This window comes from Candidimonas sp. SYP-B2681, from assembly GCF_003971065.1.
Taxonomy (GTDB): Bacteria; Pseudomonadota; Gammaproteobacteria; order Burkholderiales; family Burkholderiaceae_B; genus Pollutimonas.
Map to the genome: position 1 here is coordinate 511364 of NZ_RYDV01000001.1, position 57397 is coordinate 568760.

58 protein-coding genes (2 of these 58 cut by a window edge) are annotated in these 57397 nt (G+C 54.2%); 38 read left to right on the plus strand and 20 right to left on the minus strand.

Annotation, left to right across the window (positions count from 1 at the left end):
- Positions 1-570, minus strand: partial view of an ABC transporter ATP-binding protein gene (locus EKL30_RS02470; RefSeq protein ID WP_126705586.1) — the 5' portion only. It extends 357 nt beyond the left edge of the window; only the first 570 of its 927 coding nucleotides appear in the window; it begins with the start codon at positions 568-570; its stop codon lies beyond the left edge, outside the window.
- A gap of 71 nt (positions 571-641) precedes the next feature.
- On the opposite strand from EKL30_RS02470, the gene EKL30_RS02475 reads away from it, so the two are divergent.
- From EKL30_RS02475 to EKL30_RS02500, 6 genes are all read left to right on the plus strand, one after another.
- Complete coding sequence (locus EKL30_RS02475; RefSeq protein WP_126705587.1) at positions 642-2168, plus strand: NAD(P)H-hydrate dehydratase; 1527 nt, start codon at positions 642-644, stop codon at positions 2166-2168.
- 73 nt (positions 2169-2241) lie between these two features.
- Positions 2242-3093, plus strand: a complete 852-nt coding sequence (locus EKL30_RS02480) for an HAD family hydrolase (RefSeq protein ID WP_126705588.1) — start codon at positions 2242-2244, stop codon at positions 3091-3093.
- Between the two features lies 1 nt (position 3094).
- The gene (gene tadA / locus EKL30_RS02485; protein WP_370246218.1) at positions 3095-3598 is read left to right on the plus strand and encodes a tRNA adenosine(34) deaminase TadA; all 504 of its coding nucleotides are present in this window, start codon (positions 3095-3097) and stop codon (positions 3596-3598) included.
- 60 nt (positions 3599-3658) lie between these two features.
- Entirely contained in the window at positions 3659-4624 is a 966-nt protein-coding gene (locus EKL30_RS02490; protein WP_126705590.1) for an LD-carboxypeptidase, read from the plus strand.
- 53 nt (positions 4625-4677) lie between these two features.
- Positions 4678-6279 (plus strand): ABC-F family ATPase, encoded by a 1602-nt coding sequence (locus EKL30_RS02495; RefSeq protein WP_126705591.1) that lies wholly within the window; start codon positions 4678-4680, stop codon positions 6277-6279.
- 12 nt (positions 6280-6291) lie between these two features.
- A complete protein-coding gene (locus EKL30_RS02500; RefSeq protein ID WP_126705592.1) occupies positions 6292-6882 on the plus strand; it encodes a YigZ family protein in 591 nt (196 codons plus the stop codon).
- A gap of 40 nt (positions 6883-6922) precedes the next feature.
- On the opposite strand, the gene trxA is transcribed toward EKL30_RS02500, so the two are convergent.
- Both trxA and EKL30_RS02510 read right to left on the minus strand, forming a co-directional pair.
- Positions 6923-7306: a thioredoxin gene (gene trxA, locus EKL30_RS02505; protein ID WP_126705593.1), complete on the minus strand. Its 384-nt coding sequence runs from the start codon at positions 7304-7306 to the stop codon at positions 6923-6925.
- A gap of 109 nt (positions 7307-7415) precedes the next feature.
- The gene (locus tag EKL30_RS02510) at positions 7416-8702 is read right to left on the minus strand and encodes an NCS2 family permease (protein ID WP_126705594.1); all 1287 of its coding nucleotides are present in this window, start codon (positions 8700-8702) and stop codon (positions 7416-7418) included.
- 141 nt (positions 8703-8843) lie between these two features.
- On the opposite strand from EKL30_RS02510, the gene tsaD reads away from it, so the two are divergent.
- The gene (gene tsaD / locus EKL30_RS02515) at positions 8844-9896 is read left to right on the plus strand and encodes a tRNA (adenosine(37)-N6)-threonylcarbamoyltransferase complex transferase subunit TsaD (RefSeq protein ID WP_126705595.1); all 1053 of its coding nucleotides are present in this window, start codon (positions 8844-8846) and stop codon (positions 9894-9896) included.
- Positions 9897-9948: 52 nt separating this feature from the next.
- Here the strand turns inward: tsaD and plsY are convergent, their stop codons facing one another.
- A complete protein-coding gene (gene plsY / locus EKL30_RS02520; RefSeq protein WP_126705596.1) occupies positions 9949-10590 on the minus strand; it encodes a glycerol-3-phosphate 1-O-acyltransferase PlsY in 642 nt (213 codons plus the stop codon).
- A 108-nt stretch (positions 10591-10698) separates the two neighbouring features.
- On the opposite strand from plsY, the gene surE reads away from it, so the two are divergent.
- The 6 genes from surE to rlmD all read left to right on the plus strand — a co-directional run bounded on the left by surE (position 10699) and on the right by rlmD (position 15975).
- Complete coding sequence (gene surE / locus EKL30_RS02525) at positions 10699-11457, plus strand: 5'/3'-nucleotidase SurE (RefSeq protein WP_126705597.1); 759 nt, start codon at positions 10699-10701, stop codon at positions 11455-11457.
- Positions 11442-12257, plus strand: coding sequence for a protein-L-isoaspartate(D-aspartate) O-methyltransferase (locus tag EKL30_RS02530; protein ID WP_126705598.1), 816 nt, complete (start codon positions 11442-11444; stop codon positions 12255-12257). The genes surE and EKL30_RS02530 overlap by 16 nt, the downstream gene beginning before the upstream one ends.
- 17 nt (positions 12258-12274) lie before the next feature.
- Positions 12275-13066, plus strand: a complete 792-nt coding sequence (locus tag EKL30_RS02535) for a peptidoglycan DD-metalloendopeptidase family protein (protein WP_126705599.1) — start codon at positions 12275-12277, stop codon at positions 13064-13066.
- Entirely contained in the window at positions 13063-13848 is a 786-nt protein-coding gene (locus EKL30_RS02540) for a 3'-5' exonuclease (protein ID WP_126705600.1), read from the plus strand. Before EKL30_RS02535 ends, EKL30_RS02540 begins: the two co-directional genes overlap by 4 nt.
- 93 nt (positions 13849-13941) lie before the next feature.
- Entirely contained in the window at positions 13942-14574 is a 633-nt protein-coding gene (locus EKL30_RS02545; RefSeq protein WP_126705601.1) for a hypothetical protein, read from the plus strand.
- An 84-nt stretch (positions 14575-14658) separates the two neighbouring features.
- Positions 14659-15975, plus strand: coding sequence for a 23S rRNA (uracil(1939)-C(5))-methyltransferase RlmD (rlmD, locus tag EKL30_RS02550; protein WP_126705602.1), 1317 nt, complete (start codon positions 14659-14661; stop codon positions 15973-15975).
- A gap of 63 nt (positions 15976-16038) precedes the next feature.
- On the opposite strand, the gene argH is transcribed toward rlmD, so the two are convergent.
- A complete protein-coding gene (argH, locus tag EKL30_RS02555; protein ID WP_126705603.1) occupies positions 16039-17463 on the minus strand; it encodes an argininosuccinate lyase in 1425 nt (474 codons plus the stop codon).
- A gap of 167 nt (positions 17464-17630) precedes the next feature.
- Here argH and EKL30_RS02560 point away from each other — a divergent pair, with 167 nt between their 5' ends.
- From EKL30_RS02560 to EKL30_RS02575, 4 genes are all read left to right on the plus strand, one after another.
- On the plus strand, positions 17631-18884 hold the full coding sequence (locus EKL30_RS02560; RefSeq protein WP_126705604.1) for a mechanosensitive ion channel family protein: 1254 nt from the start codon (positions 17631-17633) through the stop codon (positions 18882-18884).
- A 26-nt stretch (positions 18885-18910) separates the two neighbouring features.
- On the plus strand, positions 18911-19249 hold the full coding sequence (locus EKL30_RS02565) for a P-II family nitrogen regulator (protein WP_102069545.1): 339 nt from the start codon (positions 18911-18913) through the stop codon (positions 19247-19249).
- Between the two features lie 97 nt (positions 19250-19346).
- Entirely contained in the window at positions 19347-20972 is a 1626-nt protein-coding gene (locus EKL30_RS02570; RefSeq protein ID WP_126705605.1) for a gamma-glutamyltransferase family protein, read from the plus strand.
- Positions 20973-20996: 24 nt separating this feature from the next.
- Positions 20997-21533 carry a YaeQ family protein gene (locus tag EKL30_RS02575; protein ID WP_126705606.1) on the plus strand — a complete coding sequence of 179 codons (537 nt, stop codon included), beginning with the start codon at positions 20997-20999 and terminating at the stop codon, positions 21531-21533.
- Positions 21534-21574: 41 nt separating this feature from the next.
- Here the strand turns inward: EKL30_RS02575 and EKL30_RS02580 are convergent, their stop codons facing one another.
- Positions 21575-22171 carry a chorismate lyase gene (locus EKL30_RS02580; protein ID WP_126705607.1) on the minus strand — a complete coding sequence of 199 codons (597 nt, stop codon included), beginning with the start codon at positions 22169-22171 and terminating at the stop codon, positions 21575-21577.
- Positions 22172-22207: 36 nt separating this feature from the next.
- On the opposite strand from EKL30_RS02580, the gene EKL30_RS02585 reads away from it, so the two are divergent.
- Positions 22208-22942 carry a pseudouridine synthase gene (locus EKL30_RS02585; protein WP_126705608.1) on the plus strand — a complete coding sequence of 245 codons (735 nt, stop codon included), beginning with the start codon at positions 22208-22210 and terminating at the stop codon, positions 22940-22942.
- A gap of 5 nt (positions 22943-22947) precedes the next feature.
- Here the strand turns inward: EKL30_RS02585 and EKL30_RS02590 are convergent, their stop codons facing one another.
- Together EKL30_RS02590 and ugpQ are read right to left on the minus strand one after the other, a co-directional pair.
- A complete protein-coding gene (locus EKL30_RS02590; RefSeq protein ID WP_126705609.1) occupies positions 22948-23802 on the minus strand; it encodes a 23S rRNA (adenine(2030)-N(6))-methyltransferase RlmJ in 855 nt (284 codons plus the stop codon).
- Between the two features lie 90 nt (positions 23803-23892).
- Positions 23893-24651, minus strand: coding sequence for a glycerophosphodiester phosphodiesterase (ugpQ, locus tag EKL30_RS02595; RefSeq protein ID WP_126705610.1), 759 nt, complete (start codon positions 24649-24651; stop codon positions 23893-23895).
- A gap of 215 nt (positions 24652-24866) precedes the next feature.
- Between ugpQ and EKL30_RS02600 the strand changes: the two genes are divergently transcribed.
- Positions 24867-26834: a SurA N-terminal domain-containing protein gene (locus EKL30_RS02600; protein ID WP_126705611.1), complete on the plus strand. Its 1968-nt coding sequence runs from the start codon at positions 24867-24869 to the stop codon at positions 26832-26834.
- Between the two features lie 63 nt (positions 26835-26897).
- Here the strand turns inward: EKL30_RS02600 and EKL30_RS02605 are convergent, their stop codons facing one another.
- A complete protein-coding gene (locus EKL30_RS02605; protein ID WP_126705612.1) occupies positions 26898-27539 on the minus strand; it encodes an arylesterase in 642 nt (213 codons plus the stop codon).
- Here EKL30_RS02605 and EKL30_RS02610 point away from each other — a divergent pair.
- Positions 27538-28212, plus strand: a complete 675-nt coding sequence (locus EKL30_RS02610; protein WP_126705613.1) for an ABC transporter ATP-binding protein — start codon at positions 27538-27540, stop codon at positions 28210-28212. The genes EKL30_RS02605 and EKL30_RS02610 overlap by 2 nt on opposite strands.
- 27 nt (positions 28213-28239) lie before the next feature.
- Here the strand turns inward: EKL30_RS02610 and EKL30_RS02615 are convergent, their stop codons facing one another.
- Positions 28240-29034: a tripartite tricarboxylate transporter substrate-binding protein gene (locus tag EKL30_RS02615; RefSeq protein WP_126705614.1), complete on the minus strand. Its 795-nt coding sequence runs from the start codon at positions 29032-29034 to the stop codon at positions 28240-28242.
- A gap of 254 nt (positions 29035-29288) precedes the next feature.
- Between EKL30_RS02615 and EKL30_RS02620 the strand changes: the two genes are divergently transcribed.
- Together EKL30_RS02620 and EKL30_RS02625 are read left to right on the plus strand one after the other, a co-directional pair.
- Positions 29289-30176: a LysR family transcriptional regulator gene (locus tag EKL30_RS02620; protein WP_126705615.1), complete on the plus strand. Its 888-nt coding sequence runs from the start codon at positions 29289-29291 to the stop codon at positions 30174-30176.
- A 96-nt stretch (positions 30177-30272) separates the two neighbouring features.
- Complete coding sequence (locus tag EKL30_RS02625; protein WP_126705616.1) at positions 30273-32249, plus strand: aconitase family protein; 1977 nt, start codon at positions 30273-30275, stop codon at positions 32247-32249.
- A 41-nt stretch (positions 32250-32290) separates the two neighbouring features.
- Here the strand turns inward: EKL30_RS02625 and EKL30_RS02630 are convergent, their stop codons facing one another.
- Genes EKL30_RS02630 through EKL30_RS02640 form a run of 3 tightly spaced genes read right to left on the minus strand, consistent with a single transcriptional unit; the run spans position 32291 to position 35071 of the window.
- Positions 32291-33592 (minus strand): TRAP transporter large permease, encoded by a 1302-nt coding sequence (locus tag EKL30_RS02630; protein ID WP_126705617.1) that lies wholly within the window; start codon positions 33590-33592, stop codon positions 32291-32293.
- Positions 33585-34091 carry a TRAP transporter small permease gene (locus EKL30_RS02635; protein WP_126705618.1) on the minus strand — a complete coding sequence of 169 codons (507 nt, stop codon included), beginning with the start codon at positions 34089-34091 and terminating at the stop codon, positions 33585-33587. The genes EKL30_RS02630 and EKL30_RS02635 overlap by 8 nt, the downstream gene beginning before the upstream one ends.
- Positions 34092-34093: 2 nt before the next feature.
- Positions 34094-35071: a TRAP transporter substrate-binding protein gene (locus EKL30_RS02640; protein WP_126705619.1), complete on the minus strand. Its 978-nt coding sequence runs from the start codon at positions 35069-35071 to the stop codon at positions 34094-34096.
- A 230-nt stretch (positions 35072-35301) separates the two neighbouring features.
- Here EKL30_RS02640 and EKL30_RS02645 point away from each other — a divergent pair, with 230 nt between their 5' ends.
- Genes EKL30_RS02645 through EKL30_RS02665 form a run of 5 tightly spaced genes read left to right on the plus strand, consistent with a single transcriptional unit; the run spans position 35302 to position 41810 of the window.
- Positions 35302-38937 carry a hydantoinase B/oxoprolinase family protein gene (locus EKL30_RS02645; protein ID WP_126706003.1) on the plus strand — a complete coding sequence of 1212 codons (3636 nt, stop codon included), beginning with the start codon at positions 35302-35304 and terminating at the stop codon, positions 38935-38937.
- Between the two features lie 53 nt (positions 38938-38990).
- On the plus strand, positions 38991-39854 hold the full coding sequence (locus EKL30_RS02650) for a DMT family transporter (RefSeq protein WP_126705620.1): 864 nt from the start codon (positions 38991-38993) through the stop codon (positions 39852-39854).
- A gap of 47 nt (positions 39855-39901) precedes the next feature.
- Entirely contained in the window at positions 39902-40759 is an 858-nt protein-coding gene (locus EKL30_RS02655; protein WP_126705621.1) for a M23 family metallopeptidase, read from the plus strand.
- Between the two features lie 6 nt (positions 40760-40765).
- Positions 40766-41446 (plus strand): AzlC family ABC transporter permease, encoded by a 681-nt coding sequence (locus tag EKL30_RS02660; RefSeq protein WP_126705622.1) that lies wholly within the window; start codon positions 40766-40768, stop codon positions 41444-41446.
- Between the two features lie 16 nt (positions 41447-41462).
- Positions 41463-41810 carry an AzlD domain-containing protein gene (locus EKL30_RS02665; protein ID WP_126705623.1) on the plus strand — a complete coding sequence of 116 codons (348 nt, stop codon included), beginning with the start codon at positions 41463-41465 and terminating at the stop codon, positions 41808-41810.
- Positions 41811-41873: 63 nt separating this feature from the next.
- Here the strand turns inward: EKL30_RS02665 and EKL30_RS02670 are convergent, their stop codons facing one another.
- The 6 genes from EKL30_RS02670 to xth all read right to left on the minus strand — a co-directional run bounded on the left by EKL30_RS02670 (position 41874) and on the right by xth (position 47066).
- Positions 41874-44141: a bifunctional (p)ppGpp synthetase/guanosine-3',5'-bis(diphosphate) 3'-pyrophosphohydrolase gene (locus EKL30_RS02670; RefSeq protein WP_126705624.1), complete on the minus strand. Its 2268-nt coding sequence runs from the start codon at positions 44139-44141 to the stop codon at positions 41874-41876.
- An 18-nt stretch (positions 44142-44159) separates the two neighbouring features.
- Positions 44160-44363, minus strand: a complete 204-nt coding sequence (rpoZ, locus tag EKL30_RS02675; protein WP_126705625.1) for a DNA-directed RNA polymerase subunit omega — start codon at positions 44361-44363, stop codon at positions 44160-44162.
- Between the two features lie 34 nt (positions 44364-44397).
- Positions 44398-45033 carry a guanylate kinase gene (gmk, locus tag EKL30_RS02680; protein ID WP_126705626.1) on the minus strand — a complete coding sequence of 212 codons (636 nt, stop codon included), beginning with the start codon at positions 45031-45033 and terminating at the stop codon, positions 44398-44400.
- 127 nt (positions 45034-45160) lie between these two features.
- Complete coding sequence (locus tag EKL30_RS02685; protein WP_126705627.1) at positions 45161-45490, minus strand: hypothetical protein; 330 nt, start codon at positions 45488-45490, stop codon at positions 45161-45163.
- On the minus strand, positions 45477-46121 hold the full coding sequence (locus EKL30_RS02690) for a class I SAM-dependent methyltransferase (RefSeq protein WP_126705628.1): 645 nt from the start codon (positions 46119-46121) through the stop codon (positions 45477-45479). Before EKL30_RS02690 ends, EKL30_RS02685 begins: the two co-directional genes overlap by 14 nt.
- Positions 46122-46268: 147 nt before the next feature.
- Complete coding sequence (xth, locus tag EKL30_RS02695; protein ID WP_126705629.1) at positions 46269-47066, minus strand: exodeoxyribonuclease III; 798 nt, start codon at positions 47064-47066, stop codon at positions 46269-46271.
- A gap of 211 nt (positions 47067-47277) precedes the next feature.
- Here xth and EKL30_RS18800 point away from each other — a divergent pair, with 211 nt between their 5' ends.
- The 10 genes from EKL30_RS18800 to EKL30_RS02740 all read left to right on the plus strand — a co-directional run bounded on the left by EKL30_RS18800 (position 47278) and on the right by EKL30_RS02740 (position 56039).
- On the plus strand, positions 47278-47421 hold the full coding sequence (locus tag EKL30_RS18800; RefSeq protein WP_158618376.1) for a hypothetical protein: 144 nt from the start codon (positions 47278-47280) through the stop codon (positions 47419-47421).
- Positions 47422-47541: 120 nt separating this feature from the next.
- Positions 47542-48723 carry an acetyl-CoA C-acyltransferase family protein gene (locus tag EKL30_RS02700; protein ID WP_126705630.1) on the plus strand — a complete coding sequence of 394 codons (1182 nt, stop codon included), beginning with the start codon at positions 47542-47544 and terminating at the stop codon, positions 48721-48723.
- Complete coding sequence (locus EKL30_RS02705) at positions 48716-49486, plus strand: spermidine synthase (RefSeq protein ID WP_126705631.1); 771 nt, start codon at positions 48716-48718, stop codon at positions 49484-49486. The genes EKL30_RS02700 and EKL30_RS02705 overlap by 8 nt, the downstream gene beginning before the upstream one ends.
- 151 nt (positions 49487-49637) lie before the next feature.
- Entirely contained in the window at positions 49638-50606 is a 969-nt protein-coding gene (locus EKL30_RS02710; protein ID WP_126705632.1) for an ABC transporter substrate-binding protein, read from the plus strand.
- Positions 50607-50679: 73 nt separating this feature from the next.
- Entirely contained in the window at positions 50680-51573 is an 894-nt protein-coding gene (locus tag EKL30_RS02715; RefSeq protein ID WP_126705633.1) for an ABC transporter permease, read from the plus strand.
- A 1-nt stretch (position 51574) separates the two neighbouring features.
- A complete protein-coding gene (locus EKL30_RS02720; protein ID WP_126705634.1) occupies positions 51575-52369 on the plus strand; it encodes an ABC transporter ATP-binding protein in 795 nt (264 codons plus the stop codon).
- A gap of 53 nt (positions 52370-52422) precedes the next feature.
- Complete coding sequence (locus EKL30_RS02725) at positions 52423-53187, plus strand: endonuclease/exonuclease/phosphatase family protein (RefSeq protein WP_126706004.1); 765 nt, start codon at positions 52423-52425, stop codon at positions 53185-53187.
- Positions 53184-54395, plus strand: a complete 1212-nt coding sequence (gene clsB, locus EKL30_RS02730; protein ID WP_126705635.1) for a cardiolipin synthase ClsB — start codon at positions 53184-53186, stop codon at positions 54393-54395. The genes EKL30_RS02725 and clsB overlap by 4 nt, the downstream gene beginning before the upstream one ends.
- The gene (locus EKL30_RS02735; RefSeq protein ID WP_126705636.1) at positions 54392-55384 is read left to right on the plus strand and encodes a lysylphosphatidylglycerol synthase domain-containing protein; all 993 of its coding nucleotides are present in this window, start codon (positions 54392-54394) and stop codon (positions 55382-55384) included. The genes clsB and EKL30_RS02735 overlap by 4 nt, the downstream gene beginning before the upstream one ends.
- A 76-nt stretch (positions 55385-55460) precedes the next feature.
- Positions 55461-56039 carry a hypothetical protein gene (locus EKL30_RS02740; protein ID WP_126705637.1) on the plus strand — a complete coding sequence of 193 codons (579 nt, stop codon included), beginning with the start codon at positions 55461-55463 and terminating at the stop codon, positions 56037-56039.
- Here the strand turns inward: EKL30_RS02740 and EKL30_RS02745 are convergent, their stop codons facing one another.
- Complete coding sequence (locus tag EKL30_RS02745; RefSeq protein WP_158618377.1) at positions 56040-56363, minus strand: BON domain-containing protein; 324 nt, start codon at positions 56361-56363, stop codon at positions 56040-56042. It abuts the gene before it with no gap.
- Positions 56364-56550: 187 nt separating this feature from the next.
- On the opposite strand from EKL30_RS02745, the gene EKL30_RS02750 reads away from it, so the two are divergent.
- Positions 56551-57397, plus strand: the 5' portion of a protein-coding gene (locus EKL30_RS02750; RefSeq protein ID WP_126705639.1) for an efflux RND transporter periplasmic adaptor subunit. 404 nt of this gene lie beyond the right edge of the window; the window shows 847 of its 1251 coding nt (coding positions 1-847); the start codon lies at positions 56551-56553; its stop codon lies beyond the right edge, outside the window.

Sequence of the window (57397 nt, forward strand, 5' to 3'; positions counted from 1 at the left end):
CGTAAGGATGATGGTGACTCCCGTATCGCGTAAGGAACGTACCACCTGCCACATTTCTTTTCGCAGCGATACGTCGACGCCTGCAGTGGGTTCATCAAGAAATAGTATTTGGGGTTCGTGTGACAGAGCCTTGGCTATCAGCACGCGGCGTTTCATTCCTCCTGAAAGCGTGATGAGCTTATTGTCTTTCTTGTTCCATAGAGAAAGCGCGCGCAGCACTTTTTCGATATGAGCCGGATCAGGCGGTTTACCAAACAGGCCTCGGCTGAAACTGACGGTGTCCCATACAGATTCAAACGCATCGGTTGTCAGTTCTTGAGGAACCAAACCTATTTTTGAACGGGCCAGGCGATACTCGCGAATAATGTCATGCCCATCTGCACGTACTGTACCCGCGCTTGGGTTGACCAACCCGCAAATGATGCTGATAAGGGTGGTCTTACCGGCCCCGTTTGGCCCCAGCAAGGCAAAAATTTCGCCCCGACGTATGTCAAGGTTGATATTCTTCAACGCCTGAAACCCCGAGGCGTAAACTTTGTCCAGCCCGGATACCGAAATAACAGTTGGCATGATGATTTCCCGATTGCACTGGGGCACAATATCATAATCGCGAACAGTACCGGCCGTTAAACCAAGGCAATATGTCCATATCCAGTTTCAACTTCAAGACTGCACTGCTCACGCCGTTGCAGATGGCTGCAGCCGACAAGGCGGCGGCAGAAGGTGGAATAAGCGGGATCGCCCTCATGGAAGCCGCGGGATCCGCAGTCGCGAATGTAGTCGGCGGTAAATTCAACAAAAGACCCGTCCTGGTATTGTGTGGCCCCGGCAATAATGGGGGCGACGGGTTTGTGGCGGCTCGGCACTTGCGTGATGCCGGCTGGCCGGTTACTTTGGCTCTGCTTGGGCAGGTGGATACACTCAGCGGCGATGCCGCCACGAGCGCCGCCTCATGGTCGGGAAAAATCGAACCGCTTTCCCTTGAACTTCTGTCGGGCGCCGGTCTGGTGATCGATGCGCTATTCGGCGCCGGCTTATCTCGGCCACTCGAAGAGCCTGTGGCTCTTCTTCTGCAGGCCCTAATAAATAGCCGTATTCCAGTTTGTGCAGTCGATGTTCCCAGTGGGGTCGACGGGTCGAGCGGCGAAGTTTTAGGCATTGCTGCAGCTGCTCAAATCACCGTAACCTTTTTTCGCAAGAAGCCCGGCCACGTTCTCATGCCCGGCAAAGAGCTGTGCGGCGAAGTAATCGTGGCTGATATTGGAATTCCTTCCTCGGTATTGGAACCGATCGAACCTGCAACATTCGAGAACGCTCCTAGCCTCTGGCTCGACGCTTTTCCCTGGCCCGATTACGGCATGCACAAGTATCAGCGGGGTCATGTCCTCGTTATCGGCGGCGAATTCATGACCGGCGCCGCTCGTTTATCGGCCCTGGCAGCGGCAAGAGCCGGTGCCGGGTTAGTTACGTTGGTGGCGCCTGCATCGGTTTGTCCCATTTACGCTACGGCCTTGACCAGTGTGATGGTGCAGCCGGTAGCGAATGAAGAAATGCTACGCAATGTTCTGGGCGACGAACGGAAGAACGTCGTGGTAGTCGGACCAGGTGCTGGTGTATCGGCGTTGACCAAGGACTATGTGTCCTGCGTGTTGGCGGCCCAGCGTGCCTGCGTCCTCGACGCCGATGCCATTAGTGTATTTGCCTCCGACCCGCAATCGCTTTTCGATGCCATCAGGGGACCTTGCGTCTTGACTCCGCACGAAGGTGAATTCAGGCGAGTGTTCAATAGCCAGGGGGGTAAGCTTGAACGGGCCAAGCGTGCAGCGCGCCAATGTGGTGCCGTCGTGGTTTTGAAAGGTTCGGACACCGTTATTGCCGCAGCAGATGGCCGCGCAATTATCAATACCAACGCCCCTCCTGATTTAGCGACCGGCGGCACCGGTGATGTCTTAAGTGGGCTTATCGCGGGTTTGATGGCACAGGGAATGGAACCATTTCTCGCTGCTGCGGCGGCTGTCTGGTTACACGGCGAGGCCGCGACATTGTTCGGTCCGGGGCTTATTTCCGAAGACTTGCCCCAAATGCTGCCCCGAGTCCTGCGACGCCTGAAGCGCCGGGCGGGACAACAAGACAGGAATGACTTTCGGATTTCGCAAAAACGCAGCTAAGCAATCGCGCTACACTTTCCGCAGTATTCTTTCTGCCGCAATGATGCTGCGGCCAGCATCCCATGAGCCTTGTATGTCCGATGTTATTGCCCTGATTTTCGACTTTGACGACACGCTAGCCCCCGATAGCACTTCCGGATTTCTGGTCGACATCGGGGTCGACGTACAACAATTCTGGAAGGATGAGGTCGATCCCTTGCTGTTTGAGCAAGATTGGGATCCCGTACCCGCCTACCTCTATCAATTGATCGCGCTCTCAAATTCAGGAACCCACGGCCCAATCACACAAGAACGCCTGGCTGACTGGGGGCGCCGCCTTCCTTTGCATACAGGCGTAGAGTCTTTGTTCGCTCGTTTACGCAGTATGGTGAAAGAGCATCACCCTCAGGTGCAACTAGAGTTCTATCTTATTTCCAGCGGCATCGGCGATGTCGTGCGCCACACACCGATCGCGCATGAATTCACCGATATCTGGGCATCGGAATTTATTTACGACGAGCGGGACGGGGGTATTCATTTTCCCCGGAGGGTCGTCAGCTTCACTGACAAGACGCGGTATTTATTTCATATTCAGAAGGGAATTATTGGTCCATCATCCCGCAACAAACCTTTCGAGGTGAATAAGAAAATCGCTCCCGAGAAATTACGGATCCCCTTCGAGCAAATGATTTTCGTGGGCGACGGTTATACGGATATTCCTTGTTTTTCGCTGATTCGTCGGTCTGGCGGGGTGGCTTTCGGAGTGTGGGATCCTAAACACCGCGACAAACGCAGCCGCGCATGGGGCTTTATCCAGGAAGGACGCGTGTCCAACCTGAATCAGGCGCGTTATGACGAAGAGGCCGAACTCTACCAATGGCTGGAAGAGGCGGTCGAAAGCGTGGCAGGACGTATTGCCCTGAATAATCGGATTTACCGTGGCTGAAATTGTTCCGAGTATTTATACATTGGCCGACGAAACCGCCATGCAGGCCGCGCTGGCGCAGGCGGAACTGGCGTATGCCGCCGGCGAAGTCCCTGTCGGCGCCGTGGTGCTGGACGCTGAGGGGCAGATTATCGGCGTTGGCTTCAATCGAACCGTCACCGATCATGACCCCAGCAGTCATGCGGAAATCGTCGCTTTGCGGCAGGCGGCAAGCGCACTGAGGAACTACCGCCTGCCGGGAGCCACCCTGTTCGTCACACTAGAGCCTTGCGCCATGTGTATGGGCGCGATGCTGCATGCTCGTGTCGGTAGGGTGGTGTATGGCGCCATTGACCCGAAGACCGGTGCTTGTGGCAGCGTATTGAGCGTGCATGCTCACCCGCAGCTGAATCACCAAACGTCGGTCAGCGGCGGCCTGTTGGCAGAAAGATGCGGCGATCTGTTAAGGCAATTTTTCCGCGAGCGCCGCAATAAGGCCAAGGAGCTTTCTGCTACGTCGCAATAGAGGCGACAGGCATGTATTACTATATCTTCTTCCTTTTTTAGCTTCAAGACGAGAACAACCATGACGCATGTGGCGCACGACCATAATCATTCCCACGAGCACCACGAGCATCACCATCATCATCACGACCACCCGGCGCCCGCCGGAATTTATTTAATCTCCCCCTCCGGCGCCGTTGCGGATCCAGCCACGCTCGACCTTGCGCGAGAAAGATTATCTGAATTGGGTTTCAAGACGGCGGTGGATCGCGCCGCGCTGGCGATTCACGAGCGCTTTGCAGGAACCGATAAACAACGGCTTGCAGGCATTGCCCGCGCCTTGAAGCAAAAGCACCCTATCGTTATGGCCACTCGCGGAGGCTACGGCCTTAGTCGTTTATTGCCGTTCATCGACTGGGCAGCCGTTGCCGACAGTGGTAAAACCTTTATAGGGCAAAGCGACTTTACCGCTTTTAATCTTGCACTATTAGCCAGGACGGGCGCCAGCAGTTTTGCGGGTCCAACGGCGATCTATGACTTCGGTGCCAAGAAAATGGACGATCTGACCGGCGCGTTATTTGTCGAAAGTATGCGGCGCGAGCTTGAAGTCCTGAGCTTCGAGTCGCCCGACGCCGATCCGGTCGATGCTCGGGGCATCCTGTGGGGTGGCAATCTGGCGATGGTAGCGTCGTTGGTCGGCACCCCCTACATGCCGGATATCGACGGAGGTATCTTGTTTCTCGAGGACGTGGGCGAGCATCCCTTCAGAATCGAACGTATGCTTTCTCAGTTGTGGCAGGCCGGCATCCTTGAGCGCCAGAACGCTATTGTTTTAGGGCGTTTCAATGACTACCGGCTCGCCGCGCACGATAACGGTTTCGATCTGCCATCGGTTGTATCCTGGCTGCGCGCGACAGTAAAAGTACCCGTAGTGACCAGTCTGCCGTACGGCCATGTACGGATCAAGGCGACGCTGCCGGTAGGCAGGAAAGTCGGAATTGCGACCGAGGACGGCATGGCCCATCTCGTGCTTGAAGAGCATCTTTGACACCAACTTGGTAAACTACTAGGTTGTGTTGACTATTTACGTGAAGCCTCTAAGTGATTTCCACTGCAAATCTTACTATCCAGTTTGGTCCCAAGCCCCTATTTGAAAACGTCAGTGTCAAATTTGGCGAGGGCAATCGTTATGGCCTGATCGGCGCCAACGGTTCCGGTAAATCCACCTTCATGAAAATAATAGGTGGCGATCTCGAGTCCAGCGCCGGCAACGTGTCGTTGGACCCGGGAGTGCGTCTGGGCAAGCTGCGCCAGGATCAATTTGCATTCGAAGATATTCGGGTGCTCGACGTCGTCATGATGGGCCACGAAGAAATGTGGCAAGTGATGTCAGAACGCGATGCAATCTACGCGAACCCTGATGCCACTGAAGACGACTACATGCATGCCGCGAACCTCGAGGCCAAGTTCTCGGAGTACGATGGCTACACCGCCGAGGCGCGCGCGGGTGAGTTGCTGCTGGGGCTCGAGATTCCGGTCGAACAGCATAATCAGCCTATGCGCGAAATTGCTCCCGGCTGGAAGCTGCGTGTATTGCTGGCACAGGCGCTGTTTTCGAATCCCGATGTGCTGCTGCTCGACGAGCCAACGAACAACCTTGATATCAACACCATACGTTGGCTTGAAGACGTGCTCAACAGCTATCAGAGCACGATGATCATTATCAGCCACGATCGACATTTCCTTAATCAGGTATGTACCCACATGGCAGATCTGGATTACCGCGAACTGCGCATTTATCCGGGTAATTACGACGATTACATGCTTGCGTCGACTCAGGCGCGCGAGCGAATCTCCTCGTCCAACGCCAAGGCCAAAGAACGCGTCGCCGAACTACAGGACTTTGTTCGCCGCTTCGCTGCAAACAAATCGAAAGCGCGTCAGGCGACTTCGCGCTTAAAACAAATCGACCGGATCAAGGCCGCGTCTATTGAAGTCAAGCCGTCGTCGCGTCAGAATCCTTACATTCGGTTCGAGCAGAACAAGGTCCTGCATCGTCTGGCGGTGACTATCGAATCAATCAGCAAATCGTATGACAAACCAGTTATAAAGCCGTTTTCGGCGATGGTCGAAGCCGGCGAGAAGATTGCCATTATCGGCGCTAACGGCGTTGGTAAAACCACGCTTCTGCGCATGCTGGCGGGCGATCTTGAGCCGGATACGGGTTCTGTCAAATGGTCCGATAGCGCCGACATCGGCTATATGGCACAGGACGTATCCGAACAGTTCCAATCCGACAAGACGCTATTCGACTGGTTAAGCGAGTATCGCCAGGCTGGCGACGACGATCAGTCCATGCGCTCAGTTATGGGCCGCATGCTTTTTTCGGGCGACGATATCGGCAAAGAAGTCAGGGTGCTGTCTGGTGGTGAGAAAAACCGCATGAGTTTTGGCCGCCTTATGTTGGGCCGCCACAATGTCATGCTGCTCGACGAGCCTACCAATCACCTCGATATGGAATCGATTGAGTCCCTGCAACTGGCTTTGGAAATGTATGCGGGCACCCTGATCTTCGTGTCCCACGATCGCGAGTTTGTCTCAGGTGTCGCTACCCGCATCATCGAAATCATGCCTAACGGGGAACTTGTAGACTATCTTGGCGTTTACGAAGATTACCTGGCGTCGCGTGGTATCGAGGCTTGATTTTTCGGTTTCATGCTTTATACCTTGACAGGAACGGCGACGTACCAGGAAGACATCAAGAAGAGCCGTTTCCTGGCATACGCTACTGCAGTAAGGTCGCCGTCCGACGCTTTGCGTTTTTTCGCCGATCAGGGCGTTCCCGAGGCGACTCATAACTGTTGGGCCTATCGCATAGGCAACGAATATCGCTTCAATGATGACGGCGAGCCGGGTGGTACGGCCGGACGTCCGATATTGCAGGCAATTGAGGGCCAGCTGTGCGATCGAGTTGCCGTGCTGGTAGTGCGTTGGTTCGGCGGGATCAAGTTGGGCCCCGGCGGGCTGATTCGAGCTTACGGCGGGGTGGCAGCGCAATGCCTGCGATCAGCTGAAAAAGAAGAGCTTATCGACGAAGTTGCCGTCGATTGCCGCTGTGATTTCGCGGATATGGCAGTTGTTCAATCCCGATTTACGGCGTATCAGGCACGTATTGTCAGCGAAACGTTCGATGGTAAAGGCGTGTGCTGGGGTCTCGCCATCCCCCGCAGCAAAGAGGCCGCTTTGGCCGAGGTATTCGGCAACTTGACCCGAGGTCAGGGTGTTTGGCGAGCGGCGTCCGATTAGCTAACCGCGAGCTGGCGCAACCGCTAAGCGTATAAAAATGCTAGCTGTCGTTGCTTTCGTCGAGGTTTTGTTGCTCGGCGATTTCGGCATGGACTTTCTCCATGTCGATCGCCTTGACCTGCAAAATGAGCTCTTGCAATTGGCTCGCCGATAGCGCGCCGGCTTGAGAGAACAGTAAGACCTGCTCGCGGAAAACCATGAGCGTCGGAATCGACCGTATGTTCATGCCCGTTGCCAGTTCCTGCTGGTCTTCGGTATTGACTTTGGCGAAGGTTATGTCATCGTGCTGAGTCGATGCCTCTTCGAAAATGGGGGCGAAGTTTCGGCATGGCCCGCACCACGGAGCCCAAAAATCGACAATCAAGGGCTTGCTGTCTTTGATTGCCGCCTGAAAGGTATCTTTGGTCAAATCGATGGTGTTCATATGAAACCCCAAACAAAAAGCGGCCGAAGAGCCGCTTATTTTTTTAATTGAATTTGAGTTACTAGTGTAACGCCTTTAGCGCAGTCGTGGGCTCATCAAGAAAATGGTGCTAGTAAAAGGCGTACTTGATCACGAATAACAAAGCCACTAGCAATGTTGCTAAATGGATTTGCCGAAACTTGCCGGTCATGGCTTTAAGCACTACGTAGCTAATAAAACCGAAGGCAAGTCCATTAGCAATCGAATACGTGAAGGGCATGACGATGGCCGTGAGCGCGGCTGGGATCGCCTCAGTTGTCTCGGACCAATCAATCTCGGTGATTTCCCGAAGCATCAAACCGGCGACATACAGCAGGGCTGGCGCGGTGGCATAGGCAGGAACCGAACCCGCCAAGGGGGCAAGAAAAAGCGATAGTAAAAACAGTATTCCGACCGTCAGGGCAGTAAGTCCCGTGCGTCCCCCGGCCTGAACGCCTGAAGCGCTTTCCGCGTACGCGGTAGTGCTGCTGGTGCCGAGAAAAGAACCTGCCACGATGGCAGTGCTATCAGCAAACAAGGCACGGCCCAAGCGGTCGGGCTTGCCTTCCTGGACCAGCTTGGCCCGTTTTGCGACACCGATCATGGTTCCGGTGGCATCGAATACTTCCACCAGCACCAATACCAGAATCACATGGATAAAACCTGTGTGCAGGGCGCCAATGATGTCGAGCTGCATGAAGGTAGGGGCCAGGCTGGGAGGCGCAGAAAATACGCCATAGAATTCGCTGTCGCCGACGAGAATGGACAGCACGGTTATCAGCAAAATGCCAATAAGGATGGCACCTCTCACTTTCAATGCATCCAGAGCGGCAATAACGAAAAATCCCAGTATGGCAAAAAGCGATGGTGTAGAGGTGAGGTCGCCTAGTGACACTTTTGTCGTGGGGTCAGCTACTACAATACCGGAGCTTGTCAGCGCAATGATTGCTAGGAACAATCCTATGCCGGCCGCAATGGCCGCTCGCAAGGAATGCGGTATACCTTCAATAAGCCATGACCGAATGCCCGTCAGGGTAAGAATCAGGAATATCACCCCTGAGATAAATACGGCTCCCAGCGCTTGCTGCCAGCTGTAACCGAGTGCACCCACAACGGTAAAGGCGAAAAATGCGTTTAAACCCATCCCTGGCGCCATGCCTATCGGCCAATTTGCGACGAAGGCCATAATGAAAGTGCCCAGCGCCGCAGCCAGACAGGTGGCGACGAAAACCGCGCTCTTATCCATCCCGGTGCTCGATAATATTTCGGGATTGACAAAAATAATGTAGGACATCGTCAGGAAGGTCGTGACGCCGGCTAGTATCTCAGTGCGTATCGTTGTTCCGTGTTCGCGTAGCCGGAAAAGTCGTTCAAGCATAGGTCCGTCCTGAAGGATAGGGGTAGGGCGATGTATCACAGCGTTGTCGCCCGCGACGGCCTGAATTTTAAGCTTGTTTCACGGGCGGCTGTAAACTAGCGGCAATATAAAAAATCCTTTGATGTCAACAGGCCCTGATTCATGATAGTTATTGGTTTTGAAAGCTCTTGCGATGAAACCGGTGTGGCCCTCGTCTGCACCGAACGAGGTTTACTGGCTCATTCCCTGCACAGCCAAATCGCCATGCATGAAGAATACGGAGGGGTAGTGCCCGAACTCGCATCTCGTGACCACATTCGCCGGGTGCTGCCTTTGACCCGTGAAGTTCTGCAAGCGGCCAACGTGGCGCTCGGCGATATTAACGCGGTTGCATACACTGCAGGACCCGGACTGGCCGGAGCGTTGCTCGTCGGGGCAAGCGTGGCGCAATCCTTCGCGTGGGCGCGAGGTCTGCCTGCGATTCCAATACACCATCTTGAGGGTCATCTTCTTTCGCCCTTGCTTGCGATGCCAAGGCCCGACTTCCCCTTTGTGGCCTTGTTGGTTTCCGGCGGTCATACCCAGCTTATGCGCGTCGATGGCGTTGGCGTTTACGAATTGCTCGGCGAAACGCTGGACGATGCTGCGGGCGAGGCGTTTGATAAAACCGCTAAGCTCATGGGGCTTGGCTATCCTGGCGGCCCGGCCCTTTCTAATCTTGCACAACAAGGCGACCCCACAGCCTATGATCTTCCCCGACCAATGTTGCATACTCGCGATCTGGATTTCAGCTTCAGCGGTTTAAAGACCGCCGTGCTGACGCGGGTCAAAGGCATGGAAAAGGCGGGGGGGCAATTATCCGCGCAGCAGCGGGCCGATTTGGCTGCCTCTACCGAGGCTGCCATCGTCGACGTCTTGGCGGCCAAGTCCATCAAGGCCATGAAACAGACAGGTCTGAAGCGCCTTGTGGTAGCCGGTGGGGTTGGAGCGAATCGTCATTTGCGGGAGCGGCTGGTGCAGGCTATGGCCAAGCTCGACGGCGAAGTTTTTTTCCCGCCGCTCGATTTATGCACTGACAACGGGGCGATGATTGCATTCGCGGCCGCCATGAGAGTCAACGCCGGACTGGTCGATTTATCGGATATGCGCCACGCCTTTACGGTCAAACCTCGGTGGGATCTGCATGATGTTTGCCTTGAGGCAACGGCACTTTAAGGTTAAAGGGCGGCGAAGGTGCGCACGACCAAGAGTCCGACGCCTTCATCCTTTATTTCTTCGTGCTGCCGATGCGGCTTTCTTTACCGGTCATTAGCCGGCTTATGTTGGCCTTATGGCGAAATAGCAGCACTGCACTGATCACTACGATGGCCAGTGCGATGGTTGGATCAAGCTCCCAGGCTACGTTCCCACCCAGAAGGTAATACAAGGGAGCAAATATGGCCGACACAATGGCCGCCATCGACGAGTACCGGGTCACGTAGACGACTATCAGCCAGGTGCCCACGGTAGCCAAAGCCAGCCAGGGGTTCAGGCCAAGCAATACGCCCAGGGCCGTGGCGACCCCTTTACCGCCCTTGAACTTCAGGAAAACCGGGTATACGTGGCCCAGGAACACCGCCAGAGCGCAAGCGGCAACGACAACAGAAGACAGTGCCGTTTGTTGTGCAACATAAGTCGCGATATACACCGCCAGCCAGCCCTTTGCCGCGTCTCCCAACAGAGTCAGTGCCGCAGCGGTTTTGTTTCCAGTGCGCAAGACGTTGGTCGCGCCCGGATTTTTGGAACCGAAACTACGGGGATCTTTCAATCCCATCAGTCGGCTCACCACTACGGCGAAAGAAACAGAGCCCAACAGATAAGAAAATAATACGAGGGCAAGACTCAGTAGAGCCGAGGTAGCGATTGTCATAAATTGGAAGACTCCGTTAGTTGTGGGTGGATTCTACCGAGTGTCGCCCAAAACACCAAAACGACCGGGTACAATTCGCTACGTTCAGTTGAATTTAATGGAAGGGCGATGCGCATACTGGTGTCCAACGATGATGGCTACAATGCCCCGGGTCTGGAGGCATTGGTGCAGGCGCTAAAGGGGCTCGGCGAACTGACAGTGGTCGCACCCGAGACAAATTGCAGTGGCGCCTCGAATTCTCTTACCCTAAATCGACCGCTGTCGGTCCGACAAGCAGCCAATGGCTTTTACTATGTTAACGGTACACCTTCCGATTGCGTGCATATCGCGCTAACAGGTTTGCTTGATTTCCGACCTGATCTGGTGGTTTCGGGTATCAATAACGGCGCCAATATGGGGGACGACACCCTCTATTCCGGTACAGTGGCCGCTGCGACTGAAGGGTATCTTTTCGGCATTCCCGCCATCGCTTTTTCATTGGTGCAAAAGGGCTGGGAGCATCTCGATTCCGCGGCGCGAATAGCCCGAAAACTGGTCGAGCAGCAAACCGTCAGCCCGCTTGCCGGGAACATACTTCTTAATGTGAATATACCTGCGGTACCCTACGAAGCCATTCAGGGAATTCGCGTAACCAGGCTCGGGAAACGGCATCCGTCCGAGCCGGTAGTCAAAAGCAGTACTCCCTATGGCGACCCGGTGTACTGGATCGGCCCCGTAGGCAGAGTATCCGACTCGGCCGATGACACCGATTTCGGCGCTATTGAACAGCTAGCCGTCTCGGTCACGCCGCTTAGGTTAGATCTAACACACTACGAGCAGTTATCTCTGGTGCGGAACTGGGCGGGGCCGTTATGCGTAAACCAGTAGTACCTTTTCCCTTCGCCAACGGCACGACCAATCGATTTGGCCGCTCAAGCCTCGGCGGAGGGGTGTCGACCGCCAACAGTAACGCGCGAATTTTTACGCAGGGGCGAGCGACCCCCGTGGTGGCTGCAATCCGTAGTTCATCGCCGTCGGCCAATCTTGGTTTGAACTCGGACCGTTCGCGTGGCATGATGATTCAGCGCCTTCGAAACCAGGGCATCCAGGACGAACGCGTACTGGATGCCATGATGGCAGTGCCGCGCCACTTGTTTGTAGATGAAGGGCTCGCCAGCCGTTCCTACGAAGACGCGGCCTTGCCTATCGGTCATGGGCAAACCATCTCTCAACCGTGGGTCGTAGCGCGCATGATATCCGTTGTATGCGAGAATCGCGTTCCGGTTAAAGTGCTGGAAGTCGGTGCCGGCTGCGGTTATCAAACTGCAGTACTGGCACAATTTATTAAAGAAGTACACGCCGTCGAGCGGATACGTGGCCTTTACGAACTGGCACGTACTCATCTCAGGGCGCTCAAACTAATAATTCGTGTCCGTCTCACGTTCGGAGACGGCATGGCAGGTTTACCCGGGACAGCTCCTTTTGATGCCATCATCGTTGCTGCCGCCGGTATTAAAATTCCCCAGGCGCTGCTAGAGCAGCTTGCCATTGGGGGCCGTTTAATTGCCCCGGAAGGGTCGACAGCGCAACGTCTCATCTTAATCGAGCGCACGGGTGCCACAACATGGCGCCGTGAAGAACTCGAGTCGGTTCGCTTTGTCCCACTTCGCGCGGGAACACAGTCTTAAGCTTTCAGGAGAGCTATATGTATGCAGGGACGTTTCGGTCTACCGCTCCGATATTTGTTTACCCGAAACGCACATCTCGTTATCTCGTCATTGCCGCCCTGGTGGCGACAACCGTGCTGGCCGGATGCGCATCTCGAGGCACCAAAGCGCCAGTAACCGATATTTCGGGGGGTGAAACAGTAGCCCCGACTGCTGGCGGCACGTATATCGTCAGGCCAGGCGACACCTTGTACAAGATCGCACAAGCCAAAAACATAGATGTCGCAACGCTTACTCGCTTGAATAACATCAGCGATCCCAGCCAGTTAAGGGTGGGGCAAGTCTTGCGCCTCGATGCCTCAGGATCTGCACCAGCTCCAAGCGGCCCGACGACGGCGCCAGTGACTCCCCCTACGCCCGTAGCGCCGGTCGAGCCTGCTGCAGTCCCGCGCGCTAGTGACGCGTCCACCATCAACTGGTCATGGCCGGCATCGGGCAAGATCATTCAGACCTTCAATGCCAACACAAAGGGCATCGATATTGCAGGGGCAGTGGGCGAGCCCGTGCATGCTGCCGCCGACGGGAAAGTCATGTACGCCGGCAATGGTGTGCGTGGTCTGGGCAATCTAATACTGCTCGGACATTCCGATGGCTTCATTACTGCTTATGCGCACAATCAGGCGTTACTCGTAAAAACAGGGCAGCAAATTAAGAAGGGCGCAAAAATCGCCTCGATAGGCCAGACCGATACCACGTCGCCACGCCTGCATTTCGAAGTTCGTCGTCGTGGAACTCCGGTGAACCCGCTATCCTATTTACCTGCCCGATGATTCCTACGCTCGTCTTCGACCTTGAAACCATACCGGACGCTGCAGGCCTGCGCCGCTTAAACCCCCAGTGGGGGCCCGAGATGTCTGACGATCAGGTCATCGAAGCCGCGTTGGCGGCACGGCGGGAATCGCACGGTAACGACTTTTTGCCACTGCATTTGCATAAGGTGGCGGTTATTGGCTGTGTGTTTCGCGATGACCATGGTTTCCGGGTAAAAACGCTCGGCAAAGCTGATGATTCTGAAGCGGTGCTCCTGACGGGCTTTTTCAAGACTATCGAACGCTACACGCCGCGACTGATTAGTTGGAACGGCTCAGGCTTTGATTTGCCTGTATTGCATTATCGAAGTCTGATCCACGGGGTCCAGGCCCCGCGCTACTGGGACACCGGCGAAGACGACCGTGAGTTCAAATATAATAATTACATCAGCCGCTACCACAGCCGGCATATAGATCTCATGGATCTCTTGGCCAAATATAACGGCCGCGCTAACGCACCGCTTGACGACTTGGCTAAACTTTGCGGCTTCCCCGGCAAACTGGGCATGGATGGAAGTCAGGTATGGAAAGCGTGGTCTAACGGGCAGGCAGACGAGGTCAGGGCGTACTGCGAGACTGACGTGGTCAATACATGGCTTGTGTATTGCCGATTTCGTTTCCTTAAAGGGGAACTTGACCGTAGTGCATACGATGCCGAGGTGCAATTGGTAAGGGACACGCTGCAGGGCAGCGATGCCGGCCATTGGAAAGAATATATGGCGCAGTGGGGCGAGCCTACCTGAAATCGACTGAAAAGAATTTGGTTTGGGTGAAACAGACTCGAAACGACTTCAGTTGCACAATGAGGTCTCCCAACCCAATGAAGGAACCATATTATGCAACGCTCGAAATTCTCTGTGTCTATTAAGCTGGCTACCCTGACTGCAGCGCTGGCGCTATGCGGAGCAGCCTACGCAGCAACAGGAACTGTAGCGTCGACTGCCAGCGCCGCGTCGGAGCCTTCTGCAAAAGTCACGTCCAGTACCTCGGATAACCGGGCCGACCATCACCATAAATCCGGCGATCATCATAAATCCATGCGCGGCCATCGCGATGCAGCTATGTGGGTACCAGGTTATGGTCCTCTAGATGCTAAATTCGTCGAATCGCTTGCCTTGAACGAGAGCCAGACCAAACTACTTCAAGAAGCCCAAGCCGAACAGAAGGCTGACAAAAGCGCCCGCCGCGATACCATGAGGGCGGCACGGACTGAAAAGCTCGAGCAGGTCAAAACCGGAAAAATTGATCCACGTGCCGCACTAAAACAGGCAGACGAAGCTCACAAACAAGCCACTGCGAAACGCAGCAAGTTGAACGAAAAGTGGCTCTCGGTGTGGGATTCGCTCGACGCAACACAACATCAAAAGGTAACCGCCCGCTTGAACGAGCGCGCCGAAAAATTTGCTAAACGGGCTGAAAAGCATAAGCAGCATCAAGGCGCACAGGATTCCGCGAAAATTTCGTCATAGGCCAACGCTGATTACATCCTGGCGGCTCGACTTAAGGCCGCCGGGGTGTCAAAATTCGGGCCTGAATCTTTGGATACCCGAATAATGACGTTAGAACTGTTTGACATAGAGTCCCTTGATCTTGAAGCGCGCGGCGTTGCGCGTCGCGACGGCAAGGTTGTATTTGTGGAAGGGGCCTTACCTGGCGAGAAAGTGATGGCCAGTGTTGTCAAGCGAAAGTCTTCGTTCGATACAGCACGACTTGAACGTATCGTCAAACCATCATCGCAACGTGTCGAGCCAGCCTGTCCTTACTTCGGCGTGTGTGGTGGTTGCGCTATGCAACATCTCGATGCGGCGGCGCAGGTAGCCATCAAGCAAAGGGTACTGGAAGACTCACTCTGGCATATAGGCCGCCTGCGGCCTGCCATGGTGCTGGCGCCTTTGCATGGGCCTACCTGGGGCTACCGCTACCGTGCTCGTCTGTCGGTACGTGCAGTCAGAAAGAAAGGCGGTGTGCTGGTCGGCTTTCGCGAGCGACGGGGCAGCTATGTCGCCGATATGAAGCAATGCCTGGTCTTGCCGCGCCATGTATCAGATATGCTGCTGCCCTTACGCGCACTAATCGGTGCTTTAGCCCAACCTGAGCGAATTCCCCAAATAGAAGTCGCCGTAGGCGATACCACGACGGTATTGTTGCTGCGCCATCTCGAAGCCTTGACTGATAACGATATTCGATTGCTGCGCGAGTTTGGCGAACAATATAACGTGACGTGGTGGCTACAATCAAAAGGCCCCGAAACGGTTCATCCCCTGCAACCTTCCGATGTCGATAAGCTGGCCTATTCCTTGCCCGAGTTCGGTCTGCGCATGCCTTATCGTCCGACCGATTTCACTCAGGTCAATCATCCTATTAATCGGGTGCTCATCTCTAAAGCCTTGACTCTGCTCGACGTGCAAGCTTCCGACCGTGTCGCCGACCTTTTTTGTGGCCTGGGTAACTTCACCTTGCCGCTGGCCACACGGGCCAGCAACGTTGTAGGAATAGAAGGTAGTGCAGCCCTTACTGAACGTGCGCTGGAAGCAGCCCGTCAACATGGTCTGGACCAGCGCACGAGCTTCACCACCTTGAATCTTTTTGAGGTCGACGTACAGTGGTTGCGCGACCTGGGGTATTTTGATCGTATTCTTATCGACCCCCCTCGGGAAGGCGCCGAAGCCGTCGCACGTGCATTGGCAGCATTAGGGCCTGCCGAGCGTCCAAAGCGTATTGTGTATGTATCGTGCAGCCCGGCGACGCTGGCGCGTGATTCCGGAATCTTGGTGCACGAAGGCGGCTATCGTATGCGTAGTGCGGGTGTCGTCAATATGTTTCCCCATACCGGGCACGTTGAATCGATCGCGGTATTCGATGCTGCGTAGCCAGGGCATTATTGATGATCAGCCGGCGTCGATCGCTGCGATCGGCGCCGGCAGCCAAGCCGCTTATGAAGAGCTGGTTTCGGCGACGATCCGTTCTGCTTCTTGTTTGACGCGTGCAGGTGCCGTACCGCCAACATGATTGCGGGAGGCAACCGAGCCTTCAAGCGTCAGGACGCTGTAAATGTCTTGCTCGATCAGCGCGTGAAACTTTTGTAAGTCGTCCAGGGGAAGGTCAGCGAGGTCGCAGCCACGCTGTTCGCATTCGCGCACAGCGTGCGCCACGGTTTCGTGCGCATCTCGAAAAGGGACACCTTTTTTGACTAAGTAGTCAGCCAAGTCGGTGGCTGTGGCAAAGCCTTGTAGCGCGGCAGCGCGCATAGCGTCAGCCTTGACGCGTATGCCGCCTATCATGTCGACAAAGATGGTAAGCGTGTCGCGTATGGTGTCCGCCGAATCGAACAGCCCTTCTTTATCTTCCTGATTGTCTTTATTGTAGGCTAGGGGTTGACCTTTCATCAGGGTAAGCAGCGCGATCAGATGCCCATTGACGCGACCCGTTTTTCCGCGCGCCAATTCCGGGACGTCGGGATTTTTCTTCTGCGGCATGATGGAGCTGCCGGTGCAAAATCGGTCGGCCAGGTCAATGAAGCCAATACGAGGGCTCATCCATAGCACCAGTTCTTCTGACAGGCGCGAAATATGGGTCATGATAAGCGCCGCGGCAGCACAAAATTCGATAGCAAAATCGCGATCGGACACCGCGTCGAGCGAATTACGGCATACCTGGTCAAAGCCCAGAGTGCGCGCGACCCGTTCCCGGTCGATAGGGTAGGAGGTTCCCGCGAGTGCAGCGGCACCTAGCGGTAGGCGGTTCACGCGCTTGCGGCAGTCGGCCAGACGCTCGGCATCGCGTCCGAACATCTCGGCGTACGCCAGCAGATGGTGCCCGAAAGTAACCGGCTGGGCGACTTGCAAATGGGTAAAGCCTGGCAGGATGGTATCGGTGTGTTGCAAGGCCAGGGACGCCAGTTTGTGCCGCAGCTGTCTCAGGAGATCGATCGCAATGTCGATTTCGTTGCGAACCCACAAGCGGATATCGGTCGCCACTTGGTCATTGCGTGAGCGCCCGGTGTGGAGGCGTTTACCTGCGTCGCCAATTAATTCGACCAAACGCTTTTCGATATTCAGGTGTACGTCTTCCAGATCGACAGACCATGTAAACTGGCCAGCATGTATTTCTTCGAGAATTTGGGCCATTCCGCGCTCGATGGCCGCCTTGTCGTCAGTGCTGATAATTCCTATGGATTCAAGCATGTCGGCATGCGCGAGGGATCCCTGAATGTCGAAATCGGCCAGCCGCTGGTCAAAGCTGACCGACGCCGTATAGCGCTTGACAAGATCGGAGACGGGCTCGGAAAAACGGGCAGACCACGCTTGGGCCTTGTTTGCGAACTGATTTTGCAGATTGGAAGAGGTATTTTTTGGCATAGTGGCAAGATTATAAGGGACGGCGCGATCGGCTTGAAGGCCATAATCCAGATTCGTCGTAACAGGATAAGCAGTTACGGTATATTAGAGGGCTTTTTCACTGGGCGCATGCGTGAGCCTTGCCGCAGCTCGCAACAGCGCTGAACAACACGAGATATCAGGCAGTAATGCAAGAAAACAACCCGCTGCTTCAATGGATGGGGCAGAACTGGATAAGCAACAATATGCCGGATGCGCTGTGGGCGCAGGTCGCTTTAGGGTTGTTGGTGCTTTCCGCTCTCGTCGTGGTCACCGGATGGGTCATGGCCCGAGTACTCGCTACCATCACGCGCCGCATGCTTTCCGCTATTGGTCATGATGACTGGTCTAAAGCGCTTTCCCGACGCCGGGTATTCCGCAACCTGAGCTATGCGGTCCCAATGTTTGTGCTTATGGGCAATATCGGTGTGCTGCCCGTCGACGAAAAGTATGGCGGTATTCTGGCGCGGGTATTTCTATGTGCCGGAATGATTTTCTTTTTTATGGCGCTCAACGGGATGTTGACGGCCTGGCAAGACATCTACGCCTCGAGCGCACGAGCACAAACACGTTCCATAAAGGGCTATCTGGAACTTGCCAAGATAATCGTCTGGGCAGTATGTGTTGTCCTGATTATCTCGATATTGGTTAATCGTTCGCCGCTGCTAATGCTTTCCGGACTAGGCGCGCTGTCGGCGGTATTGCTGCTGGTATTCAAAGACACTTTGCTGTCGCTGGTTGCCAGCACCCAAATGACATCTAACGATATGCTGCGAATCGGCGACTGGATAGAGATGCCGCAGGCAGGCGCCGACGGATTCGTAATCGACATGGCTTTGCATACCGTGAAGGTCCAGAACTGGGACAAAACAGTCACGACAATACCGACTTATAAGCTGTTTTCGGAAAGTTACCGAAACTGGCGTTATATGTTTGAATCCGGCGGCCGGCGTATCAAGCGCACCTTGCGTATTGATGCGAGCACCGTGCGATTTTTGCGCGAGGACGAAATTTTAGACCTGCAGCGCTTTGCATTGCTTAAAGACTATCTGAACGAAAAGCGCGAAGAACTGGAAGCCAGCTACCGTGCCATGGGGACATTGGCCGACATGCATGTGAACCGTCGCCGATTGACCAATCTCGGTACATTTCGAGCTTATGGCCTTGCTTACCTGCGACAGCATCCTGAGGTCCGCCAGGACATGACGATGCTAGTGCGCATGATGGAACCGGAATCGCAGGGCATCCCGGTCGAGGTCTATTGTTTTGCGAACAAAACCGCCTGGACCGAGTATGAACGGATTCAAGGCAATATTTTCGATCATCTGGTGGCGATCTTGCCAGAAATGTCGCTGCGTCTATACCAGGCGCCTGCCGGCAGTGACTTCGCCAACATGCGATAATTTTTCTTTATAGCGGAGCCTATCCAATGAAACTAGTCGCGGCAATTATCAAGCCGTTTAAGCTTGACGAGGTGCGAGAAGCACTTGCCGATATCGGCGTCAGTGGCCTCACGGTGACCGAGGTCAAGGGATTCGGTCGTCAGAAAGGGCATACCGAACTTTATCGTGGCGCCGAATATGTTGTCGATTTTCTACCAAAAATAAGGGTCGAGGTTGTACTGCCGGCTGCAATGGTAGAAGCCGCCATCGACGCTATCATCAAGGCGGCCTTTACCGGAAAAATCGGCGACGGCAAGATTTTCGTCACAGCGGTCGAGCAGGCAATTCGCATCCGTACCGGCGAAAGCGGCATCGACGCGCTTTAAGGTCCACCTGAACCGGCCGAAACCCGCTAGCCGGCTTTTGTTTTTTCACTATTTCCGCGCGCGCTTGCTGCTGTGTCTAGGGCGTAGAGGTCTATATATGAAGCTATTCAACTGGGATAATCCTTATCGCACCGAGCGCACTCCGCTTTTTGCTCGCAACGTCGTATCAACCTCTCATCCTCTGGCTGCGCAAGCAGGGTTGCGCATGTTGCTCAAGGGCGGCAACGCCATTGACGCCGCCATTGCTGCTGCGGCGACTATCGTACTGGTAGAACCTGTATCCTGTGGGTTGGGCGGTGATTGTTTCGCGATACTTTGGGATGGCAAACAGCTTCAGGGACTGAATTCTTCCGGTGTGGCGCCAGCCGCCTGGAATGTCGAATATTTCAAACGGAAATATGGTGTCAACGCTGATGGTCTTGCCAAAATGCCACTGCGTGGCTGGGACACGGTAACGGTCCCTGGCGTCGTGGCCGGTTGGGCCTGCCTGCACGAGCGTTACGGCAAACTGCCTTTCGAATCATTGTTCGAGCCTGCAATTGAAATCGCCGAACGCGGCTTCAGCGTTCCGCCCGTCGTACATCGGAAATGGGTAGCGGCAGCAGCTGAACTCAAAGATCAGCCGGGCTTCGCCCAGGCATTCATGCCCGAGGGCCGGGCGCCGCATATTGGTGAGTTGTTCTCGTTGCCTGATGCGGCTCGAACACTGAAACGTATCGCCCAGAGCAAAGGCCGGGATTTTTACGAAGGCGAATTGGCCCAAAAAATCGCTGCATTCAGCCAGAGTTGCGGCGCGGCCATGACGCTGGATGATTTACGCAACTACCAACCTCAGTGGGTTACTCCGATCTCGAAAGAGTATCGAGGTTATGAACTGCATGAAATTCCTCCGAATGGGCAAGGAATCGCTGCCCAGATGGCTCTGGGTATCTTGCAAAACTTCGACGTTGCCGATTTGCCTGTAGATTCCACTGAATCTCAGCATCTCCAAATCGAAGCGATGAAGCTTGCGTTTGCCGATTTATACCGCTATGCGTCTGATCCGCGCAGTATGGAAGTGACCCCCGAGCAAATGCTCGACGACGGCTATCTGGCCAGCCGCGCTCGGTTAATCGATCGAAACCGTGCTACGCAATTTGGTCCGGGCCGTCCCGCGTCGGGTGGCACCATTTATCTGACGGCGGCCGATGAAAGCGGAATGATGGTGTCGTTTATTCAGTCCAATTACATGGGCTTCGGTTCCGGCGTGGTTGTGCCCGACACAGGAATCAGCTTGCAAAATAGGGGGTATGGATTCTCGATGGATCCGGCGTCGCCCAATGTGGTCGAAGGCGGTAAACGGCCATTCCATACCATTATCCCTGGCTTCCTCACTCGCGACGGTGCGCCTGTAATGAGCTTTGGCGTCATGGGCGGCGATATGCAACCTCAAGGGCATCTGCAAACCGTGGTACGCATGCTTGATTACGATCAACAGCCCCAGGCGGCTTGCTGTGCTCCGCGCTGGAAGCTAAACAGGGACTTTACGCTCGATCTGGAAACAGGTATCAGCGAAGCGGTGACCCTGGGCCTGCAAGCGAAAGGGCATATTCTTAAAGCGGTACATGATCCTTATATGGATTTCGGCGCCGGTCAATTCATTTGTCGTTTATCGGATGATCCGGCCCGTGGTTATGTGGCCGCCAGCGACAGTCGCCGAGACGGGCAGGCAGTCGGTTTTTAGTTGAAGCAGTTGTAAAGGTTATGTATGGCATTACGAGCCACGATTTTCAAGCTGGAATTGCACGTGGCCGATATGGTCCGCGGCTACTACGATAGTCACAGCCTGACTTTGGCACGCCATCCTTCGGAAACCGAGGAACGCATGATGCTCAGGGTGCTGGCGTTCGCCCTGTATGCCACCGAGGGCTTGGCATTCACGCGGGGGCTTAGCACCACTGACGAGCCGTCGCTTTGGGAAAAGGATCTGACCGGTACGATTTTGAACTGGATCGAACTTGGCCATCCCGATGAGCGTCGCATATTGCAGGCAAGCGGCAAGTCGGAACGCGTCGTAGTGTTCTGCTATGGCGGCCATGCCAGTCAGGTTTGGTGGCAGGGGGTGCAGAGTGCCTTGGCTCGTGTGCAAAATTTGAGTATTCTGTCTGTGAGTCCGGCGCAGGTTCAGGCTCTCGCGCAATTGACAAAGCGAAACATGATTTTGCATGTAACCATCGAAGAAGGCACGGCTTTGGTGTCGTCTACGGACGACAGCGTGCCTGTCGAGATTGCGGTGTGGCGTTAAAAAAATCGGCTGGCATGCTATGTAATGGTATGATGCCGACCCTAAAGCTCTTTCAAGCGCAGGCCCTGATCATAGGCTGATTTGGCTGCCAAAGCCCAGAAATCCGGTAAAAAACATTCGGCAACCAGCAACGGTTGACCTTGTCGCCAGAAAACGGAGCATCGGGCCAACATACCATTCGCGGGCGGGCATTCTTTACCCAGCAGGCTTCGTGCCGATCGGTATATAGGATGCTGATCGGTCAGGCGGCAGGCGAAAAAGACTGAACGCGTAATCTGAGGGTTGTGATAAAGCATATCAGCGAGGGGCCGGGTGCGCAGCCGACGCATTCCTTGCCACAAGCCATGCGAGGCATCCAGAGGTGTGAAGCTTCTGGCAAATACACTGATCGTGCCGTTGATCGACATGACAATTTCACGCGTCCACACGGGTGAACGTGCGTTGCGCTTGAGCATCCATGCTTCCGACTGGTGCAGACCTTGTGCCTGCTCTCGGACCACGCGCAATTGCACATCGCCTATGGTGCGTAGTCCGGAAGTTAATGCACCTGGACGAAACAACCAGTACTTTTGTTGCCGGCTAAATGAAGGTGAGGGCGATGCCAGCCAGTCGCTGTAATAAGGCGGGAAGAGTTCCATAAACTATATTATCGCCAAAGTCTTAAAATACCGCTCATGGAAAAAATACGAATTTCAAAACTAATGGCCGAACAAGGTCTTTGTTCACGCCGCGAGGCCGATGCTTATATCGAACGCGGCTGGGTCAGAGTGGATGGCGTTGTTGTGTCGGAGCTTGGCAGCAAAGCCTGGCCTGACCAGAAAATCACACTCGAAAAACAGGCTCAGCGCCGCCAGACAGGGCGTGTCACGATATTGCTGAACAAACCGGTGGGCTATGTGTCTGGCCAGGCCGAACAGGGCTATCGCCCGGCCGCATCGCTCATCACTGCGGCATCTCAATACCGAGTCGACAAATCGCCCTTGCGTTTCGATCCAGCGCATTTGCGTGGCTTGGCCCCGGCTGGACGCCTGGATATCGACTCCCAGGGCTTGCTGGTGCTGACCCAAGACGGACGAATTGCTCGGCAGCTTATAAGTGACGATTCCGAGATCGAAAAAGAATACCTGGTGCGAGTCCACGGCAAGATCGGTGGCAATGGTCTTGCCATGCTGAATCATGGTTTGTCGCTTGACGGTCAGCAACTGCGGCCTGCCCACGTCACATGGCAAAATGAAGATCAGTTGCGGTTTATCCTTCAAGAAGGCAAAAAGCGCCAGATCCGCCGGATGTGTGAGCAGGTTGGCCTTAAGGTGATAGGGCTTAAACGAGTTCGCATTGGCCGGATCGTCTTGGGCGATTTGCCTCCCGGACAATGGCGCTACCTCAAAGACGCCGAAAAATTCCTGTAGCCTTGTCAGTTGCCGTGCTGGTTCAGGGTGAAGTCGGCTCGGTCATCGACCGCCAGTTTGTCTCGTAGCCATGGCAACGTGCGCGCCAGTTCTGCCTGCAGCGTCCACGGCGGGTTAACGACGAACATGCCGCTGCCATGCAAGCCGAATCCATCGATGGCCGGCTTACGTACGGTCAGGGTGGCATGCACCCATGGCGTTTTCAGACGTTCCAGCGAACGTGCAAGCTCTTGGGCCTCTAGCCGTTGCACCAAGGGATACCAGACCGCAAAACAACCCGTGGCAAATCGCTTCAAGCCTTCGTTTACTGCCTGCAGGGTTCTTCGGTAATCTTGCTTGTCTTCATAAGATGGGTCAATGATCACAACGCCTCGACGGCTGGGTGGCGGCAGCTGCGACTTCAAGCCTTCGAAGCCGTCTGCCTGATATATCGTCGTTTGCCGCAGTGCAGCACGACCCTGCTCGGATAAGTTGTGCTTCAGTATTTCTACTTCCGAAGGATGCATCTCAAACAGCCGCAGCCGATCGCGATCGCGTAATGCACGCAGCGCAAGCCAGGGTGAGCCGGGATAGAAATTGGCTACGCCATCGGGATTGAAGGCTTGAACCTCTTCGAGATACCGCTCTATCATTGCTGGCATGGATTCGGCGCCCAGCAGGCGGTCCAATCCGTCAACGTACTCGCCATTGGTCAGGGCCCACTCGCTTTGCAGATCGTATAGTCCGGCACCCGCATGGGTGTCGATTACCCAATACGGGGCATCCTTTCGATTCAGATAATCCAGAATGTGGACGAATATGGAGTGCTTTAAAACATCGGCATGATTGCCGGCATGGAAAGCGTGTCGGTAACTGAACAAGAAGTTTTTCCTCGAGGTGCAGACTGCCGCATCGTCGGATAGCGGGATCGCAGGATTTAGGATTGTCAAGAATGCGTCGTGACGACGCAATCAGATAAAATAAGCAGGTGAGATGGTTTGGATTTCGTCAGTCACAATAGCGTTGCAGCCCCAGTCCAGAAGCTCTCGAGCACGGGCGGGATCATTGACGGTCCAGATAGCCAGAGTGTAGCCCGCCTTGCGTATCGACCTGACCAAATGCAGTGTGGCGTACTTATGATTTAGATTCAAACCTGTGCAACCCAATCGTTCGGCACGGCGTTGCCAATCAACAGGCACTTCTTTTTCAATAAGTAGAGCACGGGGCAGCTCTGGCGCTTCTTCCATGGCCGCCTGCAAAGCCATTTCAGAAAACGAAGATAGCAAAGGCGGGATCTCGGCGTTGGCCCAAAGCCGCTGAGCCAGGCGGGCAATCTGTTTCCCGGTTTCCATTTCCGTTCCGGTCGACGGCTTGATTTCGATATTGCTGAGAATACCGTTCGCCTGCGTATAAGCCGCAATCGAATGCAATGTTGGAATCGGTTCGCCGGCATAATCGCGCGAATGCCAAGAACCGAAATCGAGTTGCGCCAATTCTACAAACATTTTTTCAGCGGCCGAGCCGGTTCCGCTTGACGTCCTATCGACCGAGTCGTCGTGTAAAAGTATCGCTATGTTGTCCTTGCTGAGCTTAACGTCGTATTCCATCATGGTGAAACCATGCTGGGCACCAAAGCGCATCGATGACAACGTGTTTTCCGGTGCCTGACGGCCTGCGCCGCGATGAGCGATCAGTTTCGGATAGGGCCAATGGGGACAAGGATCAAGCATCTTTGGTAATCCGGTAATGAATGCAGCGATATAAAGAATGCGATTAGTTTATCGCCAGTTGCGTGAATTGCACTGCTAACTAGGGCAAAGGTGATGGTAAACTGAACAAAATTTTAGTGTTCTACTCGGGTTTTCGTAATCATGGCGATTTTGGTCGCCTTTTTTGATGTAACCGTCGCGCACGACCTTATAGGCTGCGTGTCAGTGGGTGATAAATGTTCGATTTTATACGTACGCATCAACGATTGATGCAACTCGTTCTGCTGGTACTGATTCTTCCGTCTTTCGTATTGATTGGCGTAAGTGGGTATTCCAACTATGTGTCTGGCGATGAACCACTTGTAAAAGTCGGAGACTCCACTATCACGTCGCAAGAGTTCGATCAGGCGCGCCGTAATCAGCTTGAGCAGATCCAGCAAAACGCGCAGGGCGGATTTGATCCTGCCGTGCTTGATAATCCCGCAGCGCGCAGCGTCTTGCTTGAATCCCTGATCGATCGCAGGGTAGTCGCAACCACCGCAACAAAGGAACGCTTCAGTGTTTCCGACACAGCGCTGCGTCAAGCAATTGCTTCTATGCCGCAATTGCAGGTCGACGGGCAGTTTTCGCCGGAAAGATATAACCAGGTGCTGGCGTCAGCGGGCCTTAACACACGCGATTTCGAACAAGGCCAGCGCGCAGAATTGGCGCTCGATCGCGTCCTGGGCCCGATCGCACTGACCGCAAGCGTTCCCGCCGCGGTTGTCGATCGTCTTGAACATGTACTGACCGAAGAACGAACCGTCCGTTTGGCCGCTTTTCCGGTCAGTGATTTCGAAAAAGACCTGATGATCACCGATGCCGACATTCAGGCATGGTACGAAAAGAACAAACAAAGTCTCGAGCTTCCGGAACAGGTCAGTGCTGAATATATTCTTTTGAATGAACCAGCGGCCATGGAAAATCTTCCGGCGCCTACGCCTGAAGATCTGCAAAAATATTACGAGCAAAACAAGGCGCGCTATGTGCAGCCTGCGCGCGTAAACGTCAGTCATATACAAATCAGTGTTGCCACTGCTGCGTCCGACGACGAGCGTGCCGCTGCCCGAACCAAGGCTGAAGAAATCGCCAAGAAGCTTAGCGCTGACCCGTCTGCGTTTGCCGAAACGGCTCGCAGCGAATCGCAAGACGCTGGTACAGCTAAAGACGGCGGCAAGCTTGGGTGGATCACAAAAGGATCCTGGCCAGCAAACCTCGAGCAGGTAGTATTCGCGCTAGAAAAAGGTCAGGTCTCGGATGCCGTTGAGGGCCCTGGCGGTTATCACGTATTCCAGGCCAGCGATATCCAGGCTGAAAAAGGTGAGTCCTTTGACGAAGCCAGGTCCAAGATCGAGGCTGAAGTGCGGCGTCAACTGGGGGCAGAGCGCTTTGCCGACATGGCAACTCGCCTGACGAGTCTGGTGTACGACAATCCCACCAGCCTGCAGCCCGCTGCCGACGCATTGGGGATGAAAATAAAATCCGCCGCCGGTATTGCGCGAGATCGTCTCTTGCCGTCTGATGAAGTCGGCGCAAATGCGGCTTCCGCTGGTGAAGATGCGTCGCTCCTAGACGATGTACGCGTCCGCCGTGCTTTGTTTACTCAGCAGGCTTTGAACGACAAACAGAACTCCGGTGTTATCGAAATTTCGCCAGACACAATGATCGTTGTCAGGGTGAGCGCTGTCACGCCGGCCCATATCCCCGAGCTTGCCAAGGTTAAAAGCCATATCCAGGAAAAACTGAAGGAAGAAGGGGCGCTCGCCGCCGCTGAAAAGGCCGGCAAGGATCTGCTCGCCACTTTCCAGAACAGCCCGAACCAAACCATTGTTCCCGAGCAATTCGGTACGCCGCTTAGCATTAGCCGCATCAATGCTCAAGGCCTTGATAAACCGGTCGTTGACGCCGCATTCTCTGTTTCGACCAAGAAGTTGCCCCAGTATGCCGGGGTAAAAGGTCCGCAAGGGTTTGCAGTAATCCGTATTGAAGATGCCAAACCGGGTAAGACCGACTCTCCGCTGCTGGCGACTTTGCCGGCAGAACTGAATCAGGCCTGGGCCCGTGCCGAGGAACAAGCCGTGCTCAAGTCCATGAAAGCTGAGGCAAACGTGAAAATGCTGCCAGACGCACAAAAGGCTCTGGCTGGCGATACGGCGCGAAATTAAGCCGAAGTATCCCGGATGCTGCCATGGCGTCCGGGATGTCCTGGTTGGGCGGTCAGCGATCGCTTATGGCTTAAGCAATGGCTGTAGATGCTTCCACACGTTTTCCGCCAATATTGCTTGAGCCTGCTCGTTCGGATGTATGCCATCGGCCTGAAACATGTCACGCTCAGTCGCAATACCGTCCAGTAGAAAAGGCACAAGGGCAATGTTATATCGGTTCGCGAGCGATGCAAAAATCTGCCGGAATCGTTCAGAATACGGCCTGCCATAATTAGGCGGAATTTGCATGCCGACCAGCAGTACCTGGGCCCCCGACTGCTGCGACATGCTAATCATTTTCGACAAATTATCTTCTGTCGCCGTCAACGACAAGCCTCGCAAGGCATCGTTGCTGCCCAACTCTATGATCACGACTTTCGCTTGATGCTGCTCCAACGCAGCAGGCAGGCGGCTAACGCCGCCGCTGGTGGTATCGCCGCTGATACTGGAATTACGGATCTGGTATCCTGTTTTTTCGTTCGACAGACGGCGATCGAGCAGGGCCACCCAGCCCGAGCCACGCTGCAAGCCATATTCTGCAGATAAACTATCGCCGACCACCAATATTGCCGGCTCAGGTTCGGGATCCGTGGCCGCGATCGCAGCCATGTTTGAAAAAGGCAGCCAACATAGTGCCGCTACCATAAGACGCAAGCGTATCCACATGAATTACATCCATTCGATTGAAGTCAATCAATTATGCCAAAGAGTCAGTGACTCCTCAGGTGTCCTCGATATTTTAAGCAATGTCAGTTTCACCGTCGCGGATGGCGAGGCCGTCGCCGTAACCGGCAGTTCAGGTTCTGGAAAATCCACTTTGCTAGGGTTGTTGGCAGGGCTCGATGTTCCCACATCAGGACAGGTCAAGCTTTTAGGACATGATCTATTTACCTTAGACGAAGAAGCACGCGCAGCATTACGGGCGGCGCATGTCGGATTTGTCTTTCAGTCGTTTCAACTTCTGCCTAATCTGACGGCATTGGAGAACGTAATGCTCCCGCTTGAGCTTGCTGGAAAGCCTGCGTTAGAGGCAGCCAGGAATATGCTGGAACGCGTCGGACTTAAGGATCGCTTGCACCATTATCCCAAGACACTATCGGGCGGCGAGCAGCAACGAGTCTCGCTTGCCCGTGCCTTTGTCGTACAGCCACGCCTGTTGTTTGCCGACGAGCCCACCGGTAGTCTCGATACCCAGAATGGCAGAAAAATAGTAGATTTGATGTTCGCACTGCATCGCGAACATCAGACGACCCTGATGCTGGTAACGCACGATGTGCAATTGGCAGCTTTGTGTCAGCGCGAATTAAAATTGTCGGCGGGACAACTGCAGCCCAACTAGTCAGGTGTGCATCGAACCCACTTGAATTCAAAACAAATGACTCGAATGGACGACCTCAGGGCGCTTTATCAATTCCCGCTTGCTTGATAAATTTTGCGCTAAGGTCAATATCGTTCTTGATGAGTTGGTGAAACGCGGCATGGTAGATACCGCAAGCGCACGAATAGTACCCGCCTTGATTTGTGCATGTGCTGCCGGAACCGCCAGAAAGGCTGTGTGAATTTGTCCAGAAATCAAATCGCTCACAAGGGTGCTTCCACCTTTGTAGGGAGCGTGCATCATTTTTATATCTGACTTCGCTTCCAGCAATACACTGGCTAAATGCAATGCACTGCCAGATCCGGACGAACCATAATTAAGGGCTTCAGAAGCTTTGCGCGCCGCCCCGACGAGATCTTGGACTGTCTTGTAGGGCGAGTTAGCCGGCACAGTTAACACCAGCGGCACGTAACCTAAAAGCGTACTCGCGGTAAGGTCGTTTATTGAATCGTAGGACAATGATTTGTTCAGGCTGGGATTCACCGAATGGTTCGATGAAATCAGTCCCAATGTATAACCGTTTGATGCCGAGGCTAACACTTCTTTTGTTCCGGGAATCCCGTCTGCGCCGGCCTTGTTATCAATAATGACCATTTGCTTTAACATCTGGCCGAGATCTGCTGAAATGGTACGGGCAACCGTATCAAGGCCGGAGCCGGGAGCGCTTGTGACGACTATTCGTATAGGTCGCTCCGGGTAAGAGCCTGATGCATAAGCGCAGACTGGGCCAGTAACCCAAAGAGTCCCTGTCAACAAGCTTATAAGCAGCTTTCGACGATTCAAGTTTGTCTCCTTTTAAACGAGCTTTTTTATAAGCGACGAATAAAATTCCGTTCATCGCCCGCCATATTGAATATTGCTGGATGAATCAAATAGCACCAGGGCCGATTCTAGGTATCGGCGCTTACGATAACCAGAGCTCTTTCGGGATGGGCGCCATCTCGTTTGGCGATGAGGGAATGGGTTTATACAGTACGTTATTTTGAGTCGGGCAGGGCCAGTTGCTCGAGCCCACACTATCAACGCTGGCGGGGCTTATGACACGACGTATCGATCCTTATAGTTTGCGCCTGTTCGTGGCGACGGCAACCGAGGGGTCTATCGCGCGCGGCGCGGCAAGGGAGCATATTGCGGCGTCGGCGTTGAGCCGCCGGATTTCGGATCTGGAGTATGCCTTGGGCGTGCCATTGTTTGTAAGGTCGCCCCGCGGGATTGAGCTCACTAATGCCGGGCAGGTGGTGTTCGAACGTGGCCTGAAGATAGACGATGATATCCAGCAGTTAAAACGTGACGTTCAAGCTTCAGACGGCGTGGTCAACGGTACAGTCAGGCTATGGGCAAATATGTCATCGATCATAGGATATCTTCCCGAACGCCTTAAGAACTTCACAACAACGTTTCCACATGTGACCCTGGCATTGTCGGAAGTCGATACCCACGAGGTGATACGCGCCTGTCTCGACGATAAAGCGGATGTTGGCGTCGGCGTGAAAACGGATGTGCCAGCGGGTCTGGAATCCTGGTATTTTTCTTCAGACCCCTTGCTGGTGGTTGTGCCAGTTGGGCATGCGTTGGCGAGCGAGCGGTATGTTCAATTTACTCAGGCACTGGCGTATCCCTTGATAGGGGTACATCCCGGCGGTTCGCTGGATACGTTATTGCTTCAAAAAGCCAAGGAAGTACTTGGCACTGCAAGCATACCGGTACAAGTCAGCAGTTTCGACGCCGCTTGTCGCATGGTCGAAGCAGGCTTGGGCATTACGATCATTCCGCGAAGTGCGGCCCGGGCTTATGCCGGAACTCGAAAGTTTGTACGCAAGCCTCTAGTAGAAGTCTGGGCGGCGCGAGAATTATGGATTTACTCGTTGCGAAAGTCGCCGCGGCTGCGATCTGTGGAAGCCTTGATCGAGGCGCTACAGGATTAGGTTGTAAAGGTGTAAACAACGCTATCGCATTTTTCGATGGCCCTTCTGCTGCTTTACTAGTTCGCCTTGCATTGATATCCAGGCAAAATCTGGGCTATGAAAAACATATCCGACCAAGCCATCGTTTTTGGCAAAATCCTTTATTTGTGTAATGACCCTGAACAGATACGGCGACAATTACAGGGAATCCAGTTCGATCATGCAAGTGCGGCTAGCTTGCGCGATGATGTGTCGACTGACGAGATAACTCCGGTCAGCATACTGTCTCATTACGATCAAAAGTTGGGCCAGTTCGTGTATACCGGACTTAAGGTTGCCGGCGAATTCCCCATAGAAAGACACTCGGTCGCGCAGAGCGCATTTCAGGTCGTGGTCGGAGGGCAAAGGTATGGTAAAGGTTCATCGCGCGAACATAGTCCATCGGCAGAGCTATATGCTGGTGTGCGCCTAGTCATTGCCGAGAGCTTCGAAAGGATTTATAGGCAAAACGCAGATAACATCGGACTGTTCACTTCAACCGACTTTGGGCTTCTTGCGCGTATCGAGCGCGGTGAGGCAATAAGTATTCAAGAGCTGATCGCCGACCGCGACGAGCTTGCCGCCGCTATTATTAAAAGTGGCGGGCTGTTGCGATACGGCCAAAAGCATATGCAGCAGATCGATGTGCACTATGTGCCGGTGCATGGTCGTCAGCTAAGCCTTTTCGAAAAGATCGTTGGCCGCCATCAGTTGGAAACGAGCGATGTTCCCGCCGACCCCAAGCCAGGCGAAGGTGCTTTTGTACGAGCCGACTGGCGCTTCATACACGAGTACTACACCGCCATGTGCGCGCATATGCTGGGAATGGCTTACGGCGAATCCTTAGAACTGCGGGATCCGGAAACGATCCTGGTCTTCGAGGACCATACGTCTTATATGCACGACAGTCCGGCCCATATACGAGGGGGACTGATTCCCAATATGGTGGCGATGTGTGAAGCGCAACGTGATTTTTGCCAGAAATACGGCTTGAAGATGCATCGCACCCTCACCGACGAAGAGGCGCTGCTTGATGACGGCAGCAACGTTGCGGGAATCTCGCATGCCATGATGGCGGAACACTATGCGCTTCCGGGCCAGGTCGTCGTAGGTACTGACTCTCATACCCCTCACAGTGGCGCTCTGGGCTGCGTTGCCTTTGGCGTGGGCACGACCGACATGGCCAATGCATTCATGACGGGCGCCACCCGAATGACCATGCCGGAGCAAGTGTTAGTTAACCTTCAAGGCGCTTTGCCAACAGGCGTAACCGCCAAAGACATCGTTTTGCACTTATTGGCGCAGCCAGCGGTTCGAGACGGGGTGGGCGTAGGTAAAGTGTTTGAATTCGCCGGGCCTGTAACCCAGTCATTGTCCATCGACGAAAGGGCCACTCTTACCAATATGGTGGCCGAGTTAGGCGGGTTTACCGGAATTGTTGCTCCCGATGCGAAAACGATCGAGTTTATCCAGGACCGCCGCGGAATTGAATTTCAGCTTGAGTCCTGGATGCATAGTGATGACGGCGCTCACTACGCCCATACGAGCAACATCGATTGTTCAACCCTTACGCCGATTGTGGCCGAACCTGGAGATCCTGGGCGCGGCGTGCCATTGTGCCAGCTGCATCATAAAGTGAAGATTGATATTGCCTACGGCGGATCGTGTACAGGGGGCAAGCGGGCCGATTTCGACCTGTATTACCAAGTGCTTTCTTGGGCGCTGGAGCGGAATATAGGATTGCCTGAACACGTTAAGCTGTACTTGCAATATGGCACAACGGCAGTGCGCGACTATTGTGTTGAGCGGGGATATGATCAGGTCTTCAAAAGAATCGGTGCCCGCATCCTGCAACCTTCTTGTGGTGCCTGTGCTAACTGTGGACCGGGAGTATCGACAAATCCGGATCAAGTTACCGTAAGCGCCATAAATCGGAACTTTCCGGGGCGATCTGGGCCGGGTCTCGTGTGGTTAGCGAGCCCGCCCACTGTTGCAGCCAGTGCACTGGCAGGAGAATTAATGTCTTTTGACGACCTGCAACGTCGAGCTCAATAGAGCAGTCTTGTGGTGTTTCACGAAACACCACAAGACCATCTTTACATCGTCATGTGTTTGGGAAGCCAGGTAGCAATTTCCGGCATTGCGTAAACAAGCAGAACCCCGACAATCATAAGCAGGAACATCGGAAACGAAACCCTTGCGAGGTAAGGCAGTTCTTTCTTGGTCATTCCTGAAAGCACAAACAGGTTAAAGCCCACAGGCGGAGTGATTTGTGCCATTTCGATCACGAACACCAGGAAGATTCCGAACCAGATAAGGTCTATGCCTGCTGCCGTAACGGTAGGAAGCAAGACTCCCATGGTAAGCACGACAATCGATATGCCATCAAGGAAGCACCCCAAAATGATGAAGAAGACCATCAGGGCCATGATGAGCCCGAACTGCGAAAGCCCCAGGGTGGCTATCCATTCAGCCAATGCACGCGGCAAGCCGATATAACCCATAGCCAGAGTCAGGAACTGGGCACCGGCCAGGATGAGGGCGATCATGCAATACAGGCGGGTTGCCCCCATCAACGACTCTTTGAATACTTTCCAGTTCAACGATCCTTGTACCAGCGACAACAACAGCGACCCCAGCACACCGACCGCGGCCGCTTCGGTTGCGGTCGCGAAGCCCGTATAGATGGAACTGAGAACGACGGCGATAAGAATGACGACGGGTATCAAGTGACGTGATTCGTATATTTTTTGCGAAAAGGTCAATGGCTTGTCGGCGTGAGGTATTTGGTCCGGATGCAACAGCGCCCAGATGGCGATGTACCCCATGAAAAGGCCTGCCAGCAAGATACCCGGAAAAATCCCGGCGATGAACAACTTCGAAATGGAAACATCGGCCGATACGCCGTATACGATCATTATGATTGACGGCGGGATCAGCAGACCTAGCGTGCCGGCCCCCGCCAGAGTACCAATGATTTGATCTTGCGGATAACCGCGCCGAGTCAGTTCGGGTATGGTCATTTTGCCGATGGTGGCGCAAGTCGCTGCCGACGAACCGGAAACTGCCGCAAAGATGGCGCAGCCCACCACGTTGGTGTGTAGCAGTCGACCCGGAATGCGGTCCAGCCAAGGGGCCAGTCCCTTAAACAAATCTTGCGAAAGCCGTGAACGAAAAAGGATCTCGCCCATCCACAAGAACAGAGGCAGGGCCGTTAGCGTCCAGCTTGAAGCAGCGCCCCATATGGTGATCGCCATGGCGTCGCCCGCAGGGCGGTTGGAAAAGAGCTCCATGCCCAGCCAGGCAGCCCCTGCCAGAGTCAGTCCAACCCATACTCCACCCGCTAGAAAGCCAAAGATGGATAGGACCAAAAGTGATGTTACTAGTGCTTCATTCATAGTGCGCTTCTTCGCCTTGCACGGTCTCAGGAATACCGCGCATGCGCCTTACGGTTTCGTCGAGCACTGAAATAAAAAAGATAAACGTGCCTATCGCCATGCCAAGCTGCGGTATCCATAAAGGAGTGGCGTCGTCGCCCGTCGAGATGTCGTTGTAAGAGAAAGAGTCCAGGACCAGCTTTCCACTGAACCAGCACAAATTTGCTGTAATCAGGCAGGCAACAAGTAGTGCAAGAATATCGAGCCGCATACGACCTTTCATCGGCAACGCGGAAAGCAAAAGGGTGACACGTATGTGCTCGCCGCTTTTGAACGTATGTGCTAACGCGAGAAAGCCGGCGGCGGCCATAGAGTAGCCGGCATACGCATCCAGGCCACCTATGTGTATACCAAGCTGGCGGGTACTGACGGACATAACCACTGCCACCAGTACGCCGACCATGAATATTGCCGCCAGGCCGCCCGACACCAGATAAAGATTATCAAGAAAACGGCGCATGCTTATTTACTGGCCCGGAACGCGTCAATTGCTTTTTGCCCGTCTGGTCCGGCTTTCTGGATCCACTCAGTTAGCATGGTGGTTCCAACTTTATCAAGGCCCTGCATCAATTCAGGGCTGGGCTTGACGATTTCCATGCCGTTTTTCGCCAGATTATCAAGGTACCACTGAGTTTTTTCCTTGGATAATGCCCAGCCGCGCTTTTCGGCCTCTTGGCCAGCCTCGAGCAACGCTTTCTTGCTTTTTTCGTCCAGCGCATCAAAGGCCTTCTTGTTCACGATAACGGCATTCTTGGGCAACCAGGCCTGGGTATCGTAGAATTTTTTGATGTACTCGTAGGTCTTGGTATCCCACCCGGTGGAGCCCGATGTCATGAAAGCGTTAACAACGCCTGTGGCCATTGCTTGCGCCAGTTCGGACTGCTGAATGGTTACGGGCTGGGCCCCGACAAGTTCGGCGATCCGGGCGGTTACCGGACTGTAAGCGCGCCACTTTACTCCTTTCAAGTCGTCGACCGTTTTGATGTCTTTGTTGGCAAAAATACCCTGAGGGGGCCATGCGACCGTATAAAGCAGTGTCATGCCCTGGGCGGCCAGTTTTTTATTCAATAAGTCTTTTTGCGCCTGATAAAGTTTCCATGCAGCATCGTAACCAGTCGCCAAAAAGGGCAGGCCGTCTAGTGCATAAACTGGGTCTTCATTGGCGTAGTTCGTAAGCAGGATTTCCCCGATCTGCGCCTGATTGCCCTGAACGGCACGCTTGATTTCAGGCGCCTTGTACAACGAGGCGTTGTTGTGCAGCGTGATCTGAAGTTCGCCGCCCGAAAGTTTACTGACGTCTTTGACGAACTGCTCGAGATTTTGCGTATGCAAATTTGATGCGGGGTACGCGCTAGGCAAATCCCACTTGGTGGCGGCTTGAACGTTGAAAGCGAAAGCAGCGGCGCTGGTTGCTGTTAATAAGGCGAGCGTCTTTTTCATTGGGGATCCTTAATTGGAAATATCACACAAGAACAGCACACAAGCCGCCGATTGTAGTGTGGGAACTTAGACGTTCATTCCCTTAAGGCACTAACTGAGGGTAATTCCTAGTATGGTGTCAACTCAATTTTTGTTTCGAGACAGCAAAGTGCGTTCTAATCGTTCCCTTCTAGGGGGGTTGCAAAGCTATTGTCGCTTTGCGACGTCCAAACGCAAGCGGAGCAAGCATGATGAAGTGGCAATTTTGGGTCGATCGTGGCGGTACCTTCACGGATATCGTTGCGGTTACGCCTGATCGGAATATCATCACAACGAAACTGTTATCGGAGAATCCAGAGCAGTATCGTGACGCCGCGGTAGCAGGCATTAAACGTATACTCAATGTAGCAGCAGATCAAGCCGTGCCTGTCGAACAGATCGAATGCGTGAAGATGGGTACCACCGTTGCAACGAATGCCTTGCTCGAGCGCAAGGGCGAACGCACTGTACTGATAACGACACGCGGATTCCGCGATGCGCTGCGCATTGCCTACCAGAACCGCCCACGGTTGTTCGATCGCCACATCGTGTTGCCAGAACTACTGTACGAAAGTGTCGTCGAAATCGACGAACGTGTGAACGCTCAGGGACAAGTCCTTAACGCGCCCGATCTGCAGGTGGTCCGCGCGCAACTGACAGAAATTTACGATAACGGCGTAAGAGCGGTTGCCATTGTCTTGATGCATGCCTGGATTCGGTCGGAGCACGAAGCGATGGTGGCACAGCTTGCTCGCGGTATCGGCTTTACCCAGGTATCGGTCTCGCATGAAGTCAGTCCCTTGATCAAATTCGTCTCGCGCGGCGATACGACTGTCGTTGACGCTTACCTTTCGCCAATATTGCGACGATACGTCGAGCAAGTGGCCTCTGAGCTTCCAGGTGTTCCGCTGCTATTCATGCAGTCCAGCGGCGGTTTGACACACGCCGACCGATTCCGCGGAAAAGATGCAATCTTGTCAGGCCCTGCAGGCGGTATCGTGGGTATGGCACGCACCAGCGAGCGTGCCGGGTTCAAACAGGTTATCGGTTTCGACATGGGGGGTACGTCCACGGACGTTTCTCATTATGCAGGTGAATTCGAGCGCGAATTCGAGACGCAGGTGGCTGGTGTTCGTATGCGAGCCCCAATGATGAGCATCAACACCGTTGCGGCCGGAGGCGGTTCTATCCTGCACTTCGATGGAGCCCGCCTGCGTGTCGGTCCCGATTCAGCCGGCGCCAATCCCGGGCCGGCTTGCTATCGCCGTGGCGGTCCATTAGCCGTTACCGATTGCAATGTCATGCTGGGTAAGATACAGCCCGATTTCTTTCCTAACGTATTTGGCCCTCAAGCCGACCAGCCGCTGGATCTTGATACCGTACGCCAAAAGTTCAACGACATGGCGCTAGAGGTAACACGCGCGACCGGAAGGAGCATGAGCCCAGAAGTTTTGGCGGAAGGATTTCTCTCCATTGCGGTCGGAAATATGGCAGAGGCCATCAAGCGCATTTCAGTTCAGCAGGGCCACGACGTCACCACATATGCCTTGACTGTGTTCGGCGGTGCAGGCGGCCAGCACGCATGCCTGGTGGCCGACGCCCTAGGCATGACGCGCATTTTTTCCCACCCCTACGGAGGCGTCCTATCGGCCTATGGAATGGGCTTGGCGGATCAGATTGAAATTCGTCAGCAAACCGTAGAGAAGGTGTTGGAGGAAGCGCTTTTAAGCAGCCTGCAGGCATACCGTTTCGAGTTGACCGAACAAGCATCGCAAGGCATGGGTGAGCAGCACACGCAGCAGGGCACGATACAAAGTGTGTGCCGCGTTCATTTGAAATATGAAGGCACTGATACTGCCCTTGACGTGCTGCTTTCCGATTCGGTCGCTGCTATGCAAGAGGACTTTGAGCAAGCCTATCGCCAGCGCTATTCTTTCCTGATGCCCGAAAGGCGTCTCGTCGTGGAGTCGATATCGCTTGAAGCCAGCCTTGCAGGTGACCAAATTGCGGAGCCGCCAGCCCCTATGTCGGATCGTCAAGGAGCACCCCGGCCACGTGCTGTCCGGCCCATGTTCAGCGCTGGTGCGTGGCATGACACACCCGTATATGAGCGCTCGGATTTACAGGCCGAAGACGTGCTTGACGGCCCTGTGATCATATCCGAACCCAATCAGACCATCGTCGTCGAGCCCGAGTGGCAGGCCAGGTTGACGCCTGAAAACCATTGGGTCTTGACGCGACTGAAGGCATTGACCGGCCAAATGGAAGTCAGCTCGCAGGTTAACCCCATCATGCTGGAGGTATTCAATAATCTCTTCATGTCCATCGCCGATCAAATGGGCGTCCGCTTGCAGAACACAGCGTATTCAGTGAACATCAAAGAGCGGCTGGATTTTTCTTGCGCCATTTTCGACGTACAGGGCAATCTGATTGCCAATGCACCCCATATGCCGGTTCACTTGGGCTCCATGAGTGAGTCCATCAAGACGGTGATGCGCGAGAATGAGGGCCGGATGCAGGCGGGCGACGCCTATGTGGTGAACGATCCCTACCACGGTGGCACCCATTTGCCCGACGTTACGGTGATCACGCCGGTATTCGACCGCGCAGGCGTAGATATCTTGTTTTTTGTTGGCTCGCGCGGACACCATGCCGATATCGGCGGTCTGACCCCGGGCTCCATGCCGCCTAATTCCAAAACGGTAGCCGATGAAGGTGTACTGTTTACTAATTTCCAATTGGTCGGCAATGGCATTTTTCGTGAGGCCGAAGCCCGGGCAATATTGGGATCCGGTCAATGGCCGGCCCGCAATCCCGATCAAAATCTGGCTGATATGCGCGCACAGATTGCCGCCAATGAAAAAGGCGCCCGTGAATTGCTGAATATGTGCGATCAGTTCGGACTAGGCGTGGTCGCTGCGTATATGCAGCACGTGCAAGATAACGCGGAAGAAGCGGTCCGTAAAGTCATTACCCGCTTACGTGACGGCAAGTTCGACTACGCTTTGGACAATGGCGCCCATATCCGCGTCGCGATCACGGTACGGCACGAAGAACGCAGTGCCACCATCGACTTTACCGGGACATCGCCACAACTGGACAACAATTTCAATGCGCCTGAATCCATTGCCGTAGCGGCAGTGCTGTACGTGTTCAGAACGCTGGTGGACGACGATATCCCCTTGAATGCAGGTTGCCTGAAGCCGCTCCAGATCATCGTGCCGCAGGGATCCATGCTAAAGCCGAATCCTCCGGCTGCTGTTGTCGCCGGCAATGTGGAAACGTCGATGTGCATCGTTAATGCCTTATACGGAGCATTGGGTGTTTTGGCCGCAAGCCAGGGAACCATGAACAATTTCACCTTCGGAAATCACCAATACCAGTACTACGAGACGGTGTCCGGTGGCACAGGCGCAGGACCGGAACGCATCGGCATGCCATTCGAAACGGCGGGCGGCTTCGATGGGACTTCGGTGGTGCAAGCCCATATGACGAACTCGCGTCTGACTGATCCTGAAATATTGGAACTACGTTTCCCCGTCAGGCTCGAATCCTACGAAATTCGACGGGCTTCCGGAGGCGCAGGGCGTTGGCGCGGCGGCGATGGCGGTGTGCGAAAGGTTCGCTTCCTTGAATCGATGACCGCCGCCATTCTGTCGAATAATCGAGTGTATCCTCCCTTTGGGCTTGCTGGCGGGCAGCCCGGCATGCTGGGCGTGAACTATGTCGAGCGCGCAGACGGTAGCCGTACACCGCTCGGCCCACAAGATAGCATTCAACTTTCCCCGGGCGATATGTTTGTTATCGAGACACCTGGAGGTGGGGGCTATGGGCACGCCGAACCTTGATATGTTGTTAAGGCCAGACTGTAGTTGTCGTTGAATCGGAAGCGAGCCTGAAGATGGTAGCGTTGGCGATATTATTTGTCTTTATCTGGTCTACCGGCTTCATTGTGGGGAAGGCGATAGTTCCGTACGCCGACCCCACCTTGTTTCTTCTGGTTCGTACTTTGATCGCCGCAGCCATGTTCACGGCGATAGTGTCATATGCCAGGTTGACTTGGCCGCCTTGGCGCGAGATACCTAAACATTTATTCGCAGGCATATTGCTGCAGGGTTTGTATTTATCGGCAACCTATTGGGCCATTGCAGGCGGGCTGCCCCCCGCTATCATGGCTCTTCTCGGCGCACTGCAACCTCTGATGACGGCCTTCCTGGCAATCCCCATACTCAAAGAGATTCCAACGCGCAAGATATGGCTTGGCCTTGTGTTAGGCTTACTGGGTGTTTTCCTGGTTATACAGCCAAGCTTGGGCCGTAACGGCAATGAATCGTTCTCTATTGTTGTTCTGCTCATTGATTTGCTTGCCATATTGTCGATTACATTCGGCACTATCCTGCAGAAGACGTCGATATCGAAAGTCGATATTCGTGTTTCCGCAGCTTTGCAGAACATTGGCTCGGTATTCTTTACTGGTCTATTCGTGTGGATTTTGGGCGAAGATCGCTGGATTTGGTCAGTTGAGTTATGGGCGTCCTTGCTTTGGGCTGCGTTCGTGCTTTCAGGAATTGGAACATTGCTGCTGGTCTGGATCGTGCGCAGGGGTCAGGCGGCTACGGCGTCATCACTGATGTTCCTGGCTCCGCCTTTGGCGGCGATTGAGGCCTATTTTCTTTTTGGCGACCGACTCAGCGCGATTCAGCTATTGGGGTTTGTGATTGCCGTGACGGGTGTGCTTGTTTGCAACTGGCGGCGGCAGCGCTAAATACCCGAAAACTTGATACCAAGATTTTGTCAGGAAATGGTTTTTTTATGAGAACAAAAACTCTTATACGCCGTCTCGCACTTGTATTGGGCACAGTTTTATTGAGCCCGATGTCGGCGAGCGCACAAGGTTATATAAGCCGATTGCTGAATCAGCCGGTACCCGGCGGCGTAGCAGTGGTGGCTTTGGGTCACTCGCCGGATGCACCTCGCGTGTTCTATAAAGAGGAACGCGTAATGGTATTGCGCGACAGTGATCAGGAATGGATAGCCATTGTCGGCGTAGATCTTAAGACATCGCCGGGTCGCCAAATACTCAAAGTGGAAAGCATGGGCGCTGCGCGCCAGGAAAGCTTCGAAGTGGGCGAAAAGAACTACGAGTCGCAACACATTACCTTAAAAAATAAAAGCCAAGTCAACCCCGACCCCGAACAAACACGTCGCTTCGAGCGCGAGTATAAAGAGCAGATTGATGCCTATAAGAATTTTCGAGAGGCAATCCCCAGCAACGTCGTTCTAGACAGACCTGTCAGCGGGCGGCTCTCGAGCCCGTTCGGATTGCGACGATTTTTCAATGGTGAAGAGCGTAATGCCCATTCCGGGCTCGATTTTGCCGTTCCGCTAGGCACTCCGATCAAGGCTCCGGCGAACGGCGTCGTTACTATTGTCGCGGACTATTTCTTCAATGGTAAAACAGTATTCATCGATCATGGCCAGGGCTTTATCAGCATGTACTGCCATCTGTCAGGGTTCGAGGTAAAGAAGGGTGATGTGATAGAACGCGGACAAATTATTGGCAGGGTGGGCGCCACCGGCCGGGCCACCGGACCTCATCTCCACTGGAATATAAGCCTTAATAACGCTCGCGTCGATCCAGCTATCTTCATCAATGCCTTCAAGCCCTAAGCAGCCGTGACGTGTCCGTTCTTTCGTGGCTTCACAGACAGTATTTCGATTGCCGTCGGCTATATTCCCGTCGCAATATCGTTTGGACTGGCTGCGGTATATGCAGATTTGTCGCCCTGGCTCGCCGTTCTCGTATCGCTTTTGGTCTATGCAGGTGCGAGCCAGTTCATACTGATCAGCCTCGTCGCAAGCGGCACGGCTGCCTTCAGTGTGGTGGGCATTGTCCTGCTGATGAATTTGCGTCACCTCTTCTATGGACCTGCTGTGCTCTCCAGTCTGGCTCCTTCCAAGCGGAGCGTGCCAGTGCTGTTTTTGGCGGCCGGACTGACGGATGAAGTATTTGCCACGTCCATTAGCAGGATGGCTAAACAGCCGCCAGAAGAGCGCGAATCCTGGTATCTTGGTTTGCAGCTGGGAGCCTACCTTGCCTGGGTAGGCGGGACAGCAATTGGCGCCTTCTTCGGTCACGATTGGGTGCGCGACTCCGAGATACTGATGCAGACCCTGGGCTTTGTACTGCCGGCGCTATTCTTTGCCTTATTGCTCGAGATCCGGCGCGTCGTCCCAACATACCTGCTGGTCGGGGCTGCAGCAGCGACTATCCTATGTTTGTCAGTACTGCCAGCTTATGGCGCAATTGTGGCTGGCATGGCGGCTGGCGCCTTGCTAGGCGCACGTCGGGCTTAATGCCTTGGAGCTAACAATGGATAATGCGACCCTGCTGTGGGTAATTGTGCTTAGCGGAGGCGGCACTCTATTAATTCGATATTTACCGATGCGGTGGCAGGAAAGGGGCATCAAGAGCGCGCGAGGCAGTCAAAAACTGCGCAAGGCACTGGATGCAATAGGGCCGTCGGCAATTGTCGCCTTACTAATGGCTTCATTGGCGAATATGCTGGCGCCTGCCGTCATCGCTCAGAACGGGTTACCTATCGTTATGGGGCTGATCGGAGTGGTCGCAGGTAAAAGACTGGTAGGCGATATCGCGTGGTCAACGCTTAGCGGTGTAATTGCTTATGGCGTAACGGTGTGGCTGCTAACCATTGTATAGACTGATAGTGCCTTGCGAGGCGAACGGTTTGATTGTTATCCGGTTAGCCTACCACCGAAGTGATCAGCCTTTTAACCGTACAATTTTTTGCACTTGAGGTACATGACGAATCGCGCGGATGACCTGCGCCAGGTGCTTGCGACTGTCGACTTGAACGGTAAGGTGCAGAATGCCCGTGGCGGCCGCGTCGTCTTGCATGGTCAGATGCATGATGTTGGAGTCCGCCTCGGTGACTTCGGCCGCAAGACGGCCCAGAACGCCTCTTTCGTTGACCACCGTAACATCAAGCCGGGTAGAGAGGTGCCGTGCTGTGTTGCTATCCCACAAGACCGGGATCCAACGCTCTGGTTCGCGAGCACGTTGGCGCTGTGCGACGGCGCATTCTTCCATGTGTACCACCAGGCCGTGTCCAAGACGGATTCCACCAATAATGGCATCGCCTGGCAAGGGACCACAACAGGGCGCCAGTTGAACCGCTTGCCCTTCATTGCCATGAATAAGAATGGGCGCACTGGTCACGGACGATAGCTCGTCAAATGCAGCCGCGGTGGTGGCAAGGAAGGCGTTCTCTGGGGCGAAACGACGCGCTACCACAGCCGCCAAGCGTTTTCCCAGCCCGATATCAGCCAAGATTTCTTCGCGAGATGTGGCGCCAGAACTTTTGGCGAGCTTTTCCCAGTCGGGATCGTCGTCGGTGGGATGCGGTAGATGTAATTGGTCGAATGCCTGATTCAGCAGGCGTTGGCCGAAGGCCACCGATTCTTCCAGCTTCACGGTGCGCAGGTAGTGGCGGATTTCGGATCGCGCACGGCCTGTTCGAACGTAGTTAAGCCATTGTGCACTGGGTCGTGAGGCGGGAGACGTAATGATTTCAACGGCGTCGCCGCTTTTGAGTTCAGTACGCAACGGAGCGAATTCGCCGTTTATCTTTGAAGCGACTGCTTGGTTTCCGATATCGGTATGAATCGTATAGGCGAAATCGACGGGCGTGGCGCCCCGCGGCAGGGAGATAATCTTGCCCTGAGGGGTGAAGACATATACCGCATCAGGGAACAAGTCGACCTTGACGTGTTCAAGGAACTCGCCCGAATCGCCGGTTTGGCTTTGGATGTCCAGCAGCGACTGTAGCCATTGATGAGTACGCTTTTGCAGGTCGTTAAGCGTAACGTTGTCTTCTTTATACAACCAGTGTGAAGCAACGCCTTCTTCGGCCACGTGATCCATGTCGCGGGTACGGAACTGGAACTCGACCGGAGTGCCATAGGGGCCCACCAGAGTGGTATGTAAGGACTGATATCCGTTGAGCTTCGGAATGGCGATATAGTCTTTGAACTTGCCAGGTACGGGGCGATACAGTTGATGCAGCGTACCTAAAGCCAGATAGCATTCCGGCAGGGTATGGACTATGACGCGAAACCCGTAGATGTCTAGTACCTCGGAAAATGACTTTTTTTGTTCCGCCATTTTCGTGTAAATGCTGTACAGAGACTTCTCACGTCCGCTGACTTCGGCTTCTATGCCAGCCGCAGGTAACGCCACGCGTACGGCGTCGGAAATTTTTCCGAGTACCTCGCGCCGGTTTCCACGCGCGGCCATCATGGCTTTATGCAAGACCCGATAGCGGTCGGGATAGATTGCCTGGAAACATAGATCTTGCAGTTCGCGGAATAAGGCGTTTAACCCCAGACGGTGCGCAATGGGTGTGTAAATTTCCAGGGTCTCGCGCGCGATGCGGCGACGTTTCTCGACCTTGACGGCCCCGAGCGTCCGCATATTATGCAGGCGGTCAGCCAGTTTGATCAGAATGACGCGTACGTCACGCGCCATGGCAAGCAGCATCTTACGGAAGCTTTCCGCTTGTTGCTCTGCTTTGGTGGCGAATTCAAGCCGTTCTAATTTAGACAGCCCGTCAACGATTTCGGAGACGTCCGCGCCGAATTTTTCGGCCAGTTCTTGTTTGGCGACGCCCTGATCCTCGATGACATCATGAAGCAGGGCAGCCATGAGAGAATCTGCGTCGAGCTTCCAACCGGCGCAGATTTCAGTAACGGCAATCGGATGCGAAATATACGGTTCGCCACTAGCCCGGAACTGGCCTAAATGGGCCTGATCGGCAAAACGGTAAGCCTCTTTGACGCGTTCAATGTCTTTTGGACTGAGGTAATGGCTAATGACCTGCGTAAGGGGGGCAAGCGACGCAATCGTGTTCGGTTGCGCGTCGGCAAGACCGAGCGGCGTAGTCTTTGGCGGCTTGCCCCGACGCAGGCGAGTACCTTTCTTCAGGACGGCCAGGAGGCCCGATGAAGCACCGCGAAGACTGGTAAACGCCATAAGACTAGCCCCGTGAAATCAAGTTGGGACTTTACGCAGCATTTCGGGCCCCGTAACGCCGGCGGCGATCTCGCGCAAAGCTGTAACGGTGGGTTTGTCTTTGCTGTCAATGCGCGGTTCGTGACCTTGTGCCAGTTCGCGTGCACGATAAGTGGCGGCGAGAGTCAGGTTAAAGCGATTCGGGATTTTTTCCAGACAGTCTTCGACAGTAATACGGGCCATGGTAAACCTATAAGCAGATGTTTTTATGGGAAGGTCAGGCAGGAGTTTTACTAATGCCTAACTGTGAAAAAAGGTCGGCATTGCGGGCGGCTTGAGTAGCATAGCGCAAACGTGTCGCTGCAACAATTTGCCCCAGTTGTAGCAATGCGGTGCTAAATTCTTGATTAATAATAACATATTGGCACTCTGATACGTGCGACATTTCCCCGCCTGCAGCGAGCAGTCGGCGTGAGATCACGTGCGGCGCGTCTTGCCCTCGGTTCGTTAGACGCATTTCCAGCGCTTCGATTGACGGGGGCAAGATAAAAATGCCTACCGCCTGCGGGTAATGTTCACGGACCTGACGGGCGCCTTGCCAGTCAATCTCCAGCAGTATGTCTTTACCTTGACCAAGGGCTTGGTCAATGCGGTCGCGTGGCGTGCCGTAAAAATTGCCATGGACTTCAGCCCATTCCAGCATGGCGTTTTGATCACGCATTGCCAGAAATTCATCCGCAGTGACGAAGCGATAATGCTTCCCAGCCTCCTCGCCGGGACGGGGCGCGCGGGTCGTGCATGAGATCGACAGTTGAAGGCTTGGATCTTCGGCGAGAAGCGCGTTGACCAAGCTGGATTTCCCTGCCCCGCTAGGGGCCACGACCATGAAGATATTGCCAGAAGAAGATGTCATGAATATTGGTGGTAACAATTAAACAGCGCAGGGTAATAAATCCTTCGCTCTCGTACGCCTACTGCGGGGTTAACGCTGAACGTTTTCAAAGCCGCGGCGAATGTCAGCGCTACGCCGCGGATTATCGCTAGTCTTGAATGGCGTTATTGCTTTGCCCGAGTTCTTCGAGGGCATCAAGATAGGTTCGCTGATCAGAACACATAAATACGGCGGCATCGCCAGGATTCATATTGAAAGTGATGTCCTGAATCTGTTCGTGGACTTCATCCGGATGGCTTATGGCAGCTACGTGCACATCGCCGTCCTGTTCGAATTGTTCCGGAGGTACGAAGTCGGCCACCAGGTTGATATCTGGTTCGCTAAGCACCACATAGGCCCGGAAGTGAAGGTCTTCGATGCTGACGTCCAAAACGACGCCTTGCTGGAGTGTTTCTACAATGTGGCTATGAACATTCATTGGCGGGATGCGGCAGTTTGGCTGATTTGAATGAAAATGTACTGATGTTGGCCGGTGGCAGGTTCGCCCAGACTACTTTGGAATTTATTTGATGGCTTAATATAGAAGCGCGCCACTTAGGCAATCCAAGATTGTACGTGAATTGAATGGCGACCCCACCGTCATGCAGTAATTCCCGCCATTGCTGCAGAATGGATTGGGTAATGGGCTCTGACAATGAACATAGGGGTAGGCTCGAGACGATAGCCTGTATCTTGACGTTTCGTGGGATCAGTTGGATTAAATCGGCAGCGTTTCCGTGTATGACTTCAACGTCCGGGAAGCGTTCACGAAGTCGTTGCACGAAAGGGCTGGAAAACTCAACCACTCTTAATCGTTCCGGTGCTACACCGTGGTCCAGCAGCGCACGGGTAATGACTCCTGTCCCGCCTCCCAATTCGATAATCAATCCGTCGTTTGAGCCTGGAAGTTGCCTGGCCATTTGGCGTGCAAGAAATTTCGAGCTAGGACAGATGGCGCCGATAGCGCCAGGCCGATTGCAAAGCTCCTGAAGAAAAACCCCAGGAGCGATGGTTTTAAGATATTTGGAAACCCGTCGGGCGCGACCCAGCGCGAGGACTCGAAGCATCATGCAGAACCTATCTTATTCAAGTTGCGTAACGTTAACAGCTGATGCATGGAACGCAATGTCGAAATGTTAATACCAATACCTTGCTGCAACATTAGAGACGTATCGGTTTGGTCCTACGGTGAAGATATACGGCAGCTGACGCACCGATCAAGCCGTCACCAACCCGGCTAGATCCAGCGTCGCAATAACGGGAACGTGATCGGAAGGCTGTTCATTGGCTCGAGGCGCCTTGTCAATGACACACGTGCTGCAATAGGGCTGTAGCGCTTCTGAGAGCAATACGTGGTCAATACGCAGACCTGCATTCCGGCGGAATGCAAAGCGCCGGTAATCCCACCAAGTAAACGATTTCTCTTCCTGGTCAAACTGACGAAACGCATCAGATAGCCCGAGGTCGAGCAAACACCGAAACGCCTCACGTTCGGCCTCGGACACAAGAACTTCGCCGATCCACTTCATGGGGTCGTGGACGTCCTCGTCTTTGGGCGCCACGTTGTAATCACCGAGAATTGCCAGGCGCGGGTAGCGTTCAAGCTCGTCGCGCAACCAAGCGTGCAACGCGGCATACCACTTGAGCTTATATTCATATTTGTCGCTTCCGACCGACTGGCCGTTAGGACAATAAGCACTGATGACACGGATATCGCCTATAGGGCTGTCAAGCGTTGCGGCAATGATGCGCTGCTGGTGATCTTCGAACAGCGGAAGGTTGCGCTGTACATCGCTACTACCGGCACGCGTCACGATGGCAACTCCGTTGTACGTCTTCTGGCCAGCCCAGGCGGCCTGATAGCCAATTTCCTGAAAGGCGTCCAGCGGAAATTTTTCGTCAGGCAACTTAAGTTCTTGAAGACACAAGGCGTCGACTGGATTTGCGGCCAGCCAATCCAGCACTTGTGGAAGCCTAACTTTCAAGGAGTTGATATTCCAGGTCGCGAGTTTCATTTTTTATGTTCAGCTTTCGTCATATCAGGCGAAATAATGCTTGCGCCTGTGGTCAAACAGTGCCAGGTTGGCGAAGCATAGTGTATCAGCGAAGCTTTCCATCGAGCCTAAGTCTTTGAGCTAATTAGCTTTATTTGCAGTAATGAAGTACCCTAATAGAGTACAGAGGCGCGGGGTGCGCCTCTTGTAATGCATAAAGGAGAAAGCTAGCATGGCAACAAAACCGACCCAAAAAAAGCAACCTTTTGTAATTGAGCCGCTTAATTGGGTGGCTCCTGAAGTAGACCGCGACGAACAGGTTAAACGCACCGAAGATGCGAAGCAACCGACGCCTGGGAAGGAATCCCGCAGTTAAGGGTCAACATAACCCGTAGCCAACGGCAGGAGTAATTCCTGCCGTTTTTTTTTTAACAGACGGGAATAGCGCGCTAATATTCGGTATTAACCGATGCTGTTAAAAACTAGGAGACTCAACATGGAAGACGTAGTCGTAATTGGAGCATGCCGCACTGCAATAGGCGATTTCGGTGGTGGCCTGAAAGACGTGCCGCCATGTGATTTGGGCGCCGCGGTGGTGCGTTCCGTTCTCGAGCGAAGCAACATTTCCGGGGCCGACGTCGAGCACGTGGTTTTTGGCCACGTCATCAACACAGAGCCGCGTGATATGTATCTATCCAGGGTAGCAGCGATGAATGCCGGCGTCGGCGAGTCGACCCCTGCATTTAATGTGAATCGTCTGTGTGGGTCTGGACTGCAAGCAATCATATCAGCCGCACAGGCGCTCAAGCTAGGTGATGCGCAGGTAGCCATTGGCGCCGGAGCCGAGAGCATGAGCAGGGCGCCGTACATTGCTCCCTCTCAGCGATGGGGCGCGCGTATGGGTGACAGCGTGATGATCGACATGATGAACGGTGCATTATCCGACCCGTTCGACAAGATCCATATGGGCGTGACAGCGGAAAACGTAGCGAAGAAATATGGCATTTCTCGCGACGATCAAGATGCGCTTGCTCTGTCATCACATCAGCGTGCCGAAGCGGCTATCACCAAGGGCTATTTTAAAGAGCAGATCGTCCCTATTGTTCAAAAGACACGTAAGGGCGATGTGGTTTTCGACACAGACGAACACGTGCGCATCGGTGCAAAAGCCGAAAATTTTTCCGCCTTAAGGGCCGTCTTTGTGAAAGAAAACGGGACCGTCACCGCGGGCAATGCTTCAGGCCTGAATGACGGTGCTGGGGCAGTGCTCCTCATGACCGCCAGCGCAGCCAAGGCTCGTGGCTTGAAGCCAATGGCGCGCCTGGTTTCGTATGGCCATGCCGGCGTCGACCCTAAATATATGGGAATTGGCCCCGTTCCGGCGACCCGTATCGCGCTCGAGAAGGCGGGTATTAGCATTGCGCAGCTTGACGTCATTGAAGCAAATGAAGCGTTTGCTGCCCAAGCCTGCGCAGTCAGCAAAGAACTCGGATTCGATAGCCAGAAACTGAATCCCAACGGAAGCGGAATCGGCTTAGGGCACCCTATCGGAGCAACAGGGGCCATCATCACGGTCAAGGCGCTTCACGAACTCGAACGTATTCAGGGGCGTTATGCCCTCGTGACAATGTGCATAGGTGGCGGGCAGGGTATTGCCGCGATTTTCGAACGTGTTTGAAACGAAACCGTGGGCTAACGACGAGCCCACCTTATCTGAACTCGGCGGGGTGCGGTATTTGCACTTCGGTACCGAGTGGGTTCAGGGCGCTATGCGAGTAGGCCGGCCAAACGAGTTGGTGTTGGCCTACACCCAGCAAATGATGGCATGGCTGTTATTCCTCGAGCCGTCCAAAACTGACGATGTCGGTATCATGGGGCTTGGCGCCGGTTCGCTTCTACGCTATATGCTGAAGAACACTACAGCCTCCGTCGAAACCGCTGAATGGAATCCGCAAGTTACGGCAATATGCAGGGCTTACTTTCGCCTGCCTGATTCGCCTCGGTCGGTTATCGACCATAGCGATGCGGCAGTGTGGGTACAGAAACGCAGGAACATCGGCCGTTACATGGCCCTAATGGTGGACTTGTACGATGCACAGGCACAAGGACCCGTGCGCGACTCCCTGGAGTTTTATCAGGACTGCTACGGCGCCTTGTCTGACGTCGGCATCATGACGGTCAATCTCTTTGGAGATCACGCCAGTTTCCCGCCCAATCTCGAAAATATTCGAAAGGCATTTAAGGGGCAGGTGTTGGAGCTCCCGGAAATCGACGCCGGAAATCGAGTGGTATTGGCCTTCAAAGGGCCCTTGTTGAATGTGACGACCGCGCAATTGCTTGGCCGCGCCGAACAAGTGGAAGCGGTGTACGGGCTTCCTGCGCGCCGATGGGCGAAAGCCTTATTGGCTCAACATGAAGCCGCCAGCAAGGTCGCCTTATAGCCGAGGTGCGCCAACTGGGGATTGAGCCACCGAATATAGACTGGTTTGCAGGGATTTCCCTTCGAGACAAGGTATTCTGTAACGCGTTAGACTTACGTCCATCCGCGACACAAGACCATGTCGTCGCTACCAACCTCGTGAGGGAGTCTCCATGAAATTCAGCAAGTCTGCCAGGCTCGCGTTTGGTGCAATTGCGGCAGCCGGCTTAGTCGCGAACGCTGCAGTCTATGCGCAATCGGTTTCAGTAACGTCCATCGTGGAACACCCCGCCCTTGATGCCATCAAAGATGGCGTTCAGGAAGAGCTTAAACGCGCTGGCTACACTCAGGCTAAGGGTCTTAAATGGCAATTTCAGACAGCGCAGGGCAATACCGCCATCGCTTCACAGATCGCCCGCAAGTATGTAGGCGATAAGCCCGACGTAATCGTCGCCATCGCAACGCCTTCGGCCCAAGCCGTTGTGGCAGCGACCAAAACGATTCCCGTTGTGTTTTCGGCGGTGACGGATCCTGTTGCAGCGCAGTTGGTGAAAACATGGGATCCCTCAGGCACCAACGTAACGGGTGTCTCAGATAGCCTTGCACTGGAAAAACAGGTGCAGCTTATCAGAAAGGTTGTGCCCGAAGCCAAGCGGGTTGGAATCGTCTATAACCCGGGCGAGGCAAATTCGGTCGTGGTGGTCAAGCAACTGCGCGAATTGTTGCCGAAGTCGGGAATGTCACTGGTCGAAGCCACTGCCGCGCGTACCGTTGATGTCGGTGCGGCAGCGCGTAGCATGGTCGGAAAAGTCGATGTCATCTACACAAACACCGACAATAACGTCGTCTCGGCTTACGAGGCTCTCGTCAAAGTTGGCAACGATGCAAAAATCCCCCTGATCGCTTCCGACACTGACAGCGTCAAACGAGGTGCCATTGCCGCACTGGGGGTGAACTATCACGATCTGGGAAGGCAAACGGGAAAAATGGTCGTTAAAATCCTGAAAGGTCAACAGCCGGGTACGATTGCGCCCGAAACCAGCGACAAACTGGAACTCTACGTGAACCCTGCGGCCGCCAAAAAACAGGGGGTATCGCTAAGCGACGCCTTGCTTAAGTCAGCATCTAAAGTTATTAATTGATATACCGATGACGACAAAACAGGTGGGTTGGCGCAAGCAACCCGCCTGTTTTTTTTCCTACTTTGGTTGAAACATGTCTTTATATTCTTTATGGGGCGCGCTCGAGATAGGGCTGATCTTTGGCCTGGTCGCGTTGGGGGTGCTGATCTCCTTTCGAATGTTGCGGTTTCCCGACCTGACGGTTGATGGCAGTTTTCCTTTGGGCGCAGCCGTTGCGGCCACATTGATCAGCGCAGGAATGGATCCGTTCAGTGCTACCCTGATCGCCACCTTTGCGGGAGCCCTAGCCGGAATGATTACTGGCTGGCTGAATGTAAAGCTCAAGATTATGGATCTGCTGGCCAGCATTTTGGTGATGATAGCCTTGTATTCCATCAACTTACGCGTCATGGGTCGACCCAATGTGCCCCTGATTTCCGACCCCACAGTATTTACCATCCTCCAGCCCGAGCACATCAGCGATTACATTGCTCGTCCCCTGATGTTGTTAGTCCTGCTGGTTGTCATCAAACTTGCGCTCGATTGGTTTTTTTCAACGAAAACCGGCCTTGCCATGAGAGCGACGGGATCCAATCCTCGAATGGCTCGCTCGCAAGGAGTCGCCACGGGCAGTATGTTATTGGCGGGCATGGCAATTTCCAACGCCCTGTGCGCTCTGGCCGGCGCTCTGTTTGCACAATCGCAAGGCGGGGCAGATATCTCGATGGGCATCGGAACTATCGTGATCGGGCTGGCTGCAGTTATTGTCGGCGAAAGCATCATGCCGTCGCGCAAGCTGTACATCGTCACGCTGGCGGTCATTGTCGGAGCGGTCCTGTATCGATTCTTTATTGCACTGGCGTTGAATGCGGATTTCATCGGATTGCAAGCACAAGATCTTAATCTTGTCACGGCCTTGCTAGTCACTTTCGCATTAATCATTCCGCTTATTAAAAAGCGCCTGCGTGGCAAAAACGGGGGGCATTAAGATGCTGAATGCGAAGAACCTCAATATTACTTTCAACCCAGGGACGGCGATCGAAACCAAGGCCCTGCGCGGCCTGTCGCTTAATATACCGGCCGGGCAATTCGTGACCGTGATCGGCTCAAATGGGGCCGGCAAGTCAACGCTTCTCAATGCCGTATCGGGCGACTTGTCCGTTGATAGCGGGTCCATCCTTATCGATGATCAAGATGTCACCAATCAACCTGTCTGGGTGCGGGCAAAGCAGGTGGCCCGGGTATTCCAGGACCCGATGGCGGGTACGTGCGAAGATCTGACCATCGAAGAAAACCTTGCCTTGGCTCAGAGTCGAGGTCAGCGCCGCGATCTCTCCATTGCCGTGAAGCGCGGAATGCGAAGCGAGTTTCGTGACAGATTGGCAACCTTGGGGCTCGGCCTTGAAAGTCGCCTTGGTGACCGTATCGGGTTGCTCTCTGGCGGGCAGCGTCAAGCAGTAAGCTTATTGATGGCGGCCTTGCAGCCGTCGCGTATTTTATTGCTGGATGAACACACGGCGGCACTGGATCCTCGTACGGCGCAGTTCGTGCTGGGGCTTACAGCCCGTATCGTGGCAGAGAACAAGCTCACCACGATGATGGTCACACACAGTATGCGTCAGGCGTTAGATGTCGGTGAGCGCACCGTCATGTTGCACCAGGGCAATGTGGTGCTGGATGTATCGGGATCTGAACGCCAGGGTCTGGATGTGCCGGACTTGCTGCGAATGTTTGAGCGCGTACGTGGTGAAACCATTTCAGACGACGGACTGCTTCTAGGGTAGGGATTGCGGCACGATAATTGCTGATTATTGTCATTCTGACTCCATTGGCAACAATGACTATTGATGATCCTCGTAAAACGTTAAAAATCCTAACCGTGAATACCCACAAAGGGTTTACTTTTTTCAATCGGCGCTTCATTCTCCACGAATTGCGTGACGCCATTCGGGCCACCCACGCTGATATCGTATTCCTGCAAGAGGTATTGGGCGCCCACGAGGCACATGCTTTACGTCTGGCCCGCTGGCCGGCGGTCAGTCAGTATGAATTCCTGGCCGACTCAATCTGGCAAGACTTCGCCTACGGTCGCAATGCCGTTTATCCTCACGGACATCACGGCAACGCTCTATTGTCAAAGTTTCCGATAACGAAGTACGGCAATACTGATATATCGGTGGGAACCCATGAAAAACGAGGGCTGCTCCATTGTGTCCTCAGGCCGCCTCATCTGGGTATATTGATACACGTCGTTTGCGTTCATCTGGGTTTGCATGAAAGACATCGCAGCGCTCAGCTCGATAGCCTGCGTCGTTTAATGGAGGATGAAGTTCCGCCTGGGGCGCCATTGGTGGTGGCGGGCGATTTCAACGACTGGCGTTTGCAGGGTCAGAAGGCTCTGATGCGTATCAATGGGCTCAAAGAGGTATTTGCCGAGGCGCATGGACAAGTGTCGCGTACCTTTCCCGCCCGCTTTCCCTTATTCCGCCTTGATCGAATCTACGTACGTAACTTCGCCCATTTCAAACCCGTGGCATTGGCCTCACGGCCGTGGATGCATTTATCTGACCATGCGCCTCTTGCCGCTGAGGTGAGGCTATGACGGTTACCTGGACAGCGGACAATTCCTTAACACTGCTCGAAAATGGCGAGGAGTTTTTTCCTGCTGTGTTCGAAGCTATTCGAAATGCCGAGCGAAGCATAATACTGGAAACGTTCATACTCTTCGCAGACAAGGTGGGCAGCGAGCTGCGGCAGGTGATAATTGACGCGGCCACGCGCGGTGTGAGCGTTGAAATCACCGTTGACGGATACGGCTCTGCTGACCTTAGCGATGAGTTTATCAGGGGCATGACTCGGGCAGGAGTCGGATTTCATATATTTGACCCTCGACCGCGCCGTTTTGGTATGCGTACGAATTTATTTCGGCGCCTGCATCGCAAGATCGTGGTGGTAGACGGGTTGGTCGCTTTTGTTGGCGGGATCAATTTCAGTTCAGACCATCTGGCCGATTTCGGACCGACAGCAAAACAAGACTACGCCGTTATGGTCCGGGGGCCGCTGGTTAATGAGATCGGTCGCTTCGTCGTTGAGGCATTATCGCCTGTGCGACCCTCTTTTTCGTGGCGTAATTTGCGTCGCCAGCCGGTCAATCGTGCAGTACGCTTCGGCCCAAGCGTGGCCGCCTTGGTGCTGCGCGATAACGAGCATCACAAGAACGATATTGAGCAGCACTATCGAATTGGGATACGGGCGGCTCAACACGATATAACGATTGCAAATGCCTATTTTTTCCCTGGGTATCGGTTCTTGCGGGATTTGCGCACGGCTGCTAAGCGCGGCGTACGAGTTCGGCTGATATTGCAAGGCGAGCCTGACATGGCGATCGCTCGTTTCGTAGCCACCATGCTCTACGATTACCTGCTATCGGCCGGCGTGCAAATTTTTGAGTATTGCGAGCGGCCGTTCCATGGCAAAGTGGCTACCGTTGATGGGATGTGGTCGACCGTCGGGTCCAGTAATCTGGATCCGCTGAGCCTGGCGTTGAATCTTGAAGCAAATGTCGTTGTTCATGACAGCGCCTTCACCGCCCATCTCCAACACAGGCTCGATGCCTTGATCCAGGACCATTGCCAGCTAATGAAACGCCTTACGCCGCCACGACGCAAAATCCAACGGGTTTTTGTTGGGGTTTTTGTATTTCATTTTTTGCGACGTTTCCCGGCATGGGCCGGATGGTTTCCTGCCAGAAAGGCGCCCCTTATGTCGATTCAGCCGCCAACGCATCCGGCCAGTGAGGGGGAATCATGAGTACCTCAGGGGCTCATGGCTTGAAGAACTGGATCAAAGCCCACTGGGCCACGCTGCGTAAGATTCTCATCGCCTGCTTTTTGATTGTTGTGGTGGGGCTTCTAAGCTTCGCAATCATTAAGGTCGACTGGAATGAAGTGCTAGATGCTATCTATAACTTACCCAGCCGAGCTTTGTGGACTGCGGGGTTTATTACAGCAATCAGCTACATTGTTTACAGCAGTTTCGACGTACTGGGCAAATGGTACACAGAACATGCCCTTGCTTGGTGGCGATCAATGATGGTGGGTTTCATCAGCTATGCATTCGCCCTTAGTCTAGGCGCGCCGGTTGGAGGGGTAGGTCTGCGGGTAAGATTGTATTCGAAGCAGGGGCTACCTCAAGGGGTCATCATGAGGATTTTGGGCCTCAGCCTGACGACAAACTGGATCGGCTATTCCTTGCTTGCAGGGTTCTTATTCGCCTCGGGCATCGTTGCGCTTCCCGAGAGCTGGAAGCTCAACGATGGGCCCCTACGCATAATGGGAGCCATCATGGTGCTGGCGGGCATCTTTTATCTGGGGCTATGTGCCTTCTCGCGTACCCGCTCCTGGCTTATCTTCGGGCATACGATAGAACTGCCTTCCTTTTCCCTCGCCATCATACAAGTGCCATTGGCTATCTTAAATTGGGCGCTGATGGGCGCCGTCATTTATGTGCTTTTTCAACAAAAAATTCCTTATCAGATGGTGCTGGCTACCCTGTTAATCAGTGCTATTGCTGGGGCGCTGGCCCACATTCCAGGAGGTCTGGGCGTCACTGAGTCGGTATTTATCGCGCTATTGGCCGGTGACTCTATGGGCCAGGGCGAAATGCTTGCCGCCTTGCTGGCTTATCGAGCAATATATTTTTTGGGGCCGCTGCTTCTTGCCGCCGCATGGTACTTAGGGGCTGAAGCGAAGATGGATCATCCAGCGAAGAAGGCCAGCCGCCGACAGGCAGAGCATTAAAACGGCATAGTTATTGCTGCCTACACATTGCAGCGCTTAGTTTTTTGCGCCGCTCATACCTGAAAGGGGGAAAGCCATGTCTTTGATCGTCGCCGCTCGTTTTCAAACGTTCGACGCTGCTGAAAACGCGGCAATGGCACTGATGAAGTTCGGCGTTACACAGGATGCTTTGCATACGTTTTTCGTCAATCCCGCAGGGGCGCACGACCGCTACCACTTAGGCGGCGATATGGCGTCCGATCCCGACGCAAAAGGTGCGCCTTACAGCGCCGTGGCTGGTGCCGCGGCGGTAGGGTTAGTGGGGGCGATTATCGGCGCCGTCATCACTTTTACGTTTACCGACTCCATATTGCCCGTTATTGGCGGAGCGGGGGTCGGAGCCTATATTGGTTCACTGGCAGGGGCAATGTATTCGCTGGGCCGCGCTCGCCCGCGGCAAACACAGCAGGACGCAGAGGACGCCCGGACTCACGGGGGGCGACAGTCGGGTGTGATGCTGGCAGTTCATACTTCGCCCGAACACGAAAAGCATATTGCATCCATCTTGCGCGACGCCGGCGGGGTCGAAGTGGAGCGCGCCCAAGGCCGATGGAACCAAGGCAAATGGGAGGATTTTGACCCACTCGTAAGCCCCGAGCTTGAAAAAAACTTTTAATTACTCAGGGGTCACTTTAATGTCGTAATCGACAGTCTTGACACCGTCGACTTGACGGGCGGCCTGTACGGCGTTGCGCGCGGCAAGTGTATTCGCGGCTGTACCGCGCAGAGTTACCACGGCGTCCTGCGTCGTGAGCTGAATAGTGTCGGCGTGTATACCGGGAACTCCGAGAACAGCAGCCTGCACTTTTGCGTTAATTGAAGTGTCGTCGGAGTATTCGGCGTTGGCCCGCTGCGTGGGGTTACCTGCGCAGGCGCTTACGGCAAGGGCCGCGGCGGTCACGATAAGGGTCCGATAAGTGCGCAAGTTGGCTATTTTCACGAGCTTCCCACGTTTCAATGCACTGAATTTCAGTCCTTAGAGGTAGCAAGTAATGTGCCAATCTAGCTTAGTAAAAAACCGGTCTTGACAGCTTTCCGTCATCTTTTTCGCTTTATACTCAGCCTTTACTAAAAACAGATGGCTACAGTCGTGATTGCAGTGTAATCCGCTGTACAGGAGTCCTCGAATGTTGTTTACCAGCCTGCCTTACGGGCAGCAAGTCCGGGTTGTCGCCCTGTCTTCGCTTCTTTTTCTTGCCGCATGCGGCGAAAAACCACAACAGGCTGCAATGGGTGACATGAAAGTGCCAGTCAGCGTCGTAACCATTCAAGCGACCCCTGCCGAAGTAACTGTCGAACTACCCGGGCGGGTCGAGGCGATTAAAGACGCGCAAATACGGGCTCGCGTGACGGGTATCGTTACTGAAATCAACTTCAAGCAAGGCAGCGACGTAAAAGCGGGCCAGCTATTGTTCACGATAGATCCAGCACCTTATCGGGCGGTACGAGCACAGGCTGCAGCGCAATTGCAACGCGCCGAGGCCGATGCCAAAAGCGCACGATTACTGGCACAGCGTTACGCCAAACTCATCAAGGCGAACGCAGTAAGCCGTCAAGAATATGACAACGCCATGGCAGCAGCTGGTCAAGCCGATGCTGCGATTGCCGCGGCCAAGGCAGCATTACAGACTGCTGACATTGATCTGGGCTATACCAGGGTCGTGTCGCCTATTAACGGACGTATTGGAAAGTCCCTGGTAACCGAGGGCGCGCTGGTCAGCGCCAGTGCTGCCACGCAAATGGCAACCGTCCAGCAGCTTGACAAGGTTTATGTCGACCTGACGCGGTCTACGACCGAATTGGCTCAGCTTCGGCGTGCCCTCGCAAGTGGCGAACTTGAACCATCTAGTGAGGGGGCGGCGAAAGCGCAAGCGATTCTCGAGGACGGCTCAATCTACGATAGACCCGGGGAATTGTTGTTTTCCGGGGTAACGGTCGATCCGACAACAGGCCAGGTTACCTTGCGAGCCGAGT

Coding starts and splice junctions, on each gene's coding strand:
- EKL30_RS02530 (WP_126705598.1), top strand. CDS start 11,442: ATGCGTAAACCAGTAGTACCTTTTCCCTTCGCCAACGGCACGACCAAT.
- EKL30_RS02585 (WP_126705608.1), top strand. CDS start 22,208: ATGGAAAAAATACGAATTTCAAAACTAATGGCCGAACAAGGTCTTTGT.
- EKL30_RS02650 (WP_126705620.1), top strand. CDS start 38,991: ATGGTAGCGTTGGCGATATTATTTGTCTTTATCTGGTCTACCGGCTTC.
- EKL30_RS02560 (WP_126705604.1), top strand. CDS start 17,631: ATGCAAGAAAACAACCCGCTGCTTCAATGGATGGGGCAGAACTGGATA.
- EKL30_RS02665 (WP_126705623.1), top strand. CDS start 41,463: ATGGATAATGCGACCCTGCTGTGGGTAATTGTGCTTAGCGGAGGCGGC.
- EKL30_RS02600 (WP_126705611.1), top strand. CDS start 24,867: ATGTTCGATTTTATACGTACGCATCAACGATTGATGCAACTCGTTCTG.
- EKL30_RS02535 (WP_126705599.1), top strand. CDS start 12,275: ATGTATGCAGGGACGTTTCGGTCTACCGCTCCGATATTTGTTTACCCG.
- gmk (WP_126705626.1), bottom strand. CDS start 45,033: ATGACATCTTCTTCTGGCAATATCTTCATGGTCGTGGCCCCTAGCGGG.
- plsY (WP_126705596.1), bottom strand. CDS start 10,590: ATGACAATCGCTACCTCGGCTCTACTGAGTCTTGCCCTCGTATTATTT.
- EKL30_RS02490 (WP_126705590.1), top strand. CDS start 3,659: ATGACGCATGTGGCGCACGACCATAATCATTCCCACGAGCACCACGAG.
- EKL30_RS02635 (WP_126705618.1), bottom strand. CDS start 34,091: ATGCGCCGTTTTCTTGATAATCTTTATCTGGTGTCGGGCGGCCTGGCG.
- EKL30_RS02685 (WP_126705627.1), bottom strand. CDS start 45,490: ATGAATGTTCATAGCCACATTGTAGAAACACTCCAGCAAGGCGTCGTT.
- EKL30_RS02725 (WP_126706004.1), top strand. CDS start 52,423: ATGACTATTGATGATCCTCGTAAAACGTTAAAAATCCTAACCGTGAAT.
- EKL30_RS02655 (WP_126705621.1), top strand. CDS start 39,902: ATGAGAACAAAAACTCTTATACGCCGTCTCGCACTTGTATTGGGCACA.
- EKL30_RS02700 (WP_126705630.1), top strand. CDS start 47,542: ATGGAAGACGTAGTCGTAATTGGAGCATGCCGCACTGCAATAGGCGAT.
- ugpQ (WP_126705610.1), bottom strand. CDS start 24,651: ATGCTTGATCCTTGTCCCCATTGGCCCTATCCGAAACTGATCGCTCAT.
- EKL30_RS02740 (WP_126705637.1), top strand. CDS start 55,461: ATGTCTTTGATCGTCGCCGCTCGTTTTCAAACGTTCGACGCTGCTGAA.
- EKL30_RS02710 (WP_126705632.1), top strand. CDS start 49,638: ATGAAATTCAGCAAGTCTGCCAGGCTCGCGTTTGGTGCAATTGCGGCA.
- EKL30_RS02735 (WP_126705636.1), top strand. CDS start 54,392: ATGAGTACCTCAGGGGCTCATGGCTTGAAGAACTGGATCAAAGCCCAC.
- trxA (WP_126705593.1), bottom strand. CDS start 7,306: ATGAACACCATCGATTTGACCAAAGATACCTTTCAGGCGGCAATCAAA.
- EKL30_RS02580 (WP_126705607.1), bottom strand. CDS start 22,171: ATGGAACTCTTCCCGCCTTATTACAGCGACTGGCTGGCATCGCCCTCA.
- EKL30_RS02690 (WP_126705628.1), bottom strand. CDS start 46,121: ATGATGCTTCGAGTCCTCGCGCTGGGTCGCGCCCGACGGGTTTCCAAA.
- EKL30_RS02645 (WP_126706003.1), top strand. CDS start 35,302: ATGAAGTGGCAATTTTGGGTCGATCGTGGCGGTACCTTCACGGATATC.
- surE (WP_126705597.1), top strand. CDS start 10,699: ATGCGCATACTGGTGTCCAACGATGATGGCTACAATGCCCCGGGTCTG.
- EKL30_RS02570 (WP_126705605.1), top strand. CDS start 19,347: ATGAAGCTATTCAACTGGGATAATCCTTATCGCACCGAGCGCACTCCG.
- EKL30_RS02575 (WP_126705606.1), top strand. CDS start 20,997: ATGGCATTACGAGCCACGATTTTCAAGCTGGAATTGCACGTGGCCGAT.
- tsaD (WP_126705595.1), top strand. CDS start 8,844: ATGATAGTTATTGGTTTTGAAAGCTCTTGCGATGAAACCGGTGTGGCC.
- argH (WP_126705603.1), bottom strand. CDS start 17,463: ATGCCAAAAAATACCTCTTCCAATCTGCAAAATCAGTTCGCAAACAAG.
- EKL30_RS02610 (WP_126705613.1), top strand. CDS start 27,538: ATGAATTACATCCATTCGATTGAAGTCAATCAATTATGCCAAAGAGTC.
- rpoZ (WP_126705625.1), bottom strand. CDS start 44,363: ATGGCCCGTATTACTGTCGAAGACTGTCTGGAAAAAATCCCGAATCGC.
- EKL30_RS02500 (WP_126705592.1), top strand. CDS start 6,292: ATGCTTTATACCTTGACAGGAACGGCGACGTACCAGGAAGACATCAAG.
- EKL30_RS02630 (WP_126705617.1), bottom strand. CDS start 33,592: ATGAATGAAGCACTAGTAACATCACTTTTGGTCCTATCCATCTTTGGC.
- EKL30_RS02480 (WP_126705588.1), top strand. CDS start 2,242: ATGTCCGATGTTATTGCCCTGATTTTCGACTTTGACGACACGCTAGCC.
- EKL30_RS02670 (WP_126705624.1), bottom strand. CDS start 44,141: ATGGCGTTTACCAGTCTTCGCGGTGCTTCATCGGGCCTCCTGGCCGTC.
- rlmD (WP_126705602.1), top strand. CDS start 14,659: ATGACGTTAGAACTGTTTGACATAGAGTCCCTTGATCTTGAAGCGCGC.
- EKL30_RS02565 (WP_102069545.1), top strand. CDS start 18,911: ATGAAACTAGTCGCGGCAATTATCAAGCCGTTTAAGCTTGACGAGGTG.
- EKL30_RS02620 (WP_126705615.1), top strand. CDS start 29,289: ATGACACGACGTATCGATCCTTATAGTTTGCGCCTGTTCGTGGCGACG.
- EKL30_RS02605 (WP_126705612.1), bottom strand. CDS start 27,539: ATGTGGATACGCTTGCGTCTTATGGTAGCGGCACTATGTTGGCTGCCT.
- EKL30_RS02640 (WP_126705619.1), bottom strand. CDS start 35,071: ATGAAAAAGACGCTCGCCTTATTAACAGCAACCAGCGCCGCTGCTTTC.
- EKL30_RS18800 (WP_158618376.1), top strand. CDS start 47,278: ATGGCAACAAAACCGACCCAAAAAAAGCAACCTTTTGTAATTGAGCCG.
- EKL30_RS02475 (WP_126705587.1), top strand. CDS start 642: ATGTCCATATCCAGTTTCAACTTCAAGACTGCACTGCTCACGCCGTTG.
- EKL30_RS02545 (WP_126705601.1), top strand. CDS start 13,942: ATGCAACGCTCGAAATTCTCTGTGTCTATTAAGCTGGCTACCCTGACT.
- EKL30_RS02540 (WP_126705600.1), top strand. CDS start 13,063: ATGATTCCTACGCTCGTCTTCGACCTTGAAACCATACCGGACGCTGCA.
- xth (WP_126705629.1), bottom strand. CDS start 47,066: ATGAAACTCGCGACCTGGAATATCAACTCCTTGAAAGTTAGGCTTCCA.
- EKL30_RS02510 (WP_126705594.1), bottom strand. CDS start 8,702: ATGCTTGAACGACTTTTCCGGCTACGCGAACACGGAACAACGATACGC.
- EKL30_RS02625 (WP_126705616.1), top strand. CDS start 30,273: ATGAAAAACATATCCGACCAAGCCATCGTTTTTGGCAAAATCCTTTAT.
- clsB (WP_126705635.1), top strand. CDS start 53,184: ATGACGGTTACCTGGACAGCGGACAATTCCTTAACACTGCTCGAAAAT.
- EKL30_RS02715 (WP_126705633.1), top strand. CDS start 50,680: ATGTCTTTATATTCTTTATGGGGCGCGCTCGAGATAGGGCTGATCTTT.
- EKL30_RS02720 (WP_126705634.1), top strand. CDS start 51,575: ATGCTGAATGCGAAGAACCTCAATATTACTTTCAACCCAGGGACGGCG.